The organism is Agrococcus sp. Ld7 (assembly GCF_045064095.1).
GTDB lineage: Bacteria > Actinomycetota > Actinomycetes > Actinomycetales > Microbacteriaceae > Agrococcus.
Window position 1 is genome coordinate 115344 of record NZ_JBISGY010000023.1, and the last position, 57450, is coordinate 172793.

Annotated in this window: 49 protein-coding genes (2 of these 49 running past the window's edge); 31 read left to right on the forward strand and 18 right to left on the reverse strand. The window is 71.5% G+C overall.

Annotated elements, in window-relative coordinates; all coding sequences use genetic code 11:
- A protein-coding gene (locus ACJJVL_RS04035) for a sortase domain-bontaining protein (RefSeq protein ID WP_405217029.1) crosses the window boundary here: on the forward strand, window positions 1-477 show its 3' portion. The gene continues 192 nt to the left of window position 1, outside the view; 477 of the gene's 669 nt are visible here — the last part of the coding sequence; the start codon falls outside the window, past its left edge; its stop codon occupies window positions 475-477.
- Between the two features lie 25 nt (window positions 478-502).
- Here the strand turns inward: ACJJVL_RS04035 and ACJJVL_RS04040 are convergent, their stop codons facing one another.
- A complete protein-coding gene (locus tag ACJJVL_RS04040; RefSeq protein WP_405217030.1) occupies window positions 503-1243 on the reverse strand; it encodes a hypothetical protein in 741 nt (246 codons plus the stop codon).
- A gap of 104 nt (window positions 1244-1347) precedes the next feature.
- On the opposite strand from ACJJVL_RS04040, the gene ACJJVL_RS04045 reads away from it, so the two are divergent.
- The 4 genes from ACJJVL_RS04045 (at window position 1348) to ACJJVL_RS04060 (ending at window position 6245) form a co-directional block, all read left to right on the forward strand.
- Window positions 1348-2853, forward strand: a complete 1506-nt coding sequence (locus ACJJVL_RS04045) for an MmgE/PrpD family protein (protein ID WP_405217031.1) — start codon at window positions 1348-1350, stop codon at window positions 2851-2853.
- Window positions 2853-3767: a methylisocitrate lyase gene (gene prpB, locus ACJJVL_RS04050; protein WP_405217032.1), complete on the forward strand. Its 915-nt coding sequence runs from the start codon at window positions 2853-2855 to the stop codon at window positions 3765-3767. The genes ACJJVL_RS04045 and prpB overlap by 1 nt, the downstream gene beginning before the upstream one ends.
- Complete coding sequence (locus ACJJVL_RS04055; protein WP_405217033.1) at window positions 3764-4846, forward strand: oxidoreductase; 1083 nt, start codon at window positions 3764-3766, stop codon at window positions 4844-4846. Before prpB ends, ACJJVL_RS04055 begins: the two co-directional genes overlap by 4 nt.
- A 235-nt stretch (window positions 4847-5081) precedes the next feature.
- Window positions 5082-6245, forward strand: a complete 1164-nt coding sequence (locus ACJJVL_RS04060; protein WP_405217034.1) for an acyl-CoA dehydrogenase family protein — start codon at window positions 5082-5084, stop codon at window positions 6243-6245.
- 66 nt (window positions 6246-6311) lie between these two features.
- Here ACJJVL_RS04060 and ACJJVL_RS04065 read toward each other — a convergent pair whose 3' ends face one another.
- Complete coding sequence (locus ACJJVL_RS04065; RefSeq protein ID WP_405217035.1) at window positions 6312-8339, reverse strand: BCCT family transporter; 2028 nt, start codon at window positions 8337-8339, stop codon at window positions 6312-6314.
- 237 nt (window positions 8340-8576) lie between these two features.
- On the opposite strand from ACJJVL_RS04065, the gene ACJJVL_RS04070 reads away from it, so the two are divergent.
- From ACJJVL_RS04070 to ACJJVL_RS04085, 4 genes are all read left to right on the forward strand, one after another.
- Entirely contained in the window at window positions 8577-9737 is a 1161-nt protein-coding gene (locus ACJJVL_RS04070) for a bifunctional 2-methylcitrate synthase/citrate synthase (RefSeq protein ID WP_405217036.1), read from the forward strand.
- Window positions 9734-10561 carry an aldo/keto reductase gene (locus ACJJVL_RS04075; protein ID WP_405217037.1) on the forward strand — a complete coding sequence of 276 codons (828 nt, stop codon included), beginning with the start codon at window positions 9734-9736 and terminating at the stop codon, window positions 10559-10561. Before ACJJVL_RS04070 ends, ACJJVL_RS04075 begins: the two co-directional genes overlap by 4 nt.
- A gap of 360 nt (window positions 10562-10921) precedes the next feature.
- Entirely contained in the window at window positions 10922-11431 is a 510-nt protein-coding gene (locus ACJJVL_RS04080; RefSeq protein ID WP_405217038.1) for a DUF2695 domain-containing protein, read from the forward strand.
- Between the two features lie 98 nt (window positions 11432-11529).
- Window positions 11530-13374, forward strand: coding sequence for a thioredoxin domain-containing protein (locus ACJJVL_RS04085; protein WP_405217039.1), 1845 nt, complete (start codon window positions 11530-11532; stop codon window positions 13372-13374).
- A gap of 87 nt (window positions 13375-13461) precedes the next feature.
- Here the strand turns inward: ACJJVL_RS04085 and ACJJVL_RS04090 are convergent, their stop codons facing one another.
- Window positions 13462-15189 (reverse strand): dolichyl-phosphate-mannose--protein mannosyltransferase, encoded by a 1728-nt coding sequence (locus ACJJVL_RS04090; RefSeq protein ID WP_405217040.1) that lies wholly within the window; start codon window positions 15187-15189, stop codon window positions 13462-13464.
- Window positions 15190-15271: 82 nt separating this feature from the next.
- On the opposite strand from ACJJVL_RS04090, the gene rsmI reads away from it, so the two are divergent.
- Window positions 15272-16090 carry a 16S rRNA (cytidine(1402)-2'-O)-methyltransferase gene (rsmI, locus tag ACJJVL_RS04095; RefSeq protein ID WP_405217091.1) on the forward strand — a complete coding sequence of 273 codons (819 nt, stop codon included), beginning with the start codon at window positions 15272-15274 and terminating at the stop codon, window positions 16088-16090.
- A gap of 32 nt (window positions 16091-16122) precedes the next feature.
- Entirely contained in the window at window positions 16123-17673 is a 1551-nt protein-coding gene (gene metG / locus ACJJVL_RS04100) for a methionine--tRNA ligase (protein ID WP_405217041.1), read from the forward strand.
- Between the two features lie 8 nt (window positions 17674-17681).
- Here the strand turns inward: metG and ACJJVL_RS04105 are convergent, their stop codons facing one another.
- Window positions 17682-18179, reverse strand: a complete 498-nt coding sequence (locus ACJJVL_RS04105; RefSeq protein ID WP_405217042.1) for a hypothetical protein — start codon at window positions 18177-18179, stop codon at window positions 17682-17684.
- A gap of 226 nt (window positions 18180-18405) precedes the next feature.
- On the opposite strand from ACJJVL_RS04105, the gene ACJJVL_RS04110 reads away from it, so the two are divergent.
- A complete protein-coding gene (locus ACJJVL_RS04110) occupies window positions 18406-19230 on the forward strand; it encodes a TatD family hydrolase (RefSeq protein WP_405217092.1) in 825 nt (274 codons plus the stop codon).
- Window positions 19231-19390: 160 nt separating this feature from the next.
- Here the strand turns inward: ACJJVL_RS04110 and ACJJVL_RS04115 are convergent, their stop codons facing one another.
- Both ACJJVL_RS04115 and ACJJVL_RS04120 read right to left on the reverse strand, forming a co-directional pair.
- On the reverse strand, window positions 19391-19990 hold the full coding sequence (locus tag ACJJVL_RS04115) for a hypothetical protein (RefSeq protein WP_405217043.1): 600 nt from the start codon (window positions 19988-19990) through the stop codon (window positions 19391-19393).
- A gap of 134 nt (window positions 19991-20124) precedes the next feature.
- Window positions 20125-21096, reverse strand: a complete 972-nt coding sequence (locus ACJJVL_RS04120; RefSeq protein WP_405217044.1) for a hypothetical protein — start codon at window positions 21094-21096, stop codon at window positions 20125-20127.
- 87 nt (window positions 21097-21183) lie between these two features.
- On the opposite strand from ACJJVL_RS04120, the gene rsmA reads away from it, so the two are divergent.
- Complete coding sequence (gene rsmA / locus ACJJVL_RS04125) at window positions 21184-22071, forward strand: 16S rRNA (adenine(1518)-N(6)/adenine(1519)-N(6))-dimethyltransferase RsmA (RefSeq protein ID WP_405217045.1); 888 nt, start codon at window positions 21184-21186, stop codon at window positions 22069-22071.
- 248 nt (window positions 22072-22319) lie between these two features.
- Here the strand turns inward: rsmA and ACJJVL_RS04130 are convergent, their stop codons facing one another.
- Entirely contained in the window at window positions 22320-22718 is a 399-nt protein-coding gene (locus tag ACJJVL_RS04130) for an MmcQ/YjbR family DNA-binding protein (protein ID WP_405217046.1), read from the reverse strand.
- 239 nt (window positions 22719-22957) lie between these two features.
- Here ACJJVL_RS04130 and ACJJVL_RS04135 point away from each other — a divergent pair, with 239 nt between their 5' ends.
- The 8 genes from ACJJVL_RS04135 to secA all read left to right on the forward strand — a co-directional run bounded on the left by ACJJVL_RS04135 (window position 22958) and on the right by secA (window position 34343).
- Window positions 22958-23881: a 4-(cytidine 5'-diphospho)-2-C-methyl-D-erythritol kinase gene (locus ACJJVL_RS04135; protein WP_405217047.1), complete on the forward strand. Its 924-nt coding sequence runs from the start codon at window positions 22958-22960 to the stop codon at window positions 23879-23881.
- An 87-nt stretch (window positions 23882-23968) separates the two neighbouring features.
- Window positions 23969-25786: an ATP-binding cassette domain-containing protein gene (locus ACJJVL_RS04140; RefSeq protein ID WP_405217048.1), complete on the forward strand. Its 1818-nt coding sequence runs from the start codon at window positions 23969-23971 to the stop codon at window positions 25784-25786.
- A 99-nt stretch (window positions 25787-25885) separates the two neighbouring features.
- Window positions 25886-26572 carry an MtrAB system response regulator MtrA gene (gene mtrA / locus ACJJVL_RS04145; RefSeq protein ID WP_405217049.1) on the forward strand — a complete coding sequence of 229 codons (687 nt, stop codon included), beginning with the start codon at window positions 25886-25888 and terminating at the stop codon, window positions 26570-26572.
- Between the two features lie 7 nt (window positions 26573-26579).
- The gene (mtrB, locus tag ACJJVL_RS04150) at window positions 26580-28268 is read left to right on the forward strand and encodes an MtrAB system histidine kinase MtrB (protein ID WP_405217050.1); all 1689 of its coding nucleotides are present in this window, start codon (window positions 26580-26582) and stop codon (window positions 28266-28268) included.
- Window positions 28265-29917 carry an LpqB family beta-propeller domain-containing protein gene (locus ACJJVL_RS04155; RefSeq protein WP_405217051.1) on the forward strand — a complete coding sequence of 551 codons (1653 nt, stop codon included), beginning with the start codon at window positions 28265-28267 and terminating at the stop codon, window positions 29915-29917. Before mtrB ends, ACJJVL_RS04155 begins: the two co-directional genes overlap by 4 nt.
- Window positions 29918-30013: 96 nt before the next feature.
- The gene (locus tag ACJJVL_RS04160) at window positions 30014-30661 is read left to right on the forward strand and encodes a ComF family protein (RefSeq protein ID WP_405217052.1); all 648 of its coding nucleotides are present in this window, start codon (window positions 30014-30016) and stop codon (window positions 30659-30661) included.
- An 85-nt stretch (window positions 30662-30746) separates the two neighbouring features.
- Window positions 30747-31424 (forward strand): ribosome hibernation-promoting factor, HPF/YfiA family, encoded by a 678-nt coding sequence (hpf, locus tag ACJJVL_RS04165; RefSeq protein WP_405217053.1) that lies wholly within the window; start codon window positions 30747-30749, stop codon window positions 31422-31424.
- Between the two features lie 117 nt (window positions 31425-31541).
- Window positions 31542-34343, forward strand: coding sequence for a preprotein translocase subunit SecA (gene secA, locus ACJJVL_RS04170; protein ID WP_405217054.1), 2802 nt, complete (start codon window positions 31542-31544; stop codon window positions 34341-34343).
- 258 nt (window positions 34344-34601) lie between these two features.
- Here the strand turns inward: secA and ACJJVL_RS04175 are convergent, their stop codons facing one another.
- Window positions 34602-35687, reverse strand: coding sequence for a trypsin-like serine peptidase (locus ACJJVL_RS04175; protein ID WP_405217055.1), 1086 nt, complete (start codon window positions 35685-35687; stop codon window positions 34602-34604).
- Between the two features lie 103 nt (window positions 35688-35790).
- Here ACJJVL_RS04175 and ACJJVL_RS04180 point away from each other — a divergent pair, with 103 nt between their 5' ends.
- A complete protein-coding gene (locus tag ACJJVL_RS04180) occupies window positions 35791-37734 on the forward strand; it encodes a BCCT family transporter (RefSeq protein WP_405217056.1) in 1944 nt (647 codons plus the stop codon).
- A gap of 24 nt (window positions 37735-37758) precedes the next feature.
- Here the strand turns inward: ACJJVL_RS04180 and ACJJVL_RS04185 are convergent, their stop codons facing one another.
- A complete protein-coding gene (locus ACJJVL_RS04185) occupies window positions 37759-38535 on the reverse strand; it encodes a hemolysin III family protein (protein WP_405217057.1) in 777 nt (258 codons plus the stop codon).
- 71 nt (window positions 38536-38606) lie between these two features.
- On the opposite strand from ACJJVL_RS04185, the gene uppS reads away from it, so the two are divergent.
- The 5 genes from uppS to ACJJVL_RS04210 all read left to right on the forward strand — a co-directional run bounded on the left by uppS (window position 38607) and on the right by ACJJVL_RS04210 (window position 45381).
- On the forward strand, window positions 38607-39383 hold the full coding sequence (uppS, locus tag ACJJVL_RS04190) for a polyprenyl diphosphate synthase (RefSeq protein WP_405217058.1): 777 nt from the start codon (window positions 38607-38609) through the stop codon (window positions 39381-39383).
- 78 nt (window positions 39384-39461) lie between these two features.
- Window positions 39462-41804 (forward strand): FdhF/YdeP family oxidoreductase, encoded by a 2343-nt coding sequence (locus ACJJVL_RS04195; protein WP_405217059.1) that lies wholly within the window; start codon window positions 39462-39464, stop codon window positions 41802-41804.
- A gap of 5 nt (window positions 41805-41809) precedes the next feature.
- Window positions 41810-42685: a formate dehydrogenase accessory sulfurtransferase FdhD gene (fdhD, locus tag ACJJVL_RS04200; RefSeq protein ID WP_405217060.1), complete on the forward strand. Its 876-nt coding sequence runs from the start codon at window positions 41810-41812 to the stop codon at window positions 42683-42685.
- A 112-nt stretch (window positions 42686-42797) separates the two neighbouring features.
- Window positions 42798-44135 carry a PhoH family protein gene (locus ACJJVL_RS04205; protein ID WP_405217061.1) on the forward strand — a complete coding sequence of 446 codons (1338 nt, stop codon included), beginning with the start codon at window positions 42798-42800 and terminating at the stop codon, window positions 44133-44135.
- A gap of 169 nt (window positions 44136-44304) precedes the next feature.
- Window positions 44305-45381 carry a winged helix DNA-binding domain-containing protein gene (locus ACJJVL_RS04210; protein ID WP_405217062.1) on the forward strand — a complete coding sequence of 359 codons (1077 nt, stop codon included), beginning with the start codon at window positions 44305-44307 and terminating at the stop codon, window positions 45379-45381.
- 178 nt (window positions 45382-45559) lie between these two features.
- Here ACJJVL_RS04210 and ACJJVL_RS04215 read toward each other — a convergent pair whose 3' ends face one another.
- From ACJJVL_RS04215 to ACJJVL_RS04235, 5 genes are all read right to left on the reverse strand, one after another.
- Window positions 45560-45772, reverse strand: a complete 213-nt coding sequence (locus ACJJVL_RS04215; RefSeq protein ID WP_405217063.1) for a hypothetical protein — start codon at window positions 45770-45772, stop codon at window positions 45560-45562.
- 150 nt (window positions 45773-45922) lie between these two features.
- Complete coding sequence (locus tag ACJJVL_RS04220) at window positions 45923-46684, reverse strand: anti-sigma factor (RefSeq protein ID WP_405217064.1); 762 nt, start codon at window positions 46682-46684, stop codon at window positions 45923-45925.
- Window positions 46665-47234, reverse strand: a complete 570-nt coding sequence (locus ACJJVL_RS04225; RefSeq protein ID WP_405217065.1) for an RNA polymerase sigma factor — start codon at window positions 47232-47234, stop codon at window positions 46665-46667. The genes ACJJVL_RS04220 and ACJJVL_RS04225 overlap by 20 nt, the downstream gene beginning before the upstream one ends.
- 28 nt (window positions 47235-47262) lie before the next feature.
- Window positions 47263-48015 (reverse strand): class F sortase, encoded by a 753-nt coding sequence (locus ACJJVL_RS04230; RefSeq protein WP_405217066.1) that lies wholly within the window; start codon window positions 48013-48015, stop codon window positions 47263-47265.
- 2 nt (window positions 48016-48017) lie between these two features.
- Window positions 48018-48827 carry a DUF4397 domain-containing protein gene (locus tag ACJJVL_RS04235; RefSeq protein ID WP_405217067.1) on the reverse strand — a complete coding sequence of 270 codons (810 nt, stop codon included), beginning with the start codon at window positions 48825-48827 and terminating at the stop codon, window positions 48018-48020.
- Window positions 48828-49002: 175 nt separating this feature from the next.
- Here ACJJVL_RS04235 and ACJJVL_RS04240 point away from each other — a divergent pair, with 175 nt between their 5' ends.
- Window positions 49003-49572 (forward strand): prepilin peptidase, encoded by a 570-nt coding sequence (locus ACJJVL_RS04240; RefSeq protein WP_405217068.1) that lies wholly within the window; start codon window positions 49003-49005, stop codon window positions 49570-49572.
- Window positions 49573-49817: 245 nt separating this feature from the next.
- Here the strand turns inward: ACJJVL_RS04240 and ACJJVL_RS04245 are convergent, their stop codons facing one another.
- The 4 genes from ACJJVL_RS04245 to ACJJVL_RS04260 are packed head-to-tail and all read right to left on the reverse strand — an operon-like array spanning window position 49818 to window position 53850.
- Window positions 49818-50321 (reverse strand): tetratricopeptide repeat protein, encoded by a 504-nt coding sequence (locus tag ACJJVL_RS04245; protein WP_405217069.1) that lies wholly within the window; start codon window positions 50319-50321, stop codon window positions 49818-49820.
- Complete coding sequence (locus tag ACJJVL_RS04250) at window positions 50318-50800, reverse strand: tetratricopeptide repeat protein (RefSeq protein ID WP_405217070.1); 483 nt, start codon at window positions 50798-50800, stop codon at window positions 50318-50320. The genes ACJJVL_RS04245 and ACJJVL_RS04250 overlap by 4 nt, the downstream gene beginning before the upstream one ends.
- A complete protein-coding gene (locus tag ACJJVL_RS04255; RefSeq protein ID WP_405217071.1) occupies window positions 50797-52884 on the reverse strand; it encodes a prolyl oligopeptidase family protein in 2088 nt (695 codons plus the stop codon). The genes ACJJVL_RS04250 and ACJJVL_RS04255 overlap by 4 nt, the downstream gene beginning before the upstream one ends.
- Window positions 52885-52893: 9 nt before the next feature.
- Window positions 52894-53850 (reverse strand): Lrp/AsnC family transcriptional regulator, encoded by a 957-nt coding sequence (locus ACJJVL_RS04260; protein WP_405217072.1) that lies wholly within the window; start codon window positions 53848-53850, stop codon window positions 52894-52896.
- A 244-nt stretch (window positions 53851-54094) separates the two neighbouring features.
- Here ACJJVL_RS04260 and ACJJVL_RS04265 point away from each other — a divergent pair, with 244 nt between their 5' ends.
- The 3 genes in view from ACJJVL_RS04265 to ACJJVL_RS04275 are tightly spaced (at most 1 nt apart) and all read left to right on the forward strand, a layout consistent with a single transcriptional unit that may run on beyond the window.
- On the forward strand, window positions 54095-55450 hold the full coding sequence (locus ACJJVL_RS04265) for an MFS transporter (protein WP_405217073.1): 1356 nt from the start codon (window positions 54095-54097) through the stop codon (window positions 55448-55450).
- A 1-nt stretch (window position 55451) separates the two neighbouring features.
- Window positions 55452-57137: an amidohydrolase gene (locus ACJJVL_RS04270; protein ID WP_405217074.1), complete on the forward strand. Its 1686-nt coding sequence runs from the start codon at window positions 55452-55454 to the stop codon at window positions 57135-57137.
- Window positions 57137-57450 carry the 5' portion of a thiamine pyrophosphate-binding protein gene (locus tag ACJJVL_RS04275; RefSeq protein WP_405217075.1) on the forward strand. 1300 nt of this gene lie beyond the right edge of the window, so the window shows 314 of its 1614 coding nt (coding positions 1-314); it begins with the start codon at window positions 57137-57139; its stop codon lies beyond the right edge, outside the window. The genes ACJJVL_RS04270 and ACJJVL_RS04275 overlap by 1 nt, the downstream gene beginning before the upstream one ends.

Consider the following 57450-nt stretch of genomic DNA (forward strand, 5'->3'; position numbering starts at 1 on the left):
CCGGCACCCCTCGCGATGGAGGCATCGACGCCCGTGAGCGTCAGCATCCCGGCACTCGATCGCACCGCCGACCTCATCGAGACCGGCATCCGCGACGACCGCACGCTCGAGGTGCCGCCCGACGAGGAGGGCTCGCCCGCCAGCTGGTACACCGGCTCACCGACGCCCGGCGAGATCGGCGCCAGCGTGCTGCTCGGCCACGTGAACTCGCTCTCCGACGAGAGCGGCGTCTTCTACGACCTGCAGTCGCTCGTCGAGGGCGATGAGGTCATCGTGGCGCGCGAGGACGGCTCCACGGCTCGCTTCGAGATCTATCGGGTCGAGTCGTTCGCGAAGAACGCGTTCCCGACCCGTGCCGTCTACTACCCGGTGCCGGAGGCGGAGCTGCGCCTGATCACCTGCGACAACCTCGACGGCACGAACCCGAGCTTCCCGAACAACCTGGTCGTCTTCGCGAAGCTCGTCGAAGCCGCCTGATCGCCGCCGGTGGCTCGGCCGACGGCTACAGCAGTGTGAAGTCGGCGAACCAGACGTAGATCGCGTCCTGCGGTGCGCCGGTGGTGGCAGCGATCTCCTGCGCACCGCCGATCGTGGGGGAGTCGCCGTCCAGGGGCGCCCAGAAGATCTTGCTGGTCGTCGTGCCATCGGGGTTCAGCGGCGCGAAGCGCTCACCGTAGCTGTCGGGGCCGTCTCCCGGTGACGCCGGATAGCCGTTCGCCTCCGACCAGGCCTCCAACTGGGCGAACGCGGACTCCTCTCGCTCCAGCAGCGCCGCGCTGACCGTCCCGATGGCCTCCTGCACGCCATCCGCGGGCGCGATGTAGGTCACGGTGCAGTGCACGTCGAGGCCCGCGATCGCGCCCTCCGGCTCGAAGCCGGCACGAGCCCCGGCCCGCTCCAGCACCTCGGCATCCGTGCCCACCCACGACACGGGCGCAGTGCTGAACGAGCGCAGCACGTAGGCATCGCCGCAGTACGGTGCGGCCCCGGATCCCGGCGCCGCAGCACTCGGGCCCGTCGGCGCGGGAGGCGTCGCCACGGCACCGCCCTCGGGGGAGGCCGTCGGCGCGGGGCTGGCCGTCGGAGCAGGTGTCTCGCTGGCCGTGGGCGTCGGCGCATCGCCCGGCGCATCGCCCGGCGCATCGCTCGGTGCGCCGGGCGCCTCCGGCGCGCCGGACGGTGCGGCGCACCCGGTCAGCAGTGCGACGGTCGTGAGGGCGACGAGCCCGAGCTTGCAGCGCATGCGCCCATCCTGCCCAGCCGCGCCCCGCGGCGGCTGGGCATCCGGTCACGAACGGATAACGTTGCGGCAGGGAGCGTTGAGGCTCGCCGGATAGGCTCTGCGGCATGCAGCACCACGATGTGAGAGCCCACAAGTCCGCCGAGAATCTGCCCCGTGAGGAGCAGCTGGCGTGGAAGATCGCGCAGGTCGCCGTCGACCCGGTGGAGGTCGAGGCCGACGTGGCCGAGATGATCGGCAACCGCATCATCGACAACGCCGCCGTCGCCATCGCGAGCCTCAACCGCGCGCCCGTAGTCTCGGCGCGGGAGCAGGCGCAGCGGCATCCCTTCAAGCCGGGCGCCGCGATCTTCGGGGTCGAAGAGCGAGTGAGCCCGGAGTGGGCCGCCTGGGCGAACGGCGTCGCGGTGCGCGAGCTCGATTACCACGACACCTTCCTGGCCGCCGACTACTCGCACCCGGCCGACAACATCCCGCCGATCCTCGCCGTTGCGCAGCACGTCGGCTGCGACGGGCGCGCGCTCGTGCGCGGCCTCGCGACCGGCTACGAGATCCAGGTCGACCTCGTGCGCGCCATCTCGCTCCACAAGCACAAGATCGACCACGTCGCGCACCTCGGCCCGTCGGCCGCCGCCGGTATCGGCACCATGCTCGGCCTCGACGACGAGACGATCTTCCAGGCCGTCGGCCAGGCCCTCCACACCACGACCGCCACTCGCCAGTCGCGCAAGGGCGAGATCTCCACCTGGAAGGCGCACGCACCGGCCTTCGCGGGGAAGATGGCCGTCGAGTCGGTCGACCGCGCGATGCGCGGGCAGACGAGCCCCGTGCCGATCTACGAGGGCGAGGACGGCGTGATCGCCTGGCTGCTCGACGGCTGGGAGGCCGCCTACTCGGTGCCGCTGCCGGGTCCCGGCGAGCCCAAGCGCGGCATCCTCGACACGTACACGAAGGAGCACTCGGCCGAGTACCAGGCGCAGGCCTGGATCGACCTGGCCCGCAAGCTCGGTGCCGAGCGTCCGGAGCTGCGGGACCCGGAGCGCGTCGAGTCGATCGTGCTGCACACGAGCCACCACACGCACTACGTGATCGGATCGGGCGCGAACGATCCGCAGAAGTACGACCCCACCGCATCGCGCGAGACGCTCGACCACTCGATCCCGTACATCGTCGCGGTCGCGCTGCAGGACGGCGGCTGGCACCACGTCGACTCCTACGCGCCGGGCCGCGCAGCGCGACCCGACACGATCGAGCTGTGGAACCGCATCTCGACGGTCGAGGAGCCGATCTGGACGGAGCGCTACCACGACCCGGACCCGGACAAGAAGGCGTTCGGCGGCCGCATCGTCATCACGCTCACCGACGGCGAGACCATCGAGGACGAGATCTTCGTGGCGGATGCGCACCCGGCGGGCGCGCGCCCGTTCGGCCGTGCGGAGTACGTGCAGAAGCTGCGCACGCTCGCGCAGGGCATCGTCGAGGACGCCGAGATCGATCGCTTCCTCGCGCTCGTCGAGCGCCTGCCGGAGCTGACGGTCGACGAGGTGCGGCAGCTGAACGTGCTCGCACCCGCCGGCACGGTCGACACCGGCACCACGAACGGCATCTTCTAGTGCTCTCGAGCCGCGTCACGCCGAACGAGAAGCGGAAGACGCTGCGGGCGGGCCTCGCCTCCGGCACCATTCAGCGCTTCCCGGGCGCCTTCACGCCGCTCACCGCGCCGCTCATCCAGCAGCTCGGCTTCGAGGGCGCCTACATCTCCGGCGCCGTGATGGCTGCCGAGCTCGGCCTGCCCGACATCGGGCTCACGACGCTGTCGGAGGTCGCGGAGCGCGGCCGGCAGATCTCGCGCATGACGGATCTGCCAACGCTGATCGACGCCGACACCGGCTTCGGCGAAGCGATGAACGTCGCGCGCGCCGTGCACGAGCTCGAGGACGCCGGAGTGGCTGGCCTCCACCTGGAGGACCAGGTCAACCCGAAGCGGTGCGGCCATCTGGATGGCAAGGAGGTCGTCTCCACCGAGCTCGCAGCGCAGCGCATCGCTGCCGCGGTGCAGGCCCGGCGCGACCCGGACCTGCTGATCATGGCCCGCACCGACATCCGCGGCGTGCAGGGCCTTGGCGCCGCCATCGACCGCGCAAAGGCGCTCGAGGCCGCCGGCGCCGATGCGATCTTCCCGGAGGCGATGGCGGATCTGTCGGAGTTCGAGGCGATCCGCGCCGCCGTCGACGTGCCGATCCTCGCCAACATGACCGAGTTCGGCAAGAGCGCGCTGTTCACGCACCAGCAGCTGCAGGATGTGGGCGTCAACATCGCGATCCACCCGGTGTCGCTGCTGCGCATCGCCATGGGGGCGATCGAGCGTGAGCTGTCGCTGCTGGCTGAGACCGGCACGCTCGACGGCTCGGTGGAGCGGATGCAGACGCGTGCGCGGCTCTACGAGCTGAACGACTACGCCGCCTACAACAGCTTCGACGAGGGCGTGTTCAACTTCGAGGTGCCTGGGGGCTCGACCACCGCATGAGTCAGCTCTTCTCGCCGGTTGCGATCGGCCCGGTCCGCGCGCGCAATCGCGCCTGGGTCTCGCCCCTGTGCCAGTACTCCTGCGAGGAGCAGGACGGCATGCCGAACCAGTGGCATCACGAGCACCTCGCCTCGTTCGCGCGCGGGGGAGCGGGGCTCGTGATGACCGAGGCCGCCTCCGTCGTGCCCGAGGGCCGCATCTCGCCGCAGGATGCGGGCATCTGGAGCGACGCGCAGGCCGACGCCTGGGCGCCCATCGCCGCGCGCATCCGCGCCCACGGCGCCGTGCCCGCCATCCAGCTCGCCCACGCGGGCCGCAAGGCCTCCACCTACCGCCAGTGGTCGGGCTCCGGTTCGGTGCCGACGGATGCGGGCGGCTGGCAGACCGTGGGTCCGACGACGCAGCCCTTCGGCTCGTTCGCGGCGCCCCGGGCGATGACGGCCGAGGAGGTCGCGGCGGTGCCGGAGCAGTTCGCCGCGGCCGCCCGCCGCGCCGTGACCGCGGGCTTCGATGCCGTCGAGGTGCACGCGGCCCACGGCTACCTGCTGCACCAGTTCCTGTCGCCCTTGTCGAACACGCGCGACGACGAGTGGGGCACGGATGCCGACGGCCTGCGCGTTGCACTGCTGCGCCGGGTCGTCGAGGCCGTGCGCGCGGCGGCACCGGATGCGGCCGTCATGGTGCGCCTGAGCGCGAGCGACTGGGTGCCCGGCGGCATCGACACCGCGATGACGATCGAGCACGTGCGCGCGGCGCTCGAAGCGGGCGCCGACTGGTTCGACCTGTCCTCCGGGGGCCTCGATGCACGGCAACAGATCACGCCGGAGCCGGCCTACCAGGTGCCCTTCGCGCGCGACGTGAAGGCGGCGACCGATGCGAAGGTGAACGCGGTCGGCCTGATCGACTCACCGGAGCTCGCCGAGCAGGTGCTCGCAGACGGCGATGCCGACGCGGTGATGCTCGGCCGACCCTGGCTGCGCAACCCGCACTGGGCGCTCCTGGCCGAGGCCGAGCTCGACGGCCAGCCCGACGCCTCCGTCTGGCCGCCGCAGTACGTCAGGGCCCGCCCGAGCCGCTGATCGGCTCGGAGGATTCCTGCCGCTCAGCCCATACAGCTGGACTATCCACCCGTGTGACCGCTGCCGCACGGATCTTCCGGCCACACCGACGTGGTGAATCTCGCTCGATGATTCGGAGCGGTGTGGCACCATGCGGCATGCTTGATCCAGCGCCCAGCGTGGAGTGCCGCCCAACGAGACCCGTTCGGCCCCGCTCCGCGCACCACCGGCGCTTCCACGAATAACGGGAGACGTGATGACGATGGAACTGGACACCTACGCGCTCAGCGATGACGAGCTCGCGCTGGCCGAGGCGGTGCGCGACTTCGCGGATCGCGTCGTCGCGCCGGTCTCGTACGAGGCCGACCGCACCAAGACGCTGCCGATGGATGTCGTCGCACAGATGGGCGAGATGGGCCTGTTCGGGATCCCGTTCCCGGAGGAGCACGGCGGCCAGGGCGGCGACTACTTCGCGCTCTGCCTCGCGATCGAGGCGCTCGCGCGCGTCGACCAGTCCATCGCCATCACCCTCGAAGCAGGCGTGAGCCTCGGCGCCATGCCGATCTTCCGCTTCGGCACCGACGAGCAGAAGGCAGAGCTGCTGCCGTCGCTGCTCGCGGGCGAGGCGCTCGCGGGCTTCGGGCTCACCGAGCCCGAGGCCGGCTCGGACGCCGGCGCCACGCGCACCACCGCGCGGCTCGAGGGCGACGAGTGGGTCATCAACGGCTCGAAGCAGTTCATCACGAACTCCGGCACGTCGATCACGAAGTTCGTCACGGTCACCGCCGTGACGGGCGAGAAGGATGGCCACAAGGAGATCTCCACCATCCTGGTGCCCAATGGCACGCCCGGCTTCACGGTGGAGGCCCCCTACGACAAGGTCGGCTGGAACGCCTCCGACACGCATCCGCTCACCTTCTCCGACGTGCGCGTGCCGGCGTCGAACCTGGTCGGCGAGCGCGGCCGGGGCTTCGGCAACTTCCTGCACATCCTCGATGAGGGCCGCATCGCGATCGCGGCGCTCGCGGCCGGCGCGGCCGAGGGATGCCTCGAGGCGGCCGTCGACTACGCGAAGCAGCGCACGGTGTTCGGCGAGCCGCTCGCGACCCGTCAGGCCATCCAGTTCCTGCTGGCGCGCATGCAGCTGCGCGTGCACAACGCGCGACTCGCATGGCACCACGCCGCGCGCCTGCGCGACGCTGGCAAGCCGTTCAAGACCGAGTCGGCAATCGCCAAGCTCACGGCGAGCGATGCGGCGATGGACAACGCGCGCGACGCCACCCAGATCTTCGGCGGCAACGGCTTCATGAACGAGTACCCGGTGGCTCGCCACTACCGCGACTCGAAGATCCTCGAGATCGGCGAGGGCACGAACGAGGTGCAGCTCTTGGTCATCGCGCGCTCGCTCGGCATCGCCTGAGCGCTCGGGACAGGCTGATCCACGCGAAGCGCCCCGCCGATCGGCGGGGCGCTTCGCGGTTGCGCGTCAGTCCCTGGAGTGCTCGGGATCCGTGGGCTCGCCGGCGGCCGAGGGCTGCCCCTCGGGGTGCAGCCGCGCCTCGCGCTCGCGCGCCCGCCGCTCCCAGCGCGCCTCGCCGACCGTGAGCGCGTTGTCGCCGGAGGCGGTGTGGTCGGGGCGGTCGGGCCCCTTGCGCTGGATGCGGCCGGGCTCGAGGTTGCGCAGCACATCCGCGGAGCTGATCGATCCCGTCGAGGCATCCGTGTACCACTCGGAGAGCGACGGATCCTTCGTGTCGAGCCACGCGCCCGCCCCGTCGTCGGCCACCACCTGGCTGGAGCCGAAGACGAAGTCGTCGCCGTGCTCCTCGATGCCGAGCCGCACGCCCTGCGCGATCGCCGCCTTCGCATACTTGCGGCGCAGCATGAACGGGTCGGTGCGCAGCTCCTTCGCCCAGGCGACCATGATCCCCATCACGACGAACGCGAACGGCAGCGCCGTCACGACCATGAGCGACTGCAGTCCGCTGAGCGCCGTCTCGCCGCCCGCGACCAGCAGCGTCGCTGCGGTCGCGCCCAGCAGCAGGCCCCAGGTGATCGTGACCCAGATGGTCGGCTCGGGCTTGCCGCCCTGGCTCATCGACGCCATCACGATCGATGCGGAGTCTGCGGAGGTGACGAAGAAGATGGTGATCGAGACCAGGGCCAGCACCGACGTGATGACGCCCAGCGGCAGGTTGCCGAGCACCGCGAACAGCATCGCCTCCGACGATCCCGCCTCGCTGATGCCGAGGCCCTCCATCTCCATCGACATCGAGGTGCCGCCGACGATCGTGAACCAGACGAGGCAGATGATCGATGGCACGACGATGACGACCGTGACGAACTCGCGGAGCGTGCGACCTCGCGAGATCTTGGCGATGAACATGCCGACGAACGGTGTCCACGACACCCACCAGGCCCAGTAGTAGGTGGTCCAGGTCGAGAGGAACTCCTGCACGTCGGCGCCCTGCGAGCCGCTGCGCATCAGCATGGTGCCCAGCTCCTCGAAGAACGACACGAGCGTGGAGGGCAGCAGGTTCAGCAGCAGCAGGGTGGGGCCGGTGACGAGCACGAACAGCCCCACCGCGCCCGCGATCACCATGTTGATGTTCGACAGCGCGCGGATGCCGCGCTTGATGCCGGAGACGGCGGAGACGACGAACAGCGCGGTGAGCACGGCGATGGTGCCGATGATGAAGGCGTTGCCGACCTCTCCGACTCCCGTGACGATCTCGAAGCCGCGGCTGATCTGCAGGGCGCCGATGCCGAGCGAGATGGAGGTGCCGCCGAGGGTCACGATGATCGCGAAGACGTCGATGATCGATCCGAGCCAGCCCTCCGTCCTCTGGCCGAAGATGGGGGTGAAGATCGCTGAGATGAGCGGGGAGCGTCCGCGACGATAGGCCGCGTAGGCGATCGCGCCGCCGACGAGCGCGTAGTACGCCCACGCCATCGGGCCCCAGTGCAGGACGGTCTGCGCGAGCGCGGCGTTCATCGCGTCGACGGTGCCGTTCTCGACGTCGAAGCCGTGCGGCAGATCCATGAAGTAGGTGAGCGGCTCCAGCGGACCGTAGAAGAGCAGGCCGATGCCGAGGCCGGCGGAGAAGAGCATCGCGACCCAGGAGACGGTGGAGAACTCAGGCCGCTCGTCATCCATGCCGAGCCGCACGCCGCCGGTGCGGCCATAGCCGATGAAGAGCATGAAGACCGTGACGGCGATCGTCAGCGCGCCGAACATCCAGCCGAAGTTCACCGAGACCCAGCTGAGCGACGCGGAGCCGATCGTCTGGATGCTCTCGGGCGCGACGATGCCCCAGACGATGACTGCAGCCACGAACGCGCCCGCGATCGCGAAGACCGCCCAGTTGGTCGCGAAGGCGCGGCCGGTGCGCTCCACGCCGATCCCGGGGATGAGCGCAGGGTGCACGAGCCCGGGCGTGGTGAGCTCGCGCACCACCTGCTTGACCGGTGTCCGGTTCGTGCGCAGGGGCGTCTCTGGCGTGTTCTCGGACATGGGGGTGTCTCGTCTCGTCTCGTCTTCGAAGCGTCGGTACACGGCCCTTCCGGGCGTCGTGACGCTATCGTGCTGCGCGCCGATCCAGGCCCTGCGGGTGCGTATCGTTGCGCCATCGTGACCAGCCCCGCCCGAGCCAGAGCGCGCTGCGCTCGTTCGCCGGGCGAACGAGATCGTGCAGGTGGGTGCCCTAGAGTCGACGGTGCATCCCCGCCCATCCGTCCACCGAGGAGCACCATGGCTGAGCCCGATATCAAGAAGGGTCTCGCTGGTGTCTACGCCGACACCACCGAGATCTCCAAGGTCAATCCCGAGACCAACTCGCTGCTCTACCGCGGATACCCCGTGCAGGAGCTCGCGGCCACGCAGCCGTTCGAGGCGGTCGCCTACCTGCTCTGGCACGGCGACCTGCCGACCGACGAGCAGCTCGCCGAGTTCCGCGCGAAGGAGCGCGAGCTGCGCGCCCTGCCCGAGAACGTGCGGACCGTGATGGATGCGCTGCCGGACTCCGCGCATCCGATGGATGTCGTGCGCACTGCCGTCTCGATCGTCGGCGCCAACGACCCGAACGCCGACGATGACTCCGACGACCTCGAGAAGGCGTTCCGGCTCTTCTCCGTGCTGCCGGCGATCGTCAGCTACGAGCAGCGCAAACGAGGCGGCAAGGAGCTCGTCGAGCCGCGCGACGATCTCGACTACGCGGCGAACTTCCTCTGGATGTCGTTCGGCGAGGAGGCCGACCCGGTCGTCGTCGACGCCTTCAACCAGTCGATGGTGCTCTACGCCGAGCACTCCTTCAACGCCTCCACCTTCACCGCCCGCGTCGTCACCTCGACGCTCGCCGACCTCTACTCGGCCGTCACCGCGGCCATCGGTGCGCTCAAGGGCCACCTGCACGGCGGCGCGAACGAGGCCGTCATGGACGTCTTCCGCGAGGTCGGCACGGCTGACAAGGCGGATGCGTGGATCGAGACCGCGCTCGCCGAGAAGCGCAAGATCATGGGCTTCGGGCACCGTGTGTACAAGAACGGCGACTCGCGAGTGCCGACCATGCGCGCGGCGCTCGAGCGGCTCGTCGAGCACGCCGACGCGCAGGACGTGCTCGACATCTACAACGCGCTCGAGCAGGCGATGGCCGACCGCAAGCCCATCAAGCCCAACCTCGACTTCCCCTCCGGTCCCGCCTACGCGCTCATCGGCTTCGATGTGCCGATCTTCACGCCGCTGTTCGTCGCGGCGCGCGTGACCGGCTGGACCGCGCACATCATCGAGCAGCGCGCGAACAACGCGCTCATCCGGCCGCTCTCGGCCTACAACGGGCCGGACGAGCGCCACGTCGAGGGCGTGGACGCATCCGACCTGCCAGCAGACACGTCGACCATCGAGGAGACCGCATGACCATTCCCCAGCTCGCACTGCACGACGGCCACAGCATCCCGCAGCTCGGCTTCGGCGTCTTCAAGGTCGACCCGGATGAGACCGAGCGCATCGTCTCGGAGGCGCTCGAGGCCGGCTACCGCCACATCGACACCGCGACGATCTACGGCAACGAGGAGGGGGTCGGCCGCGCGATCGCGGCCAGCGGCATCGCCCGCGACGAGCTCTTCATCACGACGAAGCTCTGGAACGACCGCCGCGGCGTCGCCGACACCCGCGCCGCGATGGGGGAGAGCCTCGAACGGCTGGGCCTCGACCGCGTCGACCTGTACCTGATCCACTGGCCGACGCCGGCGAACGGCAGCCCCGTCGAGACCTGGACGACGATGGCCGACATGCGCTCGGAGGGCCTGACGACGTCGATCGGCGTCTCGAACTTCGACGAGCGCTTCCTGCCGGAGATCGTCGAGACCGGCATCGTGCCGGTCGTGAACCAGATCGAGCTGCACCCGCAGTTCCAGCAGCGCGCGGCGACGGCGCTCTCGGCGCAGCACGGGATCGCCATCGAGGCGTGGGGTCCGCTGGGCCAGGGCAAGGTCGACTACTCGACCGGCGTGATCGGCGAGATCGCCGAGCGCCTCGATGTCTCGTGGGCGCAGGTCGTCCTCGCGTGGCACCTCGCGTCGGGCCGCATCGTCTTCCCGAAGTCGAGCAGCCGCGAGCGCATGGCCGAGAACCTCGCGGCCGCCGACGTGCGTCTGAGCGACGCGGATGTCGCCGCGATCGACGCGCTCGACCAGGGTGCGGCCGGCCGCATCTCGGCCGACCCCGCAGAGGTCAGCTAGCCAGGCTCGCAGCGCGGCTTTCGCGGACCCCTCCGCCATTCGGGACCCGATACATCGGGTCCCGTTCGGCCGAAGGGGTCCGCTTTGCCCCGTAGCCCGATGCACGAGCCGGATGCCGCCCCCACCCGCAGGTCGAGGAGCGGCGCGCGGAGCGCGCCGCGTCACGAGACCGGTGCCCCCCGCCCCGTAGGTCGAGGAGCGTCGCGCGGAGCGCGGCGCGTCACGAGACCGGTGCCCGCCCCGCAGGTCGAGGAGCGTCGCGGAGCGCGGCGCGTCACGAGACCGGATCCCCGCCCCGTTGTCCACAGGCGCGCTCCCGCGCGCAACACGCTGCCGCACCGCTGTGGCACCGTGCCCGGCATGGAAGCACCCATCACCGAGGAGGCCGAGGCCTTCGTGCGCTCCCTGCTCGACGACTGGCTCGCGCCGTATCCCCGAGAGTGCCTCGCCTGCTACCTCGACCGGGCCGTCGAGACGTTCGGCTGCGGAGGCGATCTGCGCCTCGCACAGCGCTACCGCGATCGGATGGCGCCTCGTGCGACCGCCCTCGAGCGGCGCCTGGAGGCAGACGGCGGATTCTGCGACTGCGAGGTGCTCATGAATGCGGTGGAGCCGGCTCGCCGCCTGTGGGAATCGCCTCCCAGAGCGCTCCCGGTCGCGCTGCCGACACCGGATGCCGACGGGTCCGACGACGACTCGCTCGACGACGAGCCCGACTGGTACGACGACCGCTACGACGAGGCGCCCGAGCTCGAGCCGCCGCTGGCCATGCCGCCCTGCACCGGCGTGCGCCGCGGGTCCACGCAGCCGTGCGGGAACTGGGCGGTGCGGTGGCGCCCGAGCCGCCGCTTCCGTCGGGGCTGGATCTGATGGGCGGCACGGCCAGCCCGCGGGCACCGCCGCGGGCACCGACGCTGTCGCATCATGACGGGGCCGACGGAGCCGACGGAGCCGCGTAGCGTGGCGACATGCAGCACGCAGCAGGCACGGGCGAGGGTGACGAGCGCCATGAGCACGGACTCAGCGGCGAGCGCGAGCCCGACAACCGACTCGGCACCGCGACGAGCGACTACCTCCGACTGCACGCCGACAATCCGGTGGACTGGCGGGAGTGGGGCGAGGCGGCGTTCGCCGAGGCCCGCGAACGGGGCGTGCCGGTATTCGCCTCCGTCGGGTACGCGACCTGCCACTGGTGCCATGTCATGGCTCGGGAGTCGTTCGCCGACCCCGCCATCGGCGCGCTGCTGCGCGCAGGGTTCGTCGCCGTCAAGGTCGACCGGGAGGAGCGGCCCGACGTCGATGCGGCGCTCATGGGCGCCGCCTCGGCGTTCACCCGCAGCCTCGGCTGGCCGTTGAGCGTCTTCCTCACGCCCGACGGGCTGCCGTTCTTCGCGGGCACCTACTTCCCGCCCACCGCGCGGCCCGGCATCGCCGCCTTCCGCGACGTGCTGGCGGCGGTCGACAAGGCATGGCGAGAGCAGCCGGATGCGGTGGCCGAGACCGGTGCGCGGGTGCAGGAGGCGCTGCGCTCGGCGAGCGCACGCGCCGCTGACCGGGCGCCGCTGCCGGACGCGGCCGAGGTGCGCGCGGTGCTTGCGACGGTCGCCTACCAGGAGGATGCGCGCTTCGGCGGGCTGGGGGAGGGCCAGAAGTTTCCGCAGCCAGCGCTCATGCTGGCGCTCGCGACCGCCGACGACGACGACGAGTCACCGCTGCGCGCGCTCGCCGGCCGCCTGCTCGACGCCGCTGCCGGCGACGACGACGTGGTCGCCGCAGGCGGCTATTCCAGCCTGCGCGGGCGCGACGGCGGCTTCTTCCGGTACGCAACGCAGCGAGACTGGTCAGTGCCGCACTTCGAGCGGATGCTCGTGGACAACGCGCAGCTGCTGCGGGTGGCCTCGCTCCTCGGCCGAGAGCGCATCGCGAGCGGCCTGGTCGACTTCCTCGCCGAGGTGCTGCGGCTCCCGGGCGGCGCGTTCGCGATCGCCGAAGACGCCGAGTCGCTCGTCGACGGGGAGCGGGTCGAGGGCGGCTGGCACCTGCCGGAGCACGCAGACGCGCGTCGGGAGCGGCCCCCGCTCGACAGGCTCGTGGTCACGAGCGCGAACGGTCTCGCGATCGAGGCGCTCGCCATCCGGGCACTGCGCGACGGCGACGAGCGTGCGCTCGCGCTCGCCGAGACCGCCGCGGAGCACCTGCTGGTGCAGCACGCGGCCGATCCCTCCCGGCTCGTCCACGCGCGCCTCGACGGCGAGCGCTCCCTCGCAGCCGCCACGGCTGCCGACGCCGGGTGCCTTGCGAGCGGTCTGCTGGCGCTCACCGCGGCGACCGGCTCGGTCCGCTGGGCGATCGCGGCGCGCGACATCCTGGCCGCCGCACCGGATCCCGCCGGGACGGCCGCGCAGGGCCCCTCCCTGCACCTCGGCCCAGCCTCCGACGGCGATTCGCCCTCGGGGCAGGCTGCGCTCGCGGGCGCGCTGCAGTCGCTGTTCGCGCTCACCGGCGAGCCCGCGCACCTCGAGCGTGCCACCGGGTTGCTCGACGCGACGCTCGCTCTCCGCAACCCGTTCGCCGGTGCCAGCACACTGCAGGTCGCGATGCGCCTGGCATCGCCGCCCCGCACGATCGTGCTGATCGGCGATCCGCCACCGGAGCGCCAGGCAGCGCTGCGCCGCGAGCCCGGCACGCTGCGTGCGACACCGGAGCAGGCCGCCGCGCTCGCGGCAGCGGGCTTCACGCTGCTGGAGGGCAAAGCGACGCCGGGTGCGTACCGCTGCGAGGACTTCGTGTGCGCGCTGCCCGAGCGCTGGTGAGCGCTCGACAGCAACGCTGTACCGGGCGGTCGTGCCGCGCGGCGGTGCGCTCCGGCTAGGAGGGGCAGGCGCGGCGGTGCGCTCCGGCTAGGAGGGCAGGCGCGGTGGCCAGAAGCGCAGCTGCATGGCGGCATCCGACAGCGTCATGCCGTACGCGACCGGCATGAACCAGATGGCCACCACGATGCTCGCGGCGAGCAGCACCACGATCGCCGTCCAGCCGGCGGCGCGCCGCTCCACGTCGTTCTCGGCACCGCGCGGAGGCGAGATGACGGCGTCGATGTCGGCATCGAGGCTCGCGGCGGCAGCGGCGGCAGCAGCGGCAGCGGCATCAGCAACGGGCTCCGCCGCCGTCACGGCCGCCGCCGGCCGGTAGCGCCCCACGAGCAGCTGCAGGGCGAAGGCGAGCGCGATGGCCACGAACGGCAGGAAGACGATCGCGTAGAAGAAGAAGATCGTCCGCTCGGGGAAGGCGAGCCAGGGCGCGTACCCGGCGGCGATCGCGAGCAGCAGGAAGCCCGCGGTGCGATCGAGCCGGCGGCCGAGGTGGAACAGCAGGAATGCCGCGGCCACGATGCCGCCGTACCAGAGCACCAGGTTGGGCAGTGCGGTGATCCACCACACGCCAGCATCGGTGTTCGCCATCTCGAAGCCGGTCGGCCGGCCAAGCCAGAGCCACTCGATCGCGGGCGACTGGTACGGGTGATCCTTGTCGAGTCCGACGTGGAAGCCGAACTGCTGCGCGTGATACATCCACAGGGACTGCAAGCCCAGCGGCACCCATGCCAGCAGGCCGCCCCAGCGCAGATCGACGCGCTCGAGCGCCAGCTGCGAGCCCCAGCCGCCGTCGAACCATCCCGCGTAGCTGGTGATGTAGACGACCAGCGCCGGGCCCACGACGAGCACGAAGCTCACGGGTGCCTGCGTCAGCAGCGTGCCGAGCCACGGATGCCGGAAGCCGGCGCGACGTCGATCGAGCGCGTCCATGAGCACGGTCCAGAGCCCGAAGAGCGCGAGGAATGCGGCGCCCGACCACTTCGTCGCGCACGCGGCTCCCAGCAGCGCACCGGCGATCATGAGCCACGGTCGCGCCAGCATCGCGGCACCGAAGCGCCGTGGCCGAGCGGCCAGGGCGCGCACGGTGCGAGCGGACGAGCCGCGTCGATCCAGCAGCAGCGCGCCCGCTCCGGCCAGCACGAACACGGCGAGGATCCCATCGAGCAGCGCCGTGCGGCTCATCACGATCGCGAAGCCGTCGATCGCCATCCAGAAGCCGGCGAGGGATGCGAACGCAACCGACCGCAGCATGCCGCGCGCGACCGCGTAGGTCAGCGCCACCAGGGCGATGCCGGCGATCGCACTCGGCAGCCGCCACCAGAACGGGTCGGCCATGCCGAACGCCGCCATGGCCATGCCGATGATCCACTTGCCCAACGGCGGATGCACGACGTAGTCGGCCTCCGCGGTCAGCCCGCTCGCGTCGCCCTGCTCGAAGCGCTCGTTCGATCCCTCGGCCCAGTCGCCCTCGTAGCCGAGCTGCCACATCGACCAGCCCTCTTTGACGTAGTAGGTCTCGTCGAAGGCCAGCACGTGCGGGTGACCGAGGCCTGCCAGCCGAGCGACCGCGGCGATCGTCACGATCGCGACCGGCGCCGCGATCTCGAGCGTGCGGCGGACGCGGGGCTCGTGCAGGCGCTCCTCGACAGCCGCGTATGCGTCGATGACGCGCGCGAGGCGCGTGCGGGCGGGCGGCTCCGCGGCGACTTCGATGACAACGGCACCGCTCGTGGCGGCGGCGTCGATCGATTCGGTCACACGGGCGATTCTGGCACCTGCCGCCGTGCCGCTCGCGCAGGCGCAGCCCGCCGCGCTCGGCGCCGTCGATAGCCTGGGCGGCGTGATCATCCTCGGCGCAACGCCCATCGGCAACCTCGGCGATGCCAGCGCCCGGCTGCGGGAGGCGCTCGAGACCGTGCCGGTGATCGCGGCGGAGGACACGCGCACGACGAAGCAGCTGCTGCGTGCGCTCGGCGTCGAGACGCAGGCACACTTCGTCGCGCTGCACGAGCACAACGAGCAGGCCGCATCACCCGCGCTCGTCGAGCGCGCCCGGGACGAGGATGTGCTGGTGCTCACGGATGCCGGCATGCCCGCCGTCAGCGACCCCGGCTTCCGGCTCGTGCAGGCGGCGGTCGCCGCCGGGGTCGACGTCACCTGCCTGCCGGGCCCCTCCGCCGTGCTCACGGCGCTCGCGCTCAGCGGCCTGCCGACCGACCGCTTCGCCTTCGACGGCTTCCTGCCCCGCAAGGGCGGCGAGCGCGACCGCGCCCTGGCTGCGGTCGCTCGCGAGGAGCGCACGCTCGTGCTGTTCGAGGCGCCGCACCGGCTCGTGGAGTCACTCGAGGCCATCGACCGCGCCATGCCCGAACGTCGCATGGCCGTCTGCCGTGAGCTCACGAAGCGCTACGAGGAGGTGCGCCGCGGCACGGCCGGCGAGCTGCTGCCATGGGCCCGCGAGGGCGTGAAGGGCGAGATCGTGCTCGTCATCGAGGGCGCGACCCCCGCGCTCACGGACCTCGACGCCGCGATCGCGCAGGTGCTGCGCCTCAAGCAGGACGGCATGCGACTGAAGGAGGCGGCCGCAGAGGTCGCCGAGGCGACCGGGCACGCGCGCAACGTGCTGTACCAGGCCGCCCTCGCGCATCCGCCGTCGTAGCCGGGCCGCACGGGCCTCGTAGGATTGACCCCATGCCCGAGCGCTTCACCGTGACGACGCCGATCTACTACGTCAACGACGTGCCCCACATCGGCCACGCCTACAACGAGGTCGCGACCGACGTGCTCGCGCGCTGGCACCGCCAGCGCGGCGACGACACGTGGATGCTCACGGGCACCGACGAGCACGGCCAGAAGATCATGCGCACGGCGGCCGCGAACGGCGTCAGCCCGCAGGACTGGACCGATCGGCTCGTCGAGAGCGCCTGGAAGCCGCAGCTCGAGCTGCTGAACATCCAGAACGACGACTTCATCCGCACCACCGATGAGCGGCACAAGGTGGGCGTGCGCATCTTCCTCGAGCGGCTCAAGGAGGCCGGGTACATCTACCACGGCGAGTTCGAGGGCCGCTACTGCGTCGGCTGCGAGGAGTACAAGACGCCCGGCGATCTGGTGCCCGGCACGGGCGAGTTCGAGGGGCTGCAGGTCTGCGCCATCCACTCCCGCCCGGTGGAGATCGTGCGCGAGGCCAACTACTTCTTCAAGTTGAGCGAGTTCGGCGATCGGCTGCTGGCGCTCTACGACGAGCGCCCCGACTACGTGCAGCCCGAGCACGTGCGCAACGAGGTGCGGCAGTTCGTCAAGCAGGGGCTCACCGACCTGTCGATCAGCCGCAACACCTTCGACTGGGGCATCAAGGTGCCGTGGGACGAGTCGCACGTGGTCTACGTCTGGTTCGATGCGCTGCTGAACTACATCACCGCGAACGGCTACGGGGTGGACGAGGAGCGCTTCGAGCGCCGCTGGCCCGCGACGCACATCGTCGGCAAGGACATCGCGCGATTCCACGCCGTCATCTGGCCTGCGATGCTCATGGCAGCGGGGCTCGAGAACTCGGACCACGTCTTCGCGCACGGCTGGCTGCTGGTCGGCGGCGAGAAGATGTCGAAGTCGAAGGCGACCGGCATCGAGCCGAAGCAGATCACCGAGGTCTTCGGCGTCGATGCGTTCCGCTACTACTTCATGTCGGCGATCGCGTTCGGCTCCGACGGCTCGTTCTCGTGGGAGGATCTGCACGCGCGCTACCACTCGGAGCTCGCGAACGGCCTCGGCAATCTCGCCTCGCGCGTCATCGCGATGGTGCACAAGTACTGCGACGGCGTCGTGCCCGATGCCCCGGTCGACGCCGACATCGCCGCACTCGTGGCGGATGCGGTCACGCGCGCCGACCGTGCCATCGACACCTTCCAGATCCACGACGCGGTGGATGCCGCGATGTCGATCGTCGAGCGGCTGAACGGCTACATCACCGAGCAGGCTCCCTGGGTGCTGGCGAAGGATGCGGGGCAGCGGGATCGGCTCGCGGCGGTGCTCGCGACGAACGTGCACGGCATCGGCACGGCCGCGATCCTGTTGGCGCCGGTCATGCCCGACACCGCGCAGCAGCTCTGGGCTGCGGTCGGCGGCGAGGGCGAGGTGACCGCGCAGCGGATCCAGCAGGCGCACACCTGGCAGGGCACGGGCCGCGTGTCGACCGTGCCGCCGCTGTTCCCGCGCGTCGAGCAGGAGCCCGCCGCGAGCTGAGGCGCGGCTCAGGTCGCCGGCAGCGACAGGGTGACGGGCTCCGACAGCCCTTCGACGACGATCTCGACGCCGGCGCTCGCATCGATGCCCTCCGGCACGTCCATCGTGTAGGTGCGGGCGGTCGAGGGCGCGTCGCAGACCGGCTCGGCCGAGAACTCGATCGAGATGCGGGTCGGCGACAGCACGGCCGGATCGCCCGCGGTCGGCCAGCAGCGCTCCTCCGCAGGCAGCGAGATCGCCAGCTGCTCGCCCCCATCCACCCACGTGGCCACCGCGCCGAGTCGCAGCACGTCGTCGACGGATGCACCGCTCGCGCGGGGAACGCCCGCGTCGCCCCCGTCGCGCGGGCTGACCCGCAGCTCGCTGCCGCCGTCGCCGGTCTCGCTCGCGCTCCCGCTCGCACCCTGGCTCGACGGTCCGAATGACACCGGGGGCGTCACAGCCCCGCATGCGCTGACGGCGAGCACCGCCACGACACCCGCGGCGATCGCGAGACGATTGGGCATGGCGTCGATACTCCTCGGTCCGGTTGCGGCTTCGATGGTTCCAGTCGCGCCACAAGGGGTCCTGGATGCGGCCCCAGGATCTCCTGTGGCTCCAGCATTCTAGGCTGGAGTCATGCCCCCGAGCGCCGACGGAACCACGCCCATCCGCCTCCCCGACACACCGACACCCACGGTGCTGCCGGGCGGCGAGTACATCCGCGAGCGCTTCAACGATGGCAAGCGTGACATGACGCGGCCGCCCGCGCCAGAGCCGCTGGCGGTGCCGATCTACGACAACCACACGCACCTCGAGATCAAGGACGGCGAGGGCTTCACCTACGCGGATGCGCTGGATGCCGCGGTGGCAGCCGGCGTCGCGGGCGTCATCCAGGTGGGCGGCGACGTCGAGTCCTCCGAGTGGTCAGCGGCGCTCGCGGCGCAGGACCGGCGTGTGCTCGCGGCCGTCGCGATCCACCCGAACGAGGCCCCCGGCTACGCGACGGCCGGCACGCTCGACGAGGCGCTCGCGGTCATCGACGCGCTGGCGCAGCAGCCGCGCGTGCGGGCCGTCGGGGAGACGGGGCTCGACTTCTTCCGCACCGGCGACGACGGTCAGCGGGCGCAGTTCACGTCGTTCGAGGCGCACATCGAGATCGCCAAGCGGCACGGGCGGGCGCTGCAGATCCACGATCGCGACGCGCACGAGGCTGTGGTCGAGACGCTGCTGCGCGTCGGCGCCCCCGATGTGACCGTGTTCCACTGCTTCTCCGGTGACGAGCACCTCGCGCGCATCGCCGCGGAGCACGGCTGGTACCTGTCGTTCGCCGGCACGGTCACGTTCTCGAACGCGAAGAACCTGCACGCCGCACTGCGCGTCGCCGACCGCAGCCGGATCCTGGTCGAGACCGACGCGCCGTTCCTCACGCCCGCCCCGTTCCGCGGTCGGCCGAACAGCCCCTACCTGACGCCGTACACGGTGCGGTTCATGGCCGAGCAGCTCGGCATCGAGGCCGACGCGCTCGCCGCGGAGACGGCCGAGAACACGGTGCGCGCCTACGGCAGCTGGGACTGATCGCTCAGCCGCACCCCAGGCGATGGCCGTCGCGAGCCGGGCCCGGGCGGCTCTGGACGCGCGAGCCCGGGCCGGGCGGCGCTGAGCGCGCGAGCCCGGGCCGGGCGGCTCTGGTCGTGCGAGCCGGGGCCGGGCGGCTCTGAGCGCCCGAGCGTGCGACTCAGTTCGGTGCCGTCGCGGGTCGGATCTCGACGGTCAGCTCGTCGTCATCGGTGTCGTCCTCCGACGCGTCGTCGACCCAGTCGTCGACGACGGCCTGGGTGATCGACATGTCGGCACCCGCGACCGGGAACGCCCAGCCGAAGATGCGCAGATCCGCCGTGCAGGCCGTCATGGTGCCCGACTCGTCCCAGTCGAACTCGATCTCCAGCTTGCCATCGACGACCTCGATCGACTCACCGGTGGGCTGGCACGTCGTCGAGCCGCTGCCGGCGCCGATCACGTGCACGAGCGTCGCGTCGGCATTCGCCCACGCCACGAGCGGCTCGCCGACCGGCAGGTCATCGATGCTGTAGGCGCCCAGGATCGACTCGTCCTCGATGCGGTAGGGCTCGCCTGCGACCTCGCTCGGCTGCGGGTCGGCGGGTGCGGTGTCGTCGGGAGCGGGCGAGGGCGTCGGCGCACTCGACTCGGTGGGCGCGCTCGACTCGGTCGGCGCGCTCTCGGCCGTCGGCGTCGCGGTCTCCGCAGGCGCTCCCGCCGATGTGCAGCCGGTCAGCGCGAGGAGGCCGATGATCGTCAGCGGGATGGTCCGTCGCATGCGGTGCAGCTCCTTGGGATCGCGGCCCGTGCGGCGCACGGGGGATGCCGCGCGACCACGCTCTCGAACCGGCCTGGGCGCCACCTGAATGGTGCCCCTCACGACAGCGCGAGCGACACGGGGCGATGGCAGTTTCAGGGCAGCTCGAGCACGTCGCCGCGCTCGAGTGTGACCTGCACCGAGCGCTCGACCGCGCCGCGCACCGTGACCTCCACGGGCAGCGTCGCCGAGACGGCGGCGGGCAGTGTGATGCGCCAGCCGTGCACCGTCGCGTCGCCGTCGCAGGTCGCGTTTGCTGCGGGCGCGAAGGTCACCTCGATCCTCCCGGGCCCGGTCGGTGCCGCGCCGACCGGCTGGGGCAGGCACTCGGTGGTGCCGGATGCCGCGAGCAGCACCGCGAGCGAGCGACCCGGCTCCAGCCACCGCACCTGCACCGCATCGCTCGCCGCATCCGCCAGCACGCCCTCGGGCAGCTGCTCGACCGGGATCGGCTCCGGGCCCGGGACTGTCCCGGCATCCGGGATCTGGCTCGGCTGCGGGTCGGCGGTGGGGTTGGCCAGCGAGTCGTCGGGGCCCAGCTGCACATCCATCACGTCGTCGGAGCCCTGCACGTTCACGAGCTGCACCGGCACGACGCTGTCCGCATCGATGGGCTGCGCAAGGTCGAGCTGCCAGCCGTGCAGCACGAAGTCGCGCGTGCACATCGCCTCGGGGTTCGGCGGGTCGAAGTGCACGGCGATCGATGGGCCACTCGGATCGAGCTCGGCCGGATGCGGCTGGGGGATGCACTCGCCGCCACCGCCGGAGCCGCCGACGACCACCGCGATCGACGCGCCGGGCTCGAGCCAGCGCAGCGCGACCCCGTTCGCCGAGACCTCGTCGAACAGACCGGCCGCTGCCAGCTGTGTCTCATCGAGCGGCACGGGATCCGCCCCGCTGACGGTGCCGGAAGGCGTGGGCGGCGCGCTCGTGCTGCCGGGCCCGCTCGGCCCGCTGCAGCCCGTGATGAGCGCGGCTGCGCCCGCGAGGGCGGCCACCACGAGCATCCGAGACCGGCCGGCCCGTCGGCGCGACATCGTCAGCGCGCGCGATGCAGTGCTCGTCATGGCGGTGCTCCTCCCGGTGCTCGAACCGCGATTCTCCCGCGTGAGCCTATGCGTCGGGGCCCGTCGCCCTCGGCATAGGCTCAACGGGTGCACGAGACGATCGACGGAACCGCGGCAGGCGGGCGGCCCAGCGCCGAGACGCTGCTGGGCGCATCCGAGATCCGCTCGCTCGCAGCGCAGCTCGACCTCACGCCCGCGAAGCGCTGGGGCCAGAACTTCGTCGTCGACGCGAACACGGTTCGGCGGATCGTGCGGACGGCGGATGTCGCCGGGCTCGACGTCGTCGAGGTCGGCCCTGGCCTGGGCTCGCTGACGCTCGGGCTCACCGAGGTCGACGCCCGCGTCGCTGCCGTCGAGATCGACCCGCGGCTGGCCGAGCTGCTGCCGCGCACCGTCGCCCGCAAGCAGCCGGATGCCCGCCTGGAGGTCGTGCAGCACGACGCGCTCACGCTCGAGGCGCTGCCCTTCGCGCCGCAGGCGATCGTCGCCAACCTGCCGTACAACGTGTCGGTGCCCGTGCTCATCCACCTGCTGGAGCGATTCCCGTCGATCGAGCGGGCGCTCGTGATGGTGCAGGCGGAGGTCGGCCACCGGCTGGCCGCACGCCCGGGCTCGAAGACCTACGGCTCGCCGTCGGCGAAGGTGGCGTGGTGGGGGCAGTGGGCGCTCGAGGGCGACGTGTCGCGGCAGATCTTCTGGCCGGTGCCGGGCGTCGACAGCGTGCTCGTCGGCTTCCGGCGCGGGCCGTCGATGGGTTCGGAGGAGCTGCGCAAGCGCACCTTCACGGTGATCGACGGCGCGTTCGGGCAGCGGCGCAAGATGCTGCGGCAGGCGCTGTCGGGCGTGTTCGGCTCGTCGGCGGCGGCCACCGAGGTGCTCGAGCGCGCCGGTGTGGAGCCGACGCTGCGCGGCGAAGCGCTGGAGCTCGCCGACTTCATCCGCATCGCCGAGGCGGGTGAGCCCACGTCGGCGTAGCGTCCCGCCGAGCGTCGACGGGGCCGCGCGCGGCTGCACCGCATCCCGATTGGCAGAAATGTCGCTAGCGGCGCGCATTCGGCACGTTTGCGAGCCGATGGCGACATTTCTGCTTCCGCGTCTCGCGCGGCGCCAGCCGCGTCTCGCGCGCGCCGCCACATCCGCGTTCGCGCCCGCGCCGCGAGAGAAATGTCGCTCGCGGCGCGCATTCGGCGCGCTTGCGAGCCGATCGCGACATCTCTGCGCGATCAGGCTGCGGGGGAGCGCGCGTCGAGCTCCGCGATCAGCCGCTTCGGCGCCGTGACGCGGAAGCTGGAGTCGATGAGCTCGGCCACCCGCTCCCAGTCAGCGTCCGCGAGGTCGATGGCGACCCATCCGGATGCGCCCAGGTAGGCGGGCTCGATCGCACCCTCCTCCAGCAGCGCCAGTCGCTCGTCGGGCTCCAGCAGCACGCTCAGGCGCGGCGGATGCAGGCCGTCGCGATGCTCCTGCCGCGTCGTGCTGGCGTAGTAGGCGAACACCTTCGTGGTGAAGAACGCGGGGCGCCCGTGCGAGACCTTCTCGTCGGCGCCGGGCATGGCGAGCGCGATGCGGCGGAGCCGTGCCAGCAGCGGATCGTCGGCGTCGAACATCAGTGGATGCGCCATGTCGGGAGGCTAGCGCGAGCCCGCGGGCGCATTGCAGAGCCCACGCGAGGCCCACACGTCGAGCCGCGCGCGAGCCACTCTCGAGCCACGCGAGAGCCACGCGAGAGCCACGCTCGAGCCGCGCGCGAGGCCCACACGGCGAGCCACGCGCGAGCCGCACGCGGAGCCGCGCGCGAGCCACCCGCGAGGCCACGGGCGCCGTGGACGGGAGCACTCCCGACGGGCAGTAGGTTGGATTCGTGGGACGAGGCAGCACGGTGCGGGCGAAGGCGCCCGGCAAGATCAACGTGCACCTCGGCGTGGGCGCGCTGCAGGACGACGGCTACCACGACGTCGCGACCGCCTATCAGGCCGTCAGCCTCTACGAGTTCGTGGAGGCGACCGCAGCATCCGACTTCTCGGTGCGATTCTCCGGCCCGGTGCCGCACGAGCACCTCTCCACCGGTGCCGACAACCTCGCGATCCGCGCCGCCATGGCGCTCGCCCGGCGCGGCCGCGTGACGGGCGGCGTCGCGCTGTCGATCGACAAGCACGTGCCGATCGCGGGCGGCATGGGTGGCGGCTCCGCCGACGCCGCAGCGACGCTCGTCGCCTGTGACGAGCTCTGGGGCCTGCACCTGGGCCGCGAGGCTCTGCACGACATCGCCCGCGAGCTGGGTGCCGACGTGCCGTTCGCGCTCGCCGGGGGCACCGCGGTCGGCACCGGTCGCGGCGACCAGCTCAGTCCGGCGCTCGCGAAGGGCCAGTTCCACTGGGTGCTCGCCTACGCCGATGTCGGCCTGTCGACGCCCGACGTCTACCGCGCCCTCGACGAGCATCGCGCGCTGCACGCCGCCGACATCGCGCCGGCCCACGATGTGCCGACTGTCGATGCGCGGGTGCTGCAGGCGCTGCGCGCCGGCGACGCGAACCTGCTCGCGGAGGCGCTGCAGAACGATCTGCAGGCGCCGGCGCTGCGGCTCATGCCGCGACTGGTGGGCACGCTCGAGCTGGGGGAGCGCTCCGGGGCGCTCGCGGGCATCGTCTCCGGCTCCGGGCCGACGGTCGCCTTCCTGTGCGACAGCCTCGAGTCGGCCATCGAGCTGCAGATCTCGCTCTCCACCGCGAAGGTCGTCGCTGTCAAGGTCACCGGCCCCGTGCCGGGCGCGCGCCTCATCGACTGACGCTCGAAGCGCATCCGCCGCCCGATCGAAGCGCGCAGCCGCGCCGGTGGGCGGGACCAGACGCCGAGTGCGGGAGAATGGGGGGATATGGCACACCTTCTTGGCGCCGAGCGCGTCGGCATCGCCTTCCCCACCCGCACCGTCTTCGAATCGATCTCGCTCGGGCTGGAGGACGGCGATCGCATCGGCATCGTCGGCCGCAACGGCGACGGCAAGTCGACGCTGCTGCGGATGCTCGCGGGCCGGCTCGAGCCGACGAGCGGTCGCGTCACGCGACGCGGCGGCCTGCAGGTCGGCGTGCTCGACCAGCGGGACACCCTCGACGGCGATACCACCATCGGCGAGTCGATCGTCGGTGACCGGCCCGAGCACGAGTGGGCGGGCGACGCCCGGATCCGCGACATCCTGAACGGCCTGGTCGGCGACCTCGACTGGCACTCGCGCGTCGGCGACCTCTCGGGCGGCCAGCGCCGCCGCGTCGCGCTCGCACAGCTGCTGGCGGGCGACTGGGACGTCCTGTTCCTCGACGAGCCCACCAACCACCTCGACGTGCAGGGCATCGCCTGGCTCGCCGACCACCTGAACGCCCGCTACGTCGGCGGCCGCGGCGCGTTCGTGGCCGTCACGCACGACCGCTGGTTCCTCGATGCCGTCTGCACCGGCACGTGGGAGGTGCACGACCAGCAGGTCGAGCCCTTCGAGGGCGGCTACGCGGCCTACATCCTGCAGCGCGTGGAGCGCGACCGGATGTCGGCGGCCAGCGAGGCGAAGCGGCAGAACCTGATGAAGAAGGAGCTGGCGTGGCTGCGCCGCGGCGCGCCCGCCCGCACCGCGAAGCCGAAGTTCCGCATCGACGCCGCCACGCAGCTGATCGAGGATGAGCCGCCGGCGCGCGACCCCATCCAGCTCGCCCAGCTCGCCGCGACCAGGCTGGGCAAGGATGTCGTCGACATCGTCGACGCCTCCGTCGAGCTGGGCGGCCGCACGATCCTCCATGACGTCACCTGGCGCATCGCGCCCGGCGAGCGCGCTGGCGTGCTGGGCCGCAACGGCGCCGGCAAGTCGACGCTGCTCGCCCTCATCGCCGGCCGCATCCAGCCCTCCGCCGGACGCGTGAAGACCGGCAAGACGGTGAAGATCGCCGAGCTCACGCAGGAGCTCGCCGAGCTCGAGCAGCACGAGAACGACCCGGTGCGCACCGTCGTCGGCAGCCTGAAGTCGAGCTATGCCTCCGGCGGCAAGGAGCTCACGCCGGGGCAGCTGCTCGAGCGCCTCGGGTTCCGCAGCGGTGAGCTCTCGACGCCGGTCAAGGACCTCTCCGGCGGTCAGCGCCGCCGCCTGCAGCTGCTGCTGATCCTGCTCGACGGGCCCAACGTGCTCATCCTCGACGAGCCCACGAACGACCTCGACACCGACATGCTCGCGGCGATGGAGGATGTGCTCGACTCGTGGGCCGGCTGCCTCATCGTCGTCAGCCACGACCGCTACCTCATCGAGCGCGTCACCGACCACCAGTACGCGGTCATCGACGGCGGGCTGCGCCACATGCCGGGCGGTGTGGATGCCTACCTCGAGCTCTCGGGCTCGGGCTCGGTCGCGCGCACCACGGCCAGGGCGACGCAGCCGCAGCAGGCATCTGGAGCATCCGGCGCATCGGCCGCCGGCGGCGGCTCGGCGCTCTCCGGTGCCGAGCGGCGCTCGCTGGAGAAGGAGGCGGCGAGCCTCGACCGCCGGCTGCAGAAGGCGACTGCGGCACGCGAGTCGCTGCTGGAGCGCTTCGAGCAGGCCGACCACGGCGACTTCGACGCGCTCGCGGCGCTGCAGGCAGAGCTGACCGAGGTCGAGGAGCGGGTGGCGTCGCTCGAGGAGGCCTGGCTGGAGGCGCACGAGGGCCTCGAGCGCTGAGCCGCTCGCCTGCCCTGCGCCCATAGCGCGCTCGGATACAGTGACGGAGGTCGCGCAGCGGCCACCGGCGACGCCGGTCGCACGGTGAAGGGAGCGCCCATGGCAGAGCACACGATCCTCGTCGTCGATGACGACCCGGCGCTCGCCGAGATGATCGGCATCGTGCTCGCGGGCGAGGGCTACGACCTCGAGTACTGCGCGGATGGCGCCGAGGCGCTCGATCGCTTCCACGAGGTGCGCCCCGATCTCGTGCTGCTCGACCTCATGCTGCCGGGCAAGGACGGCATCCAGATCTGCACCGAGATCCGCGCCGAGTCCGGCGTGCCCATCATCATGCTCACCGCGAAGGGCGACCCGACCGACATCGTGGTGGGGCTGGAATCCGGCGCCGACGACTACGTCGTGAAGCCCTTCAACCCGAAGGAGCTCGTCGCCCGCGTGCGGACGCGCCTGCGCCCGCAGCACAGCGGCGACACCGGCACGCTCCGCGTCGCCGACCTCGACATCGATGTCGCCGGCCACCAGGTCAGCCGCGCGGGCGAGCCCATCTCGCTCACGCCGCTGGAGTTCGAGCTGCTCGTGACGCTCGCGTCGAAGCCCAACCAGGTGTTCTCGCGCGAGATGCTGCTGGAGCAGGTGTGGGGCTACCACTACAAGGCCGACACGCGCCTCGTGAACGTGCACGTGCAGCGCCTGCGCTCCAAGGTCGAGCGCGACGTCGACAGCCCCGTGGTCGTGACGACCGTGCGCGGGGTCGGCTACCGCGCCGGCGCCCCCCAGAGCTGAGCCGACCGTGGCCTGGCGACGCCGCACGCTGTGGGAGTGGGCGACCGGCCTCCTGCGGCGTTCGATGGGCGCGCGCGTCGTCGCCGCCAGCATGCTGCTCTCGACGCTCGCGCTCGTCATCGTGCTCGGCTACATGTCGGCATCCGTGGGCCAGAACCTGTTCGAGACCCGGCGCGACGACGCGCTGGTCGAGGCGGTGCAGGCGCGCGGCCAGATGCAGCAGGTCTTCAACGAGGCGGTCACCGAGAACCTCACGAGCGGCGAGCTCGACGCGCTGCAGGACACGGCGCTCGGCGCCATCTCCGACATCATCTCCAGCCGCTCGACGACCGAGTACGCCATGCTCCGCACCGAAGGGCAGAGCGAGACGCTGCTGACGATGAACGATGTGCAGTCGCAGGCCTTCGACGCCGACCTGCTCTCGCAGGAGCTGCGCAGCGCGGTCGCCGAGGGCGCCGACACGCCCTTCTACCAATCGGTGCGGATCGCCACGACGAGCGGCGGGCAGCCCGGCCTGGTGGTCGGCACCACGGTCGACGTGCCGCTCACCGGCCAGTACGAGCTCTACCTGATGACGAGCCTGGAGTCGACGCAGGAGACGCTGGACTTCATGCACCTGACCATGGTGCTCGCCGGCCTGGCCCTCATCGCGCTCATCGCCCTCATCAGCTACCTCGTCGCACGGCTCGTCGTGGGCCCCGTGCAGGTGGCGGCGGAGTCGAGCGCGCGCATCGCTGCGGGCGAGCTCGACGTGCGGATGCCGGTGCGGGGCGAGGACGAGATGGCCAAGCTCGGCAGCTCGTTCAACCGCATGGCGGATTCGATCTCGCGGCAGATCAACGAGCTGGCGACGCTGTCCACCGTGCAGCAGCGGTTCGTGTCGGATGTCTCCCACGAGCTGCGCACGCCGCTCACGACGATCCGGCTCGCCGGCGACGTGCTGCATGACCGCCGGGCGTCCTTCGACCCCGTCTCCGCCCGCACCGTCGAGCTGCTCTCGACCCAGATCCAGCGCTTCGAGCAGCTGCTCGCCGACCTGCTCGAGCTCAGCCGCTTCGACGCCGGGGCCGCGCAGCTGGAGATCGAGCCGACCAACCTCGTGCGGCTGGCGGAGGCGGAGATCGAAGCGGTGCAGCCGCTGGCGGCGGAGCGCGGCTCCGAGCTGCGGCTCGTCGCGCCGGGCGGGCACTTCGAGGCGGAGGTCGACCCGCGCCGCATCCGCAGGATCCTGCAGAACCTGCTCGGCAACGCCATCGACCACGGCGAGGGCAAGCCCATCGCCGTCATCGTCGACTCGTCGACCGATGCTGCCGCCATCGCGGTGCGGGATCACGGCGTGGGCATGACGGAGATCGAGATGAGCCGCGTCTTCGACCGCTTCTGGCGCGCCGACCCCTCGCGGCAGCGACGCACGGGCGGCACCGGCCTCGGCCTGTCGATCAGCCGCGACGACGCCGCGCTGCACGGTGGCTGGATCGACGTCTGGTCGAAGCCGGGCGCCGGCACGCAGTTCCGACTGACGCTGCCGCGCGCGGGCGCCCGCGCGGTCGCCTCGCCCATCGAGCTGGAGCCCGACGACACGCGACCGCTGCAGCTCGCGCCGCCGGATGCGGTCCAGCTTGCCGAGCCAGAGCTGCACCCGGACGCGCTCGTCGACCCCATGATCGCGACCAGCTCCGAGGAGGTCGACCGATGAAGCGCATGCTGCTCGCGCTCGTGGCGCTGCTCGGCCTCGTCGGCTGCGTCGCGATCCCGGACTCCGGGCCCGTGGTGGCAGGCGAGGTCGACACGAGCGAGCAGGCGAGCATCCTCGTCTTCCTCGCGCAGGAGCCGCAGCCGGGCGCCACCCAGGAGGAGGTCATCCTCGGTTTCCTCGCGGCCGCCATCAGCCCGAACGACGACTTCTCGATCGCCCGCGAGTACCTCGCGGGCACGGCCGCATCGACGTGGGATCCGGATGCGCGCGTGATCGTCCGCTCCGGTGCGCAGCCGGAGGTGTCGCTGACGGGGGAGACCACCGCGAGCGCGCAGCTCACGGCGCAGTCGGAGGTCAGCTCGGGCGGTGCGCTGCAGCTCGCCGGCGGCAATCGCACACTCGAGTTCGAGCTCGTGCAGGTCGATGGCGAGTGGCGCATCTCGCAGGCCCCCGACGGCATCGTGCTCTCGGCCTACTACTTCGACCAGCTGTTCGGCGCGCACACGCTCCACTGGCTGACGCAGGACGGCACCCGCACGGTGCCGGAGCTGCGCTGGTTCGAGCGCACGGCCGCCACGCTCGCCGAGCGGATCATCGACGCGCTGCTCGCCGGGCCGTCCACGTGGCTCTCGCCCGCCGTGTCGACCGCCGGCGCTGTGGAGGCCTCGCGCGTGGGCCCGACGCGCTTGGACGGCACGACGATGACGGTCACGCTCGACATCGCGCAGGTGGAGCAGCTGGGCTCAGGGAGCCTGCAGCCCCTGGCCGTGCAGCTGGCGCTCTCGCTGCGCGACCTGGGTGTGCGCGAGGTGCGGGTGCAGGTGGAGGGGCTGTCGGGATTCGCGGCGTCGAGCGCCGCTGCCGATCCGATCGACGAGGGCGACGTCGACCCCCGTCCGCTGGTGCTCGAGGGCGGTGTGCTGCACCACATCGGCGGTGGCCCGACGCTCGAGGATGTCGGCAGCACGCTCCAGGCGATCGGCGCCACGAGCTACACGGTGGGCGCGGCCGGCGGCGTCGCGCACACGGGAGCGACCGCAGCCTGGGTGCTGCCGAACGCCTCGCCGGTCGTGATCTCGACCGACGTGGGCGCGGTGCCGACGGTCGACGACAGCGGCTGGGTGCTGCTGCAGGAGCGGAGCGCGACCGGCCGGCTGCTCGCGTGGCGCGACGGCGAACGCAGCGAGCTGCCGCTGCCGCCGGACTTCGACCGCGTGGCTGCCATGGAGGTCTCGCGCGACGGCTCACGACTGGCGATCGCGACCGCGGGCAGCAGCGGAGGCGGCAGCGACGTCTGGGTGATGGCGGTGGTGCGCGACCCGGACGGCAAGCCCATCACGCTCGGCGAGCCCTATCCGCTGCCGGCGATCGAGGGCGCGGCCTCTGACATCACCTGGATCAGCCCCACGCAGGTCGCCGTGCTGGCGAGCGAAGACGACCGCCCGCAGATCACCGTGCTGGCGATCGGCGGGGTCGCGGAGCAGCTGCCCTCGCCGGGCGGCGGCGTGCAGGCGATCGTCGGCGGCAGCGAGGGCACCGCGACGCTCCGGGCACTGGGGGCCGACGGTGAGCTGCTCTCGCTGCGCGGACGGGTGTGGAGCTCCGCGGCCGGGCTCGAGCCGATCCGGCTCATCACCACGCAGCAGTAGGGCGCGCACGGACGCGGGCGGATCGGATGCGCGCGCTGTCCACATGCATCCGGATCGCCAGAACGCGCCGCAGCGGTCGTGCGCCACCCTGCGCTCATGGGGATCGACGCGGCGCTGCGGGAGGCGGCGAGCGTGCTGTGGCCGACCGAGTGCGCCGGCTGCGGCGCGCACGACATCGCGGTCTGCGATGCGTGCAGGGCGCTGCTCCTCGGCCGCCCGACGCGGTCGAGCGTCGAGGGCGTGCCGCTCGTCGCCGCGGCCGACTACGCAGGCCCCGTGCGGGCGCTCGTGCAGGACTGCAAGGAGCGCGGGGGGCGCCAGAGCGCGCGAGCGCTCGGCGCGGGCATCGCGCTCGCGCTCGCGGCGCTCCCGGATGGAGCGCTCGTGCGCGTGCCATCGAGCAGCGCCGGCCTGCGGCGGCGCGGCTTCGATCCGGTGGTGCTGCTGCTGCGCGCGGTGGGCGCGAGGGCGGTGCCGCTGCGGCGGCGCCCGTCCGCGGGTGCAGGGGCGCAGAAGCAGCGCACCGCCGCCGAGCGCGCTGCGGCGGCACGGGGCTCGCTCCTGCTTCCGAGGCCCAGCGCGCGGGCACTCGCGGGTCGCCGGGTGGTGATCGTCGACGACGTCGTGACGACCGGCGCGACGGTCCGCGAGGCGCTCCGAGCACTGCGTGCCGCAGGCTGCGATCCGGTGGGCATCGCCGCCGTCGCGCACACGCCCCGCAGGGTTCCCGAGGGGCTGGCCTGACGCTCGGGCTCCGGGGGTAGAGTGACGGCACGCAAGTCGGCGCAGCAGCCGCAGGCGCCGATGCCGATCCATACGGGAGGCCACGATGAACATCACGTTCGGCGCCAAGGGCGCAGACATCACAGACCGGTTCCGCGCATACGCCGAGGACAAGCTGACGAAGGTCACGCAGCTGCTTCCCCGCGCCACCGCTCTCGATGTCAAGCTCACGCGGCATTCGGTCCCTCACACCTCGGTCGCGGGTGGCAGGGTCGAGATCACCGTGCACGGCCCCGGCTCGATCATCCGCGCGGAGGCCGACGGCCCCGACAAGTACATGGCGTTCGACTCCGCCTACCACCGAGTCATGGAGCGCGCCCGCCGCGTCCACGACAAGCGCACCGATCACAGCGCTCGCAAGCGCACGCCGCTCCACGAGGCCGTCGCCACCGGCTTCAAGCAGGTCGACATCACGCCGGCAGACCCCGCCGTGGTCGAGGCCGTCCGCACCGGCTCCATCCCCACGGTCGAGCAGCAGCACGAGGGTGAGACCGAGTGGTCGCCTGTCGTGATCCGTCAGAAGCGGTTCCCGAGCAAGCGCATGAGCGTGCGCGACGCCGTCGACCAGATGGAGCTCGTCGGCCATCCCTTCTACCTGTTCGTCGACGACGCCTCGGGCGAGTGCGCCGTGGTCTACCGCCGCAAGGGCTGGTCCTACGGCGTGATCACCCTCGACGATGAGGCCACCGAGCGCGGCGAGGACGCCGAGCGCGCCGCCTCCTGACCCGCAGTCCCAAGAGGCGTCCCGGCAGCGCTGGGGCGCCTCTTGGTCCGCATTGTTAGGATGGGCAGTCGGTTACCGAACCGTGAACTTTCCCCCGAGCACGGAAGGCTTTCCACCGTGGCCAATATCTTCGAGAACATGCTGCGAGCCGGCGAGGGCCGACTGCGGCGCCGCCTGGAGCGCATCGCCAAGGATGTCACCGCGCTGGAGGACGCCTTCGAAGAGCTGACGGACGAGGAGCTCGCGGCCGAGACCGACGAGTTCCGAACCCGCTACGCCGCCGGCGAGACGCTCGACGACCTGCTGCCAGAGGCCTTCGCGGCCGTCCGCGAGGCGGCAAAGCGCACGCTCGGCATGCGCCCCTACGAGGTGCAGGTCATGGGTGCTGCCGCGCTGCACCTCGGCAACATCGCCGAGATGAAGACCGGTGAGGGCAAGACGCTCGTGGCGCCGATCGCCGCATACCTCAACGCCATCACGGGCGAGGGCGTGCACGTCGTCACCGTCAACGACTACCTCGCGAGCTACCAGTCGGAGCTCATGGGCCGCGTGTTCCGTGCGCTCGGCATGACCACCGGATGCATCATCGCGGGGCAGAGCCCGGATGTGCGCCGCCAGCAGTACGAGGCCGACGTCACCTACGGCACGAACAACGAGTTCGGCTTCGACTACCTGCGCGACAACATGGCGCACTCGAAGGACGCCATGGTGCAGCGCGGCCACGGCTTCGCGATCGTCGACGAGGTCGACTCGATCCTCATCGACGAGGCGCGCACGCCGCTCATCATCTCCGGCCCCGCCGCGGGTGAGGCGAACCGCTGGTTCGGCGAGTTCGCCCGCATCGCCAAGCGGCTGCGCCCCGACGTCGACTACGAGGTCGACGAGAAGAAGCGCACCGTCGGCGTGCTCGAGCCCGGCATCGAGCGGGTCGAGGATCTGCTCGGCATCGACAGCCTCTACGAGTCGGCGAACACCCCGCTCATCTCGTTCCTCAACACGGCGCTCAAGGCGAAGGCGCTCTTCAAGCGCGACTCGCACTACGTGGTGATGGATGGCGAGGTGCTGATCGTCGACGAGCACACCGGCCGCATCATGCAGGGGCGCCGCTTCAACGAGGGCATCCACCAGGCCATCGAGGCCAAGGAGGGGGTGCAGATCAAGGCGGAGAACCAGACGGTGGCGACCGTGACGCTGCAGAACTACTTCCGCCTCTACCAGAAGCTCGCGGGCATGACCGGCACCGCCGACACCGAGGCCGCCGAGTTCATGTCGACCTACAAGCTCGGCGTCGTGCCCATCCCCACGAACAAGCCGCTCGTGCGCATCGACAACGCCGACCTCGTCTACGCCACCGTCGAGGGCAAGTTCAAGCACGTCGTCGACGACATCGTCGAGCGCCATGAGAAGGGCCAGCCGGTGCTGGTCGGCACCACGAGCGTCGAGAAGAGCGAGTACCTCTCGACCCAGCTCGCGAAGCACGGTGTGAAGCACGAGGTGCTGAACGCGAAGAACCACGCGCGGGAGGCCGCGATCATCGCGCAGGCCGGTGGCCTGGGCGCCGTCACGGTCGCCACGAACATGGCCGGTCGCGGCACCGACATCATGCTCGGCGGCAACGCCGAGCACCTGGCGGTGACGCGCATGCAGGAGCTCGGCCTCAGCCCCTCGGAGACTCCGGAGGAGTACGAGGAGCGCTGGGACGACGTCTTCGCCGAGGTCAAGGCGACGGTCGCGGAGGAGGCTGCGAAGGTGCTCGAGGCGGGCGGCCTCTACGTGCTCGGCACCGAGCGCCACGAGTCGCGCCGCATCGACAACCAGCTGCGCGGTCGCTCCGGCCGCCAGGGCGACCCCGGCGAGAGCCGCTTCTACCTCTCGATGCAGGACGACCTGCTGCGCCTGTTCGGCGGCTCGGTCGCCCAGCGCTTCATGGCGGCGGATGCGGATGAGGACGAGATCCCGCTGGAGTCGAAGATCTTCTCCCGCACGATCCGCTCCGCGCAGGCGCAGATCGAGTCGCGCAACGCCGAGATGCGCAAGAACGTGCTGAAGTACGACGACGTGATGAACCGCCAGCGCGAGGCGATCTACGCCGACCGCCGGCACATCCTCGACGGTGACGACCTCGACACGCGCGTGCAGGGCTTCCTCGAGGGCACCATCCGCAGCGTTGTCGCCGAGCACACGGTCGGCAACGACAGCGACGAGTGGAACCTCGAGTCGCTCTGGAACGAGGCGAAGCAGATCTATCCGGTCGGGATCACGATCGACGAGGTGGTCGCCGAGGCGCAGCCGCGACTGACCGCCGACTTCGTCACCGACCAGCTGCTCTCGGACGCGAAGATCGCCTACGCCAAGCGCGAGGAGGAGCTCGGGGCCCCCGCCATGCGACTCCTCGAGCGTCGCGTGGTGCTGTCGGTCATCGATCGCAAGTGGCGCGACCACCTGTACGAGATGGACTACCTGCGCGAGGGCATCGGCCTGCGCAGCATGGCGCAGCGCGACCCGGTGGTCGAGTACCAGAACGAGGGCTTCACGCTCTACCAGCAGATGATGTCGGCGATCCGCGAGGAGTCGGTGACATTCCTGTTCAACCTCGAGGTCAAGGTGCAGCAGGGCGCGACCGCTGCGGCCCCCGCGATCGAGGGCGGCGGGCTGGAGGAGGTCGAGGAGGACACCTCGAAGCTCACCTACTCGGCGCCCGATGAGGATGGCGAGGCCTCGGTGCACGACGCGAAGGGCAAGGAGCTCGGTGCCGAGACCGGCAAGGCGCGCGCGAAGAGCGGCAACCCGGCGGTCTCCGCGGCGGCGAAGGCGCAGGGCGGCAATCGCCAGCAGCGTCGGGCGGCGGCGAAGCCGCAGAAGGCGGCCCCGAAGAAGGTCGGCGCGTTCGGCCAGGTGCAGGAGACCGAGGAGGACTGAGCGCCCCCCGGTCGGGGCGCGCTGAGCGCGACCCTCGTTGGTCGAGGAGGCAGGAGCGCCTCGTCGATTGATGGGGCCTGAGCGCCCCCTCCCCGTTGGTCGAGGAGGCAGCGGCCCGCAGGGTCGCTGCCGTCACGAGACCAGGCGCGGCGGCATGGAGGTCTCGTGACCAGGTCTCGTGACGCGTGCCGATGGCACGCTCCTCGACCTTGAGTCCTCCGGGCGCAACGCGGCTTCGCCGCATTGCGTCCTGCGGACTCAATCATCGAGGGTCTGCAGGCCGTTCCAGGCGGTGATGCCGAGCGGCGGGCCGTAGGCGCCGGTCGCACCGCCGTTCGAGTAGACGGCGGTGATGGTGCCCGCCCCCGTCGCCTCGTCGACGTTCGAGACCCAGCCGGAGCCCGACGCGCCGTCGCCCATCTCGCAGCTCGCACCGTAGTTCGCGTCGCCGCCCGCACCGTAGTCGACCGCATCCGCCGCGCAGTAGCGCAGCACCTCCGAGTCGAAGTCGCCGTTGCCGGGGTAGCCGGCGATCACGACCCCGTTCGTCTCTGCCGTGAAGCTCACGCCCTGGCCCCCGACCGCATCCTCGAGCGTCCGACCGTCCTCGGGAGCGAAGCGGATGAAGCCGAAGTCGAAGCCCATCCAGCCGTTGTCGTCGGCGCCGTCGAGCCATCGGGTGTTCGCCTCGAGGTACTGCTGCGGCACCCACGTGGATTCGGCCTCCCAGGTGCCGAAGGGTGCGTCCCCGCGCTCGTAGCCGGGGGAGAAGCGGATGGTGTCGAAGGAGTCGCGGGTGTCGTCATCCCAGATGCAGTGCGCGGCGGTGATGACGATGAGCGCCGACGCCGAGTTGATGACCGTCCCGCTGCACGTGAAGCTGCCGGCCTCGGACTCCATCTCGATCCGGCCGGTCGTCGACAGCAGCAGGCTCTCGTCGCTCGTGTGCGGGGCGCCGGCATAGAGCTCGTCGCCTGCGTCGGTGGTGGCGAGCGCGATGCCCGGTGACACGACCGGCGTGCCGAGCGTGGGTTCCAGCAGCATGTCGAACGCTGCGTCCGGGAAGTAGCCGTCGGCGGTCTCGCCGGGGCTGCCGGCATACAGCTCGCCCGTGTCGAGCGCCGTCTCGTCGGTGCGCGTGATGGGCGCGTCGGGCTCCACCGCCAGCACCTCCGGCGGCGCCGTGCCCGACGGGTCCGCGTCGGCCGTCCGGATCGGGATCGGGCGGGGTGCCTCGGACTGCGACGGTGCCGCAGTCGGCAGCGGCGGTGGCAGGATGCAGCCCGTCAGCGCGACCACGGCGCCCGCCGCGATCACGGTGGCTGCACTTCGGGCGCGACGCATGGTGCCTCAACCGTAGGCTGATCGGCTGCGCCGCGCCACCGCGGCCTCCGCGCACTCCGGTACCCTCGGTGGGTTCGCCCGCACTCCAGCACGAGAAGGAACGATGGCCACTCCACGCTCATCCGCACGACGGAACGACTGGCACCCTCCCACCGTCTGGCGACAGGTGCGCAGACCCGTCTTCGTGCCTGCCGTGCTCATCATCGTCGGTCTCGTCGTCTTCGCCGTTGTCTACAGCAGCACGGGCGGCAACGCCTTCCAGGTGCTCAACGATGCGATCACCAAGGGTGTCGGCTGGTGGTACGTGCTCGCCGCCACGGGCTTCGTCGCGTTCTCGCTGTACTGCGGCATCTCGCGCATCGGCAACATCCGGCTCGGGCGCGACGACGAGGAGCCGGAGTTCTCGACCATCTCCTGGTTCACGATGCTCTTCAGCGCCGGCATGGGGATCGGCCTCGTGTTCTACGGTGTCGCAGAGCCCCTGTCGCACCTGATGGTGCCTCCGGGCACGGCGGGGGTCGAGCCGGGCACCAGCGAAGCCGGGCGCCTGGCCATGGATCTCACGCTCTACCACTGGGGTCTGCATGCGTGGGCCATCTACGTGGTGGTCGGGCTGGGCCTGGCGTACATGACGTTCCGCCGCGGCCGCCCGCTGTCGATCCGCTGGCTGCTCGAGCCGCTGCTGGGTCGCAAGCGCGTCGAGGGCTGGATCGGGCACGCGGTCGACACCGTCGCGATCGTTGGCACCCTGTTCGGCGTCGCGACCTCGCTCGGCTTCGGCGTGCAGCAGATCACCTCTGGGCTCGAGTACCTGGGGTGGATCGATGGCTCGCCGACGTTCACGATCGTGCTCATCGCCGCCGTCACGGCGCTCGCGACCCTGTCGGTCGTCTCCGGGCTCGACCGCGGCCTGAAATGGCTGTCCAACATCAACATGTCGCTCGCCGCCCTGCTGGCGCTCTTCGTGCTCGCGCTGGGTCCGACGCTGCTGCTCATCCAGGCCATGGTCGCGAACGCTGGCAGCTACGCCAGCGCGCTGCCCAGCCTCATGCTCGAGACCTGGCCGCTCGCCGCCCCGGACGACACCTGGAAGGGTGACTGGACGATCTTCTACTGGGGCTGGTGGATGAGCTGGGCGCCGTTCGTCGGCATGTTCATCGCGCGCATCTCGCGCGGCCGCACCATCCGGCAGTTCGTCTTCGGCGTGCTGCTCGCGCCGACGATCATCGGCGTCGCGTGGTTCACGATCTTCGGCGACTCCGCGATCCTCCGGCAGCTGAACCAGGGCGACATGCTCGTCGAGGGCGAGGTGGATGTGAACACCTCGCTGTTCCAGCTGCTCGACACCTTCCCGTTCGCGGCCGTCACGAGCGTGCTGGCGATCATCATCATCATCTTCTTCTTCGTCACCTCCTCGGACTCCGGCTCGCTCGTGATCGACATCCTCGCGAGCGGCGGGGCGACCGTGACACCCAGGCTGACCCGCGTGATGTGGTCGGTGCTCGAGGGCGTCGTCGCCGCGGTGCTGCTGCTGGTCGGCGGCGAGGCGTCGCTCACGGCGCTGCGCACCGCGTCGATCGCGACCGCCGTGCCGTTCTCGATCATCATGGTGCTCGCCTGCTTCGCGCTGCTGCGGGCGTTCCACTTCGAGGTCGCATCGACACCGCGATACATGCGCGCGAAGATCGCGGCAGCTGCGGCGGTGCCGGCCGTCGCGCCGCCCGCCGAGCCGCACGGCACCGGGCACGGCCGCCGCGACGTGGCGACCACCTTCGCGGGCCTGCCCCCGGCTGCGCCGGAGGACGCACCGGAGGCCGGCGAGTTCCTGGTCACGCTGCAGGAGGTCTCGTCAGCGGCGGTGGACGTGGATGCCGACGGCGTCGCGGTGCTCGACGAGGACCGCGTCGTGCAGGATCCCATCGCCGGTGAGGTGTTCGACACCCCGGAGTTCGCCGCCTCGCACGCCGGAGCGCTGCACGAGCAGCAGGAGGCGGCGGACGATGTGCCCGCGTCGGACGACCCGGAGGATCGCCGATCCGAGCGTTGACCCGAGCGGTGGTGCTCGTGCCGGCTACGCGGGCGGCGCGAGCGCCACGAGCAGAATCGCGGTCCAGTGGCAGAAGAACGCGAGCACCGTGCAGATGTGGAACAGCTCGTGGAAGCCGAAGTGGCCGGGCACCGGGTTCGGCTTCTTCGTGCCGTAGAAGATCGCGCCGACCGTGTAGGCGAGTCCGCCGGCGATCACGAGCGCGGCCGTCGCGGCGTTCGCCGCCCAGATGTCGCCCAGGAACGCGACCGCCGCCCAGCCGAGCGCCAGGTAGATCGGCACGTAGAGCCAGCGCGGCGCTGACAGCCAGAACACGCGGAAGGCGATGCCGAGCAGCGCGCCGCTCCAGATCACCGTCAGCAGGATCCAGTCTGCGGGGGAGGGCAGCGTCAGCAGCGCGATGGGCGTGTAGCTGCCGGCGATGAGCAGGAAGATGTTCGCGTGGTCGAACCGCTTGAGCAGCAGCCGGGTGCGCTCCGACCAGGTGAAGCGGTGGTAGACGGCCGAGACGCCGAACATCAGCACGCCGGAGAGCGCGAAGACGGCCGTCGACCAGGTCGCGGTGACGCCGTTCGCCAGCACCACGAGCACGATGCCGGCGACGAGCGCGAGCGGTGCGGTGCCGGCGTGGATCCATCCGCGCCACGTGGGCTTGCCCTCCGCCTGCGCTTCGGCGATCGCATCGCCGGCGGCCTCGATGAGCGGGAGGTGGGCGTCAGCGGCACCGTCGAGGATGTCGTCGACGGGGTCGGACGCGTCGGAGTGCTGCGCGCCTCGGGGCTCGCGGGAACCTGCTGCCATACCGACAGCGTACGGCGTACGCAGTAGCGGTGCGTGCATGCGCTGTGCGTCGCTCCCACTAGATTCGGTACGTGCGACTGCGCAGCGCCCCGGGATCACGGCTCGTCTACCGCTACTACGAGCGGCGACTCCGCCACGAGCTCGAGCACGCGCCGGTGCCGCGCCACATCGCGATGATCATCGACGGCAACCGTCGCTGGGCCAGGGAGCAGAAGCTCGCCTCGGCCGGCCACGGGCATCGCGCGGGCGCGGTGAAGCTGCGGCAGTTCGTCGACTGGTGCGCGAGTGTCGACGTGGAGGTCGTCACCCTCTACCTGCTCTCGCGTGACAACCTCTCCGGTCGCGCGTCGGGGGAGCTCGGCGAGCTGTGCGAGATCATCGCCGACCTCGCGGACGACCTCTCGCGCCAGCCGGGTCGACGCATCCGCCACGTGGGCGATGTGCAGGGACTGCCCCCGCAGCTGGTGGCGTCGCTCGACGCAGCGGTGCAGCGCTCCGCGGGCAATGACGGGCTGCACGTCAACCTGGCGGTCGGCTACGGCGGGCGTCACGAGCTGGTCGAGGCCGTGCGGCGGATCCTCGCGAACGCCGACACCACGAGCCCGGCGGAGCTGGCCGAGCGACTGACGCCGGATCTCATCGCCGAGCACCTCTCGACCGCCGGGCAGCCGGATCCGGATCTGGTGATCCGCACCTCCGGCGAGCAGCGGCTGAGCGACTTCATGCTGTGGCAGAGCGCGCACAGCGAGTTCTACTTCGTCGAGGCCATGGGTCCGGAGCTGCGCGAGGTCGACTTCCTGCGCGCGGTGCGCGCCTACGGGATGCGCGAGCGCCGCTACGGGAGGTGAGCGCGGCAAGGGCCCGCGTGCCAGACTGCGTGCAGAGAGTGCGCGCAGCAGCGAGTGCGCGCAGAAGAGGGTCGGATCATGGTCAAGAGGGCACCGAAGCACGACATCGATGAGAGCCGCGTCCGCGTGGGGAAGCCGAAGACGACCGCGGTGGGCGTGCCGGCGGTGCTCCACGCGCTGAAGATCGCGAACGACCAGATGGGCGTGGTGCGCTCGGCGCGCACCCTGCTGCGCGTGAACCAGAAGGACGGCTTCGACTGCCCGGGCTGCGCGTGGCCGGAGGAGGACAAGCGGCACCTCGCCGAGTTCTGCGAGAACGGCGCGAAGGCGGTGGCCGAGGAGGCGACCGTCAGACGCGTCGGACCGGAGTTCTTCGCCGCGCACTCGCTCGAGGAGCTGCGCGAGCGCGACGACTGGTGGCTGGGGCAGCAGGGCCGCCTCACGGAGCCGATGATCAAGGACGCCGGGGCGACGCACTACCGCCCGATCTCGTGGGACGACGCGCTCGAGGTGGTGGCCGAGGCGCTGCGCACGCTCGAGGATCCGCAGGAGGCGATCTTCTACACGTCCGGCCGCGCATCGAACGAGGCCGCGTTCCTCTACCAGCTGCTGGTGCGGGGCCTCGGCACGAACAACCTGCCCGACTGCTCGAACATGTGCCACGAGTCCAGCGGCTCCGCACTCACGGAGACCATCGGCATCGGCAAGGGCACCGTCTCGATCGAGGACATCCACCGCGCCGAGCTGCTGATCATCGCCGGCCAGAACCCGGGCACGAACCACCCGCGCATGCTGAGCGCCTTGGAGAAGGCGAAGCAGCGCGGCGCGCGGATCATCGCCGTGAACCCGCTGCCGGAGGCGGGCCTGGTGCGGTTCGAGAATCCCCAGACGCCGCGAGGCGTGATCCTCGGCGGCACGAAGATGGCGGATGAGTTCCTGCAGATCCGATTGGGGGGCGACCAGGCGCTCTTCCAGGCGATCGGCAAGCACCTGCTCGAGATGCACGAGGCCGATGGCGGCGTGCTCGACACGGCGTTCATCGACGAGCACACCAGCGGCTTCGAGCCCTATCGAGCCGCGCTCACGAGCCAGGGCTGGGACGAGCTCGAGGCCGCCACGGGCTTCGGCGAGGCGCGCCTGCGCGAGATCGCCGAGCAGGTGCGCGCGTCGAGGTCGACCATCGTCTGCTGGGCGATGGGGCTGACGCAGCACAAGCACTCGGTGCCGATGCTGCGCGAAGTGGTGAACATGCTGCTGCTGCAGGGCAACATCGGCCGTGCGGGCGCGGGCGTCTGCCCGGTGCGCGGCCACTCCAATGTGCAGGGCGACCGCACGATGGGCATCTACGAGAAGCCCCCGGCGGAGTTCCTGGATGCGCTCGACGCCGAGTTCGCGTTCTCTGCGCCGCGCGCCTGGGGCTACGACACCGTCGAGGCGATCCGCGCGATGCGCGACGGGAAGGCGAAGGTGTTCATGGCGCTGGGCGGCAACTTCGCCAGCGCCACGCCGGACACCGTCGTCACCGAGGCGGGTCTCGAGCGCATGGCGCTGACCGTGCAGGTCTCCACCAAGCTCAACCGCTCGCATGTCGTCACGGGCGACCGCGCGATCATCCTGCCGACGCTCGGCCGCACCGATCGCGACCGCCGCCGCGGCGGCGAGCAGCGGGTCACGGTCGAGGACTCGATGGGCGCCGTGCACGCCTCCCGCGGGCGCCTCGCCCCGCCGAGCGAGGACATGCTCAGCGAGGTCGCGATCGTCGCCCGGCTGTGCGCGGCCCTGTTCGAGGGCCCGGATGCGGTGCCGGGCGCGCCGCAGGCCGACTGGGACGGTCTCGAGCACGACTATGCGCGCATCCGGCACCACATCTCTCGCGCGGTGCCCGGCTTCGAGCGCTTCGAGGAGCGCATCGAGAAGGGCCGCACCCTGATGCTGCCGAACGGTCCGCGCGACGCCCGCAGCTTCGCGACCGTCGACGGCAGGGCGCGCTTCACGGTCAATCCGCTCGAGTACCCGCACATCCCCGCTGGCCGCCTGCTGCTGCAGACGCTGCGCTCCCACGACCAGTACAACACCACCATCTACGGCAAGGACGACCGCTACCGGGGCATCAGCGACGGTCGCCGGGTGGTGCTCGTGAACGCCGACGACATCCGCGAGCTCGGCTTCGCCGACGGCCAGATCGTCGACCTGGTCTCGGAGTGGACGGGCGCCGACGGCGTCGTGCAGGAGCGGCGCGCCGAGGCCTTCCGGCTGGTGCCCTACCCGACCCCGCACGGGAACGCCGCCGCCTACTATCCGGAGACGAACGTGCTCGTGCCGCTCGATTCGGTCGCCGACGTGAGCGGCACGCCCACCTCGAAGGCCGTGATCGTGCGGCTGGAGGCGCGCGGCACCGACGCGCGCGCCGGAGCGGCGTAGGGGAGATGGGTCGCATCGTGACGCGGCACCCGGTCACCCGGGTGCGGCTGGGCAGCGAGCCCGTGCGGCGCGCGGACACGCTCGCGGTCGAGGAGCCGCTCGAGGTGCGGGTGCACGGGACGCCACTGGCGGTGACGATGCGCACGCCCGGCCACGACGCCGAGCTGGCCACCGGCTTCCTGGTGTCGGAGGGGGTGGTCGCCAGCGGCGCCGAGGTGCTGGGCGCGATCCACTGCGGCGGCCCCGGCACCGGGCTGAGCGGCGAGCCCAACACCTACAACGTGCTCGATCTGACGCTCGCGCCGGGCGTCGCACTGCCGTCGTCCGACATCGCGCGCAACTTCTACACCACGAGCTCGTGCGGCGTGTGCGGCAAGGCGAGCATCGAGGCGATCGAGACGATCTCCAGGTTCGAGCTGCATGACGACGAGACCGAGCTCGACGCCGAGATGATCGCGCGGCTGCCCGAGCGCCTGCGGGCGCAGCAGGCGGCGTTCGACAAGACGGGCGGGCTGCACGCGGCCGCGCTCGTCGACGTCGCCAGCGGCGAGATGCTCGTCGTGCGCGAGGATGTCGGCAGGCACAACGCCGTCGACAAGGTGATCGGCTGGGCCGCCCAGCAGGGCAGGCTGCCGCTGCGCGGCACCGTGCTGCAGGTCTCGGGGCGCGCCAGCTTCGAGCTCGTGCAGAAGGCCGTGATGGCTGGCATCCCGGTGCTCTCCGCGGTCTCCGCACCATCGTCGCTCGCCGTCGAGCTGGCCGTCGAGGCGGGGTTGACGCTCATCGGGTTCGTGCGCGACCCCTCGATGGTGGTGTACGCGCATCCGCATCGTCTCCGCATGCCGTGTGTCGGTCGCGCGGCGCCGCGGGCACGCGCGTAGATTCGGCACTGTCGGACCGATCAGTCCGACGAGCGAGCGGCCATCGCGCCAGCGAGCATCACGGGAGGCGACGGCTGCGTGATCCGACCACAGGTCGGAAAGGGAGCATCACGTGCCTGACCTCGCCACCACCACCGCATCCGGAGCCGACCAGTCACGGGAGCAGACGACTCGCCAGCGCACCTACGTGCTCGACACGAGCGTGCTGCTGTCGGACCCGGGTGCGATCCACCGCTTCGCCGAGCACCAGGTGGTCATCCCCGTGACCGTCATCGCCGAGCTGGAGAAGAAGCGGCACGACCCGGAGATCGGCTACTTCGCGCGCAAGGCGCTGCGGAACCTGGACGACCTGCGGACGGTGCACGACCGGCTCGACTTCCCGGTGCCGACCGAGCACGGCGGCTCGCTGCGCGTCGAGCTGAACCACACCAACCAGCAGGTGCTGCCGAGCGGGCTGCAGCTGGGCGACAACGATTCGCGCATCCTCGCGGTCGCCTCGAACCTTTCGCGCGACGGGCTCGACGTGTGCGTCGTCTCGAAGGACATGCCGATGCGCGTGAAGGCGGCGTCGATCGGGCTGGCGGCGGAGGAGTATCTCGCGGAGCAGGCGGTCGATTCGGGCTGGACCGGCATCGCCGAGCTCGCGCTGTCGGGCGAGCAGATCAACGCGCTCTACGAGGACGAGCGGATCGAGACGCCGCTCGTGAGGGACATGCCGCGCAACACCGGGCTGATCCTCTCCTCCGAGCGCGGCTCCGCGCTCGGCCGGGTGACGCGCGCGGGTGAGATCTCGCTCGTGCGCGGCGACCGCGAGGTGTTCGGGGTGCACGGCCGCTCCGCCGAGCAGCGGCTGGCGATCGACCTGCTGCTCGACACCGAGGTGGGCATCGTGTCGCTGGGCGGCTCCGCGGGCACCGGCAAGTCGGCGCTCGCGCTCGCGGCGGGCCTCGAGGCCGTGCTCGAGCGGCGCCTGCACAAGAAGGTCATCGTCTTCCGCCCCCTCTACGCGGTCGGCGGTCAGGAGCTCGGCTACCTGCCCGGCGACAAGGACGAGAAGATGAACCCCTGGGGCCAGGCGATCTACGACACGCTCGGCGCGCTCGTGAGCGACAACGTGCTCGACGAGGTCGCCGCCCGCGGCCTGCTGGAGGTGCTGCCGCTCACGCACATCCGCGGTCGCTCCCTGCACGACGCGTTCGTGATCGTCGACGAGGCGCAGTCGCTGGAGCGCAACGTCCTGCTCACGGTGCTCAGCCGCATCGGGCAGAACTCGCGCGTCGTGCTCACGCACGACGTGGCGCAGCGCGACAACCTGCGGGTCGGTCGCCACGACGGCGTCGCGAGCGTGATCGAGACGCTCAAGGGCGAGGATCTGTTCGGGCACGTGACGCTCGTGCGCAGCGAGCGCTCGCGCATCGCCGCGCTCGTGACGAGCCTGCTGGAGGGCTGACGCGCAGCCGCCGGCGGCCCCGCGGCCGGCGGCCCCCCGGCGGCCGGCGGCCCTGCGGCATCCGGACCCCGAATCGGCAGGCGGACCCCAGATCTCGGGTCCGCCTGCCGATCTCGGGTCCGCTTCGCGCGGTCGGCTCGGCGTTGGCCGCCGCCGGTAGCGTTGCGCCATGCTCCAGATGACGCGATCGGAAGCACGGCGGCTGCGCCTGCTCGCGCAGGGCGTGAGCGGCGCCAGCAGAGCAGGCGGCCCGGCGAGCGGCACCGCTGCGCGGCGGACGCCCGCCGACGTCGTGCACCGCATGGTGGCCATGCAGGGGCAGGATCTAGCGCAGGTGCTGCGCGCGATCGCGGTGCGCTCGGCGCCCGGCACGACGCTCGCCGAGGTGCGAGCAGCGTTCGACCGCGGCGAGCTCGTACGCTCCTGGGCGATGCGCGGCACGCTGTTCGTCGCGACGCCGCCGGACCTCGCGGCACTCCACGCTGCCGTCGCGCCCCGGATGCGGCGGCAGGAATGGCGCATGTGCACCGACGGCGGCATCGACGAGCGCACCGCGCGGCGCTCGGCGGAGGCGCTGACCGATCACCTGGCGGGCGGTCCCCGCTCGCGCCGGTCGCTGCTCGCGGCGTGGGACGCCGCCAGCATCGAGACCGCTGCCGGCCGCGGCTACCACCTGCTCGCGCTGCATGCGCTCGACGGCCTCGTGCGCTTCGGACCGTTCGATGGGGAGGAGCAGCTGCTGCTCGGCGGCGGGGCACCGCCGGTTGCCGACCCCGACGCGGCGCTCACCGACGCGCTGCGCCGCTGCGTCGCGGCTCGCGGACCGACCGCCGTCGAGGACGTCGCATGGTGGAGCGGCCTGCCCAAGCTGCTCGTGCGCGCATCGCTCGCGAGCGCGCCCGGTCTCGAGCCCGTGCTCGTCGATGGAGCACCCATGCTGCGGGCCTCGGATGCCGCCGCCGGTGCTCGCAGCGGCGTTCGGCTCATCCCCGGCTTCGACGAATGGGTCCTCGGCTACCGCGACCGGTCCCACACAGCGAGCGCCCGGATGCTCCAGGCGATGGTGCCGGGCGGCAACGGCGTCTTCAAGCCTGTCGTGCTCGTCGACGGGCGAGCCGTCGGCACGTGGCGGTGGCCCACGGGCGGGAGGCAGGCGCGTGAGCCGCAGCTGCAGCTCGTCGAGCCCGTGACGGCATCCACGCGAGCCAGCATCCACCGCGCGGTGGAGGCCTGGCCGCATCGCTGAGCGCGGCGGCGGCCGCCAGCGCGTTCGCGAGGTGTGCCGCCAGCGCGGGCGTGACGTGTGCCGCCCGGGCGGGCGTGACGGCGGAGGAATGCGCGGCGCTGGGGCTCCTCGTCAGCCACGCGTGGCGCTGGAATCGCGGCCCGCGCTCTCGCCGCAGGAGGCGGGCGAAGGCGTCGTCTCACTCGTGCGGGACGACCTCGCGCAGGATCCGCTCCCAGACTGCCGCAGGCGGATCCGCTGGCTCGGCGAGCGCTCTCCGGACGCGCTCGGCCGTTCGCCGCAGCGAGGAGACGTCGTCGGCGCACGCGCCGCAGCGCTCGAGGTGCGCGCTCCGATCGGAGGGTGCGCCCAAGGCGAGCGCCGTGATGGCATCGTCCGACAGGTGCAGCATGCGTCTCCCTCCCTTCACGAGGTCTTCGGAGCGCTCCCGACTTCCGATTGGTCCGGCTCGTGACGGAACGATCGACCGCACGACCCGGAACGTCCTGCGGTGCTTGGCGCGCGGGAGCCCAGGACGCTCGGAGATCGAGCGTGCGAACCGTCAGAGGTCGAGGGCGCCCCGCCAGATGCTGTTGCCCGAGTGCGTCGGATCGCCGTCGTTCGGCTCAATCGAGACGTCGACGATGGGGTAGGTCGCGAGGTCGAGCCCCGGCGGGAGCGTGAGCTGCGTCGACTCCGCATCCATGACGCCCAGGCTCACCATCTGCTGCGCCTGCTCGTCGAGCAGCCAGACGTCGAGGTAGCCGTCCACCTCGGGCAGCGCGTCGGCATCGACGATCAGCAGGCGCTGGCCGTCGCGCTCCACAATCTCGGCGCGGGCAGGCGCGACCGACACGCTCGACTCGAGCGGATCGAGCACGGCGTTGGCGACGTCGGTCGTTCGAGGGTCGGCGCCCAACTGGGAGACGAGCAGCACCGCGACCGATGCCGCCACCGCTGCCGACGCGGCGCAGGCTGCCAGCAGTGCGCCCCCGCTGAAGCGGCGCCGGCGCCGGCGGACGACGTGGGATGCTTCGCGATGTGCGGGCGTGGGCTCGTCAGCCACGCCCGCGGCGGGCTCAACCGGTGCCGCCGCATCCTCGGTCTCCTCGAGATCCTCGGACTCCGCGATGTCGGCCGCGATGCGATCCCAGATCCCGGCGGGTGGAGCGAGGGCGGGCACGTCGGCGGCGCGATAGCGATCGGCGGCATGGCGGAGCGATGCGATCTCGGCACGGCATGCCCCGCACGTCGCCGCGTGCGCGTGCTCCGCCTCATGGCCTAGGGCGAGCGCGGTGAGCTGCTCATTCGACAGGTGCTCCATGCGACTCCTCCCAACGGTCTCGCAGTCGGCGCAGTGCGCGCGACAAGTGGCTCTTCACGGTGCCGACCGGCATCGCGAGCGTCTCGGCTATCCATGCGGTCGAGCGATCCTCGATCACGGCGAGGCGCACAATGGTGCGCTGCGGCTCGCCGATGCGCTCCAGCTGCTCCTGCACCGTGAGGGCGTCTGCGACCGAGTCGAGCACGGGATCTCCCGCGCCCTGCTCGAGCACCGCGGAGAGCACCTCGGGCTCGGTCGCCAGCTCGTGCTGCGAGCGGGCTCTCCAGTGGTCCGCGATCCGGCGCCGTGCGATGGCGACGATCCACGCTCCTAATGGTCCCGCGTCGGGATCGTAGGACTCGCGCGATCGCCAGACGGAGACGAAGGTCTGCTGCACCACGTCCTCTGCGTCGTGCTGCGCCATCGCCCGGAGTGCGATCGCGTAGATCATCCCGCCCCAGCGCTCGTACACGAGCCGCAGCACCTCTGGCGACGGATCGGCGGCGAAGGCCGCGCTCAGGCGCGCCCCCTCGACATCCTCGGTCACCACGCGTCGAACGTAGCATCGTCGTCACCGCTCACGACTCAACCGGGACGGCGGTCACGACGATGTTGTCCTCGTATGCGCCCGCGGCCGCATCCCACTCGCCGCCGCAGGTCACGAGCTGCATCGCGTGCTCGCCGTCTCGGGCGAAGAGCGACTCGAGCGGCAGCTCTGCCTTGGTGATCTGCTCGATCGCCGTGATGCGGAACAGCAGCAGTTCGCCGGACGCTGTGGTGACCTCGACGGTGTCGCCAGTGGATGCGCGCAGCACCGAGGCCATCGGGGCGGCTCCGATGTTGCTGTCGAAGTGTGCCGCGAGCACCGCCGAGCCGTCGTCGGCGCCGGGAGCCGGGCCGTAGCGGTACCAGCCGAGCTCGGTGACGAGGTCGGGGACATCCATCTGGCCGTCGTCCCTGACCCCGACGGGCACCACGCCCAGCTCGAGCCCCACAGACGGCACGCGCACGGATGCGGGTGGGTCGACCGTGGCGGGGGCGGCGGGTGCTGCATCCCGCGCCCCGACGCTGGTCGGCACGTCGGCGCTCGATCGCACTGCTGCGACGGCGGGCTCCGACGCCTCTGGTGTGGGGGTGGAGAGCGGAGCGGCAGCGGTCGGCTGCTCGAGCGAGGCGGGTGCCATTGAATTCGTCACGAGCACGAGGCCGGTCACGACTGCCGCGGTGCTGAGCGCCGCGAGCGCGACCATGATCATGAGGCGGCCCCGCGCGCGCACGCCCGAGGGCTCCCGCCGCGATGCACGCGACGAGAGCCCTCGGTTGGTGCGCATGGTCAGCTGCGCTCCCGTGCGGGACGCAGCGTGCGCGTCGCGATCAGGCCGAGGCCGAGCACGCCGGCCAGGGCCAGGGCGATGCCGAGCCCGCGCTCGTCGGCGGCGCCGCCGAGACCGGAGGGCACGCCGCTGGGGGTGCTGTGTGCGTCGACGGTCTGCACCGCGAGCTCGAGGTTGCCGTCTGCAGCGCTGCCCCAGGCGGTCACGATGGTGTTGACGCCTTCAGCAAGGTCGAGGTCGGCCGGGCCGATTGCAACGTCCTCGGTGCCTGCGAGCACCACATCCGCCGTGATCATTCCAGCAGCGGTGTCGAGCGAAGCCTCGTTCGGGTTGGTGAGGCCCTCGACGATGACGTCGCCGTTGGCACGCACGTCGACGGCGGGAGCCGCCGCCAGGTGGCGCACGGTGACGCGCGTCTGGCCAGCCTCGATGGGCTCGGTGCTGTTCGCGAATGCCGAGAGCATCGGGTCGCCGCTCTCGGAGAGGTGTGCGGCGAGCGTCAGGTTGGCGGATGCGGGCACCTCGACGCCCATGGCCTCGATCGCCGGGTCGGCCGAGTCAGGCGTGTCGCCGTCGGCGAAGACCTGGATGTCGTACGAGCCGGCCGCGAGCATCATCGGGTCGGTCAGGGTGCCGGGCTCGAAGTCGCTGATGGCCTCTTCGCCATTGATGTAGACGTCGACCGTGAGGCCGGGGACGCCGTGCAGGACCGACACCGTGGCGTCGCCCTCGGCGGCCATGGCGGGTACGGCGCCGAACGCTGACAGGGCGACTGCGGCGCCAACGCCGATCGCGAGCTTGCGCTTCATGATGGTCTCCTCGATTTGTGCGACGCGGTGTGCGCCGTCCTACCCCCATATCGCGGCGAGCGCCCGGATCGGTTGCAGCAGGTTCGAAAGAATGCATCCCGGGCGTGTCGCACGTCGGCGGTGAGCTGTGGAGAACGCTGCCGCGGGTGTCGCGATCCCGGCTACCGTGGCGCGCGTGACCACCGCGACCGAGGCGACGGCGAGCGAGCTCGCTGGGCCGTCGCCGCCCGTGCGGCTGCGCGCCGTCGACCTGCTCGGCATCCCGCTCGCCTCGGTCGTCGCGGTGCTGCTCGCGACCGTGGGCTGGGATGCCATCGCGATCGTGCCGCTCGCGGCAGCCGCAGCGTTCGCGCCTGCCCTCGCGCGCATCGACACCCTCGAGCGGCGACTGCCGAACGCGATCACGCTCCCGCTGCTGCTGCTCGGCGCGCTCGCGGGTGTCGCGCGGCTGCTGACGGGCGACCTCTCGCTGCTCGTCGCGTTCGGCTGCGGCGTCATCCTGCTGGTGATGGCCGTGACCGGCGGCATGGGGATGGGCGACGTCAAGCTGGGCACGGCGCTGGCGCTCGCGAGCGCGACGCTCGGCTGGTCGGTGCCGCTCGTGGGCCTCGCGACATCCGTGATCGTCGGCGGCGTCGTGGGCGTGGTTGCGCTGGCCGTGGGGCACCGCACCGTGGCGTTCGGCCCCTGGCTGCTGGTCGGCCACGCACTCGCGGCCGTGGGCGCTGCGCTTCGCCTCGCGTGACGCGAGCGTCGCGCGCGTCGCCGCGCCCGCGTCGCCCGCCTCGCCTCCGTCGCCCGCCTCGCCTCCGCCGCCCGCCTCGCCTCCGCCGCCGCGCGAGTTGCCGCGTGTCAACTTGTTGCTGAAACTTCGCTCGATCGCAGCGACAACCTGACACGCGTCGGCCGGAGCGCGTCGGCGGCCGACGTGTCACGCGGGGTGCGTGGTGCCGGGGCGAAAGCGAGCTCGCCGGGGCGCGGCGATCGCGGCTACGGGGCGTCGGGGGATGGCTCGGGGTCGGTGAGCGCGGCCGCGTAGTTGCGCACCGACCGGTTGTAGCGGGGGAGCGTCGGCTCGATCGCCTCGACCACGACGCGCATCGCCTCGTCGTGACGTCCGGCCGTATGCAGCGCGAGGGCGAGGAACACGCGTGGCGCTGCGCCGGTCGACGGATGCGTCGGGGCCGCCTCCAGCACCGCGATCGCATCGTCGAGACGACCGGTGTTGCGCAGCGTCGAGCCGTACTGCACGGCCAGCTGCGCGTGCTGCTCGGCATCCAGCCCCAGCGCGAGCGCCCGCTCGTACTCCCGCTCCGCCTCGTGCTCGAACCCGTGCGAGTCGAGCATCCCCGCGAGCTCGAATGCGGCGCGTCCGTCCGTGCCGGGATACGCGTCCGCCAGCACCCGCATGGCGGCGATCGCCTCATCGGCGTCGGCGGCATCGAACCGCGCCCAGAGCGCGTCGACCTGCAGCTGCCACTCGGTGCCGCTCACGCGGTCTCCTCCGTCAGCATCACGGCGTAGCCGCTGAGCGCCCGCCGGTACATCGGCATCGTCGGCACGAGCGCCTCGAGTGCGACGCGCAGCGCCTCGGCGTGGCGTCCCGCGTCGTGCAGCGTGAGCGCGATGAAGGCATCGCGTGCGGCGCCGACCTCGGGATGCTCGGGTGCCTCGCGCAGCATGGTGAGCGCCTCGTCGACGCGGCCGAGGTTGCGCAGCGTGGAGGCGTGCTGGATCTGCCGATGGGCATCGAGGTCCGGGTCGATCTCGGCGAGGCCCTCGGCGGCAGCCTGCTCATAGAGCGCGGCTGCTTCGGACTCGAGGCCGGCTCCGTCATGCGCGCTCGCGAGCTCGAACAGGCCGAGCGCCGGATGCGGGGCGCTCGGGGCGAGCAGGGCCATGCGTTCGACCCGCTCGAGCTCGTCGATCGACTCGTCGTCCCAGAGCGCGGCGAGCTCGTGCGTCCAGCTCACGGGCGAGGCCCGGCCTGCAGCGCTGGATCCGCGACCCGCAGCCCCGTGTGGTGCGCCGCGAAGGCCAGCTGGTCGGCGAACTCGAGCGCCGCGGCGTCGACGGGCTTGCCCATGCCGTGGCCCGCACGGGTGTCGACCGAGAGCAGCACCGGCGCATCCGAGCCCGACGCCGCCTGCGCCCGCTGCAGCTCGGCTGCGAACTTGAACGAGTGCGCCGGCACCACGCGGTCGTCGTGATCGCCGGTGGTGATGAGCGTCGGCGGATAAGCGACGCCCTCGCGCACGCGGTGCAGCGGCGAGTATTCGCGCAAGTAGGAGAAAGCCTCTGGCTCGTCCGGGTCGCCGTAGTCGCTCGCCCACGCCCAGCCGATCGTGAAGCGGTGGAAGCGCAGCATGTCGAGCACGCCGACACCGGGCAGCACCGCCGCCCAGAGCTCGGGCCGCTGGGTGAGCGCCGCACCCGCGAGCAGGCCGCCATTGGAGCGGCCGTGCAGCGCGAGCTGCTCGCTCGTCGTCACGCCCGTCGCCACCAGGTGCTCGGCGATCGCGAACAGGTCGTCGAAGACCTGCTGCTTGCGCTCCTTCGTGCCGCCCTTGTGCCACTCGGAGCCGAACTCGCCGCCGCCGCGCAGGTTCGGCACCACGAGCACGCCACCGGCCGCGACCCACGCGGCGAGCACCGCGCGGAACCCCGGGTTCATGGGGATGTTGAAGCCGCCGTAGCCCCAGATGAGCGTCGGGCGCGCCGTGCTCCCGTCGTCGCCCTCGGGGCGCACGAGGAACGCGGGCACGATGGCGCCATCGGTGGAGGCCGTGCGGATGCGCGTGGTCGTCGCGGCGGGCGCGGCCGGTCCCGGCGTCGGCAGCGTGCGATGCGACACGAGCCTCGCGCCGTCGACCTCGAGCACGTGGCGCGTGCCGCGGTCGACGAAGCTCGCGGTGCTCGCGAGCACCGTGCTCGAGTCGGAGCTCGCCTCGGAGCCGGTGATCGAGATGCCGTCGCCGAGCGGCACGTCGTCGCCCAGCTCGCCGTCGAAGGTCGCCAGCTGCATGCGGTGGCTGGCGTCGTGCGAGTACTCCAGCACGAGGCCGCTGGCGGTGAGGGAGGCGTCCAGCAGCACGTCCTCGGGGTGCTCGGCGATGACCGTTGACCGGTGCCCGGTGTCGAGCTCGAAGGCGGCGAGCCGGTAGCGCGCGGCGCCCTCGTCGGTGACGGCGTAGAGGCGGCCGTTGCGGATGCCGATCGCGTTCCACTCGTGCTCGTGCCCCTCGACGAGCTGCGTCAGCGCGTCGTCCCCGGTGCGACCCGCCGCCAGGTCGTTGCCGCTCGACGCGCCCGTGTCGGTCGAACGCACGAACCAATGGTCGTCGCGCGGCCAGTGGCGCGCGAACATGCGCGGCTGCTCCGGGTTCGTCCACAGGACCACGTCGTCGGCGACGTCGGTGCCGACGACGTGCCCCTTGAGGCGACCGCCGCCCATCTCGTCCGTGAGCGCGTCGCCGGTCGGCGCGTCGTACGCCCAGTAGCTGAAGGAGCGGTCGTCGAACCAGACGGCGCCGTTCCACTTCGTCCACCCGATCTCGTCGGCGAGATCCTCACCCGTTGCGACATCCCGGATGCGGATGGTGCGCCAGTCCGAGCCGCCGTCGGCCGCGCCCCAGGCGAGCAGCGCACCGTCGGGGGAGACGCTCGCCATGGTCACCGCGACCGTGCCGTCGCTCGAGAGCGCGTTCGGGTCCAGCAGCACGCGCGGCCCGTCGCCGGCACCGTCGAGTGCCTCGATCGAGTCGGCGACCACGAGCAGGGGCTGGTTCTGGCCATCGCTGTGCCACGCGAAGGCACGGCCTTCGCGCAGCCACGGGCAGCCTCGCGTGGGCGCCTTGAGCAGGGCGGTCACCTGCTGTCGGAAGGCGTCGCGGGCAGGCAGCTGCGCGAGCAGCGGCTCGGCGAACGCGTTCTGCGCCTCGATGAATGCCCGCGTCTCGGCCGAGTCGCCGTCCTCGAGCCACCGGTACGGGTCGGCGATCGCCTCCCCGTGGATGCTCTCGACCGTTTCGTGCCTGCTCACCTCGGGATAGCGCATCCGCTCACCCTACTGAGGCGCGCGCGGCCCGACCGCGAGCACCCGGCCGAGCGCCCGCGCGTAGTCCTCCTTGATGACGTCGTAGTGCGACCACGACTCCAGCGCGCTCACCTGCTCGATGCCGCGCAGCTCCTCGATGACGTCGAGCAGCGGCGCGGATGCCGTGCCCACCACGGTCGCGATGAAGTCGAAGACGCCGTGCGAACGGGCGGCGAAGTCGATCGCCGGGGAGGCGAGGATCGCATCGCGGACGGGCGTCGCATCGCCGCTGACGGCGATGCCGATGCCGATGGCGAAGCGGGAGCGCGACGGTCCGCCGGACTTCAGCGCCGAGATGCGGATGACGCCCGCGTCGACGAGCCTGCGCACCCGAGCGCGCGCGGACGACGGCGCGAGGTGCACGGTGTCGCCCAGCGCACGGTAGCTGGCCCGGCCATCCCGCTGCAGCTCGGCGATGAGCGCCCGGTCGAGCGCGTCGAGCGTGACCTCCTCGCGGCGCTCGGAGACGAAGAAGCCCTGCAGCACCTCCGCATACGTCGATACGCGCAGCCGCCGCACGTTCGGGATGCGCCGCATCGCGTCGAGCGACGCGTGCAGCTCCTCGACGCCGCCGTGACGCGACTCGACCACCACCGGGAGCGCCCCGCTGGTCATCGACACGAACACGGCATCGCTCATGCCCGCGATCTCCCGTGCGACCGGCAGCGCGGGACCGCTCACGTCGAGCATGGTGTGCACGAGCAGGGTGTGGCCGACCACGCTCGGGTCGAGCGCGGCGACCACGCGCAGCCCGCCGTGCGCCTGCAACCACTGCAACCGCTGCGAGACGAGGTCGCGGGAGGCGCCGAGCCGCCCAGCGAGCTCGCTGATGCTCGCGCGGCCGTCCTCCTGCAGCGCACGCACCAGGTCGGCGTCGATCGCATCGTTGTCGGTGGCGCGCGATGCGCGCGGGTGGGCCGTGGCCATCGATGCTCCCCAACTTCCTGCATCTGTCCCATGGTGACGCAGACGCTCGGTCGGAAACATCGTATGGCATCCGAGTGCCGACCGATGGGGGCTCCAGCCTGACAGATCGTTGGAGACGGCAGGGATCTGCGCGTGATCCTGCTCTCGCGCTGGTGGCGCATCTGTCCTAAGGTCGACGCATCCGGCGCATGCCGCAGCTTGCCGTGCGACAGACGCCGGGATCCTGATGAGCAAGGGAGCTCCCATGACCACCTCCGCCGCCCCGGCGCCCGCACATCCGCACCGCCGTGCGGTCAAGGCGGGCTTCGCCGCCGCCGTCGGCACCACGATCGAGTGGTACGACTTCTACGTCTACGCGACCGCCGCCGCGATCGTCTTCCCGACCGTCTTCTTCCCCGAGGCCGAGCCCGCGATCGCTGCGCTCTGGTCCTTCTCGACGTTCGCGGTGGCTTTCCTCATGCGCCCGCTCGGTGCCATCATCTTCGGGCACATCGGCGATCGCATCGGCCGCAAGCCGGCCCTCACGATCACGCTGCTGCTCATGGGCGTCGCCACCGTGCTCGTCGGACTCGTTCCCGACTACGAGAGCATCGGTGGCGTCGCCGTGGTGCTGCTGATCGTGCTGCGCATCGCGCAGGGCCTCGCCGTCGGCGGCGAGTGGGGCGGCGCGAGCCTGATCGCGGTCGAGAGCGCGCCCGAGAAGTGGAAGACCTTCTACGGCGGCTTCACGCAGCTGGGCAACCCGCTGGGCGCCCTGCTGGCCACCGGCGCGTTCTGGGTGCTCGCCGCCATGGGTGACGACGTCCTCTTCACGTGGGGCTGGCGCGTGCCGTTCCTGGCCAGCGTCGTGCTCATCGGTGTCGGCTTCTGGGTGCGCTACCGCGTCGAGGAGACACCGGTGTTCGAGGCGAAGGTGCACGAGCGTCAGCAGTCGACGCCGCTGGTGTTCGCGCTGAAGAACAACTGGTACCCGATGGTGCTGGGCATCGGCATGGTCGGCATCGCCTCCGGTGGCTACTACCTGGCGACCACCTACGTGCAGAGCTACGCGACATCGCCGTCGGTGGGGTTGGAGGCCTCGATCATCCTCGGCGCCATGACCGTCGCCTCGTTCGTCGAGGCAATCGTCACGCTGCCGCTCGCGTACCTGGGCGACAAGTGGGGCCGCAAGCTCATGATGTACCTGGGCATCGGCCTGTCGGTGCTGATCGTGCTGCCGCTCATCCTCGCGATCGACGACAAGAACGTGGCCATGATCTACGTGCTCGTGACCGCCATCCGCCTCACGATGAGCGCCACCTGGGCGCCGCTGTCTGCCCTGATGTCGCAGATGTTCCGCCCGCAGTCGCGCTACACCTCCATGTCGCTCGCCTACGGCACGGGCGCGGCGATCTTCGGTGGTCTGTCGCCGGTGGCCGCTGCCGGGCTGTTCGCGCTCACGGGCAGCATCTGGGCGGTGGTCGGGCTGTTCGCCTTCCTCGGCCTCATCGCGTGGGTGTCGACCTACCTCGCCCCGCAGCACTCCGACGAGGCACCGGTGACCCAGTCGTTCGAGCCGCGCCTCGACACCACCGCCGTCCGCACCGACAAGGAGCGCTGAGTTGCGCCGCCTCGCCACCTACGACGACCGTGATTCCGCGCTCACGCTCATCACGGCCGATCGCATCCTCACCGTCGACGACGAGCTGCCCGAGGCACGGGCAATGCTCATCGGCGGCGGCAGGATCGAAGCGATCGGCACGGTGGACGAGGTGCAGGATGCGCTCGCGGGGCGCGACGCCGTGCGCGTCGATCATGAGGGCGCGACCGTCGTGCCGGGCTTCGTGGACGCGCACGCGCACCCGCTCATGTACGGGCAGCTGCTCACATGGATCGACGTCTCGCCGGCCAAGGCAGGCACGATCGACGAGATCGTCGAGCTGCTGCGCGAGGGTGCGAAGCGGCTGCCGCCCGGGGTGCCGGTGCGCGGCTTCGGCTACGAGCAGCGCAACCTCGCCGAGCGCCGTCACCCCACGCGGCAGGAGCTCGACCGGGTCGCCAGCGACCGGCAGGTGTACATCATGAACGCCTCCGGCCACGGCGGCGTCGTGAACAGCTACACCTTCGAGCACTTCGGCGTCACGCGGGAGACGCCGAACCCCGCGGGCGGCGAGTTCTTCCGCGATGCCGCCGGCGAGCTCACCGGGGAGCTCTCGGATGCCGCGTGCAACGTGCTCACGGGCCTGCACGGCGTGAAGATCGGGCACCATGGGCCGAACTTCCACCTCGGCGACGAGCCCGCGGAGCATCAGCGGCAGCTCGACCTCGTGCAGCGCGAGTTCCTCGCCGGCGGCGTCACCGCGATCGGCGATGCCCAGGTCTCGAAGCGCGAGATGGCGGCATGGCTCGAGATGGCCGACCGCGGCGCGCTCTCGATGCGGGTCTCGATGTACTTCCTCTCGCACCTGCTGGATCAGGCGATCGAGCTCGGGCTCACCGGCCCCTTCGGCAACGCCTTCCTCTCGGCCACCGGCATCAAGCTCTATGCCGACGGCACGCTCGGCGGCTGGACCGCGTACTTCCCGGAGGGCTACGTGGGCGACCCGTGCCGCACGGGGCAGCTCTACCACGAGCCCGCCGAGTACGCGGGGCTGGTCGCCAAGGCGCACGCTGCCGGGCTGCAGACGGCGACCCACGCGCAGTCTCCGACGGCGATCACGATGGTCGTCGACGCGCTTGAGGTGGCGCTCACCGAGCACCCCGACGCCGATGCCCGGCATCGCATCGAGCACTGCGGCCTGCCCACCGAGGGCGACATCGCTCGCATGGCGACGCTCGGCATCCGCCCCGTGAACCAGCCGCAGCACCACTACAACTGGGGCGAGGGCGTCGAGCAGGCCATCGGCACGCCGGGCGAGCGGTTCAACCCGCTGGGCGAGTTCGTCGCCGCCGGTGTGCCCGTGACGATCTCGTCCGACGCGCCCGTTGCTGAGCCCCGACCGCTCGAGGCGATGCAGGCGGCTGTCACCCGCGTGACCCGACGCGGCACGAAGCTCGGCCCAGACAGCCTCCGCATCGACGCGGCGGCTGCGCTGCGGGCGCACACGCTCGAGGGCGCGATCTCGCTCGGCCGCGAGGCGGATCTCGGCTCGCTCACGATCGGCAAGCGCGCCGACTTCGCGGTGCTCGCGGCAGACCCGCTGGCGGTGCCGGGCGACAAGCTCGCCGCCGTCGAGGTGCTGGAGACCTGGGTCGACGGCACGCGGCGATACGACGCGACGCGGCACCAGAGAACACAGGGGGACTGATGGAGACCACGATGAAGCGCACGACCGGATGGGTCGTGATGGAGACGCTGCACGGCTACGGGATCGACACGGTCTTCGGCATCCCCGGCACGCACAATCTCGAGTTCTACCGGCCGCTGTCGGCGCTCGGGATCCGGCCGGTCACGACCCGCCACGAGCAGGGCGCCGGCTACGGCGCCGACGGCTGGTCGCTGCAGACCGGCAAGCCGGGCGTCGTCATCACCACCAGCGGCCCCGGTTTGCTGAACGCCCTCTCGGCCGCCGGCACCGCCTTCGCCGAGTCGCGCCCCATGATCCTCATCGCGCCCGGCCC

Excerpts from the sequence above, each read along its gene's own strand:
- ACJJVL_RS04085 (WP_405217039.1), top strand. The coding sequence starts at position 11,530 with ATGCAGCACGCAGCAGGCACGGGCGAGGGTGACGAGCGCCATGAGCAC.
- ACJJVL_RS04180 (WP_405217056.1), top strand. The coding sequence starts at position 35,791 with ATGGCCACTCCACGCTCATCCGCACGACGGAACGACTGGCACCCTCCC.
- ACJJVL_RS04055 (WP_405217033.1), top strand. The coding sequence starts at position 3,764 with ATGAGTCAGCTCTTCTCGCCGGTTGCGATCGGCCCGGTCCGCGCGCGC.
- ACJJVL_RS04060 (WP_405217034.1), top strand. The coding sequence starts at position 5,082 with ATGACGATGGAACTGGACACCTACGCGCTCAGCGATGACGAGCTCGCG.
- ACJJVL_RS04080 (WP_405217038.1), top strand. The coding sequence starts at position 10,922 with ATGGAAGCACCCATCACCGAGGAGGCCGAGGCCTTCGTGCGCTCCCTG.
- ACJJVL_RS04155 (WP_405217051.1), top strand. The coding sequence starts at position 28,265 with ATGAAGCGCATGCTGCTCGCGCTCGTGGCGCTGCTCGGCCTCGTCGGC.
- mtrA (WP_405217049.1), top strand. The coding sequence starts at position 25,886 with ATGGCAGAGCACACGATCCTCGTCGTCGATGACGACCCGGCGCTCGCC.
- ACJJVL_RS04105 (WP_405217042.1), bottom strand. The coding sequence starts at position 18,179 with ATGCCCAATCGTCTCGCGATCGCCGCGGGTGTCGTGGCGGTGCTCGCC.
- ACJJVL_RS04210 (WP_405217062.1), top strand. The coding sequence starts at position 44,305 with ATGCTCCAGATGACGCGATCGGAAGCACGGCGGCTGCGCCTGCTCGCG.
- ACJJVL_RS04040 (WP_405217030.1), bottom strand. The coding sequence starts at position 1,243 with ATGCGCTGCAAGCTCGGGCTCGTCGCCCTCACGACCGTCGCACTGCTG.
- ACJJVL_RS04045 (WP_405217031.1), top strand. The coding sequence starts at position 1,348 with ATGCAGCACCACGATGTGAGAGCCCACAAGTCCGCCGAGAATCTGCCC.
- ACJJVL_RS04235 (WP_405217067.1), bottom strand. The coding sequence starts at position 48,827 with ATGAAGCGCAAGCTCGCGATCGGCGTTGGCGCCGCAGTCGCCCTGTCA.
- ACJJVL_RS04120 (WP_405217044.1), bottom strand. The coding sequence starts at position 21,096 with ATGACGAGCACTGCATCGCGCGCGCTGACGATGTCGCGCCGACGGGCC.
- ACJJVL_RS04230 (WP_405217066.1), bottom strand. The coding sequence starts at position 48,015 with ATGCGCACCAACCGAGGGCTCTCGTCGCGTGCATCGCGGCGGGAGCCC.
- ACJJVL_RS04195 (WP_405217059.1), top strand. The coding sequence starts at position 39,462 with ATGGTCAAGAGGGCACCGAAGCACGACATCGATGAGAGCCGCGTCCGC.
- ACJJVL_RS04070 (WP_405217036.1), top strand. The coding sequence starts at position 8,577 with ATGGCTGAGCCCGATATCAAGAAGGGTCTCGCTGGTGTCTACGCCGAC.
- hpf (WP_405217053.1), top strand. The coding sequence starts at position 30,747 with ATGAACATCACGTTCGGCGCCAAGGGCGCAGACATCACAGACCGGTTC.
- metG (WP_405217041.1), top strand. The coding sequence starts at position 16,123 with ATGCCCGAGCGCTTCACCGTGACGACGCCGATCTACTACGTCAACGAC.
- ACJJVL_RS04110 (WP_405217092.1), top strand. The coding sequence starts at position 18,406 with ATGACGCGGCCGCCCGCGCCAGAGCCGCTGGCGGTGCCGATCTACGAC.
- ACJJVL_RS04260 (WP_405217072.1), bottom strand. The coding sequence starts at position 53,850 with ATGGCCACGGCCCACCCGCGCGCATCGCGCGCCACCGACAACGATGCG.
- ACJJVL_RS04265 (WP_405217073.1), top strand. The coding sequence starts at position 54,095 with ATGACCACCTCCGCCGCCCCGGCGCCCGCACATCCGCACCGCCGTGCG.
- fdhD (WP_405217060.1), top strand. The coding sequence starts at position 41,810 with ATGGGTCGCATCGTGACGCGGCACCCGGTCACCCGGGTGCGGCTGGGC.
- ACJJVL_RS04160 (WP_405217052.1), top strand. The coding sequence starts at position 30,014 with ATGGGGATCGACGCGGCGCTGCGGGAGGCGGCGAGCGTGCTGTGGCCG.
- ACJJVL_RS04065 (WP_405217035.1), bottom strand. The coding sequence starts at position 8,339 with ATGTCCGAGAACACGCCAGAGACGCCCCTGCGCACGAACCGGACACCG.
- ACJJVL_RS04185 (WP_405217057.1), bottom strand. The coding sequence starts at position 38,535 with ATGGCAGCAGGTTCCCGCGAGCCCCGAGGCGCGCAGCACTCCGACGCG.
- ACJJVL_RS04115 (WP_405217043.1), bottom strand. The coding sequence starts at position 19,990 with ATGCGACGGACCATCCCGCTGACGATCATCGGCCTCCTCGCGCTGACC.
- ACJJVL_RS04130 (WP_405217046.1), bottom strand. The coding sequence starts at position 22,718 with ATGGCGCATCCACTGATGTTCGACGCCGACGATCCGCTGCTGGCACGG.
- ACJJVL_RS04075 (WP_405217037.1), top strand. The coding sequence starts at position 9,734 with ATGACCATTCCCCAGCTCGCACTGCACGACGGCCACAGCATCCCGCAG.
- ACJJVL_RS04215 (WP_405217063.1), bottom strand. The coding sequence starts at position 45,772 with ATGCTGCACCTGTCGGACGATGCCATCACGGCGCTCGCCTTGGGCGCA.
- ACJJVL_RS04140 (WP_405217048.1), top strand. The coding sequence starts at position 23,969 with ATGGCACACCTTCTTGGCGCCGAGCGCGTCGGCATCGCCTTCCCCACC.
- ACJJVL_RS04175 (WP_405217055.1), bottom strand. The coding sequence starts at position 35,687 with ATGCGTCGCGCCCGAAGTGCAGCCACCGTGATCGCGGCGGGCGCCGTG.
- ACJJVL_RS04255 (WP_405217071.1), bottom strand. The coding sequence starts at position 52,884 with ATGCGCTATCCCGAGGTGAGCAGGCACGAAACGGTCGAGAGCATCCAC.
- ACJJVL_RS04220 (WP_405217064.1), bottom strand. The coding sequence starts at position 46,684 with ATGGAGCACCTGTCGAATGAGCAGCTCACCGCGCTCGCCCTAGGCCAT.